Annotated in this window: 52 protein-coding genes (2 of these 52 cut by a window edge); 17 read left to right on the forward strand and 35 right to left on the reverse strand. The window is 48.6% G+C overall.

Going from position 1 to position 57,671, the window contains the following annotated elements; translation table 11 throughout:
• Nucleotides 1-670 carry the 5' portion of a sensor histidine kinase gene (locus MHI43_RS31625; RefSeq protein WP_036659614.1) on the reverse strand. Its footprint begins 1,193 nt before the window's first position, so 670 of the gene's 1,863 nt are visible here — the first part of the coding sequence; the start codon lies at nt 668-670; its stop codon lies off the left edge, out of view.
• 437 nt (nt 671-1,107) lie between these two features.
• On the opposite strand from MHI43_RS31625, the gene MHI43_RS31630 reads away from it, so the two are divergent.
• The 9 genes from MHI43_RS31630 (at nt 1,108) to MHI43_RS31670 (ending at nt 9,562) form a co-directional block, all read left to right on the forward strand.
• Nucleotides 1,108-2,181, forward strand: a complete 1,074-nt coding sequence (locus tag MHI43_RS31630) for a hypothetical protein (RefSeq protein WP_036659503.1) — start codon at nt 1,108-1,110, stop codon at nt 2,179-2,181.
• A gap of 52 nt (nt 2,182-2,233) precedes the next feature.
• Nucleotides 2,234-3,685, forward strand: a complete 1,452-nt coding sequence (locus tag MHI43_RS31635; RefSeq protein ID WP_036659504.1) for a helix-turn-helix domain-containing protein — start codon at nt 2,234-2,236, stop codon at nt 3,683-3,685.
• 135 nt (nt 3,686-3,820) lie between these two features.
• Nucleotides 3,821-4,531 carry a purine-nucleoside phosphorylase gene (deoD, locus tag MHI43_RS31640; RefSeq protein WP_015738049.1) on the forward strand — a complete coding sequence of 237 codons (711 nt, stop codon included), beginning with the start codon at nt 3,821-3,823 and terminating at the stop codon, nt 4,529-4,531.
• Nucleotides 4,532-4,572: 41 nt separating this feature from the next.
• On the forward strand, nt 4,573-5,172 hold the full coding sequence (locus MHI43_RS31645; protein ID WP_015738050.1) for an ECF transporter S component: 600 nt from the start codon (nt 4,573-4,575) through the stop codon (nt 5,170-5,172).
• 44 nt (nt 5,173-5,216) lie between these two features.
• Nucleotides 5,217-5,966 (forward strand): energy-coupling factor transporter transmembrane component T, encoded by a 750-nt coding sequence (locus MHI43_RS31650; RefSeq protein ID WP_036659505.1) that lies wholly within the window; start codon nt 5,217-5,219, stop codon nt 5,964-5,966.
• A complete protein-coding gene (locus tag MHI43_RS31655; protein WP_036659507.1) occupies nt 5,963-6,823 on the forward strand; it encodes an ABC transporter ATP-binding protein in 861 nt (286 codons plus the stop codon). Before MHI43_RS31650 ends, MHI43_RS31655 begins: the two co-directional genes overlap by 4 nt.
• Nucleotides 6,820-7,626 (forward strand): ABC transporter ATP-binding protein, encoded by an 807-nt coding sequence (locus MHI43_RS31660; RefSeq protein ID WP_036659509.1) that lies wholly within the window; start codon nt 6,820-6,822, stop codon nt 7,624-7,626. The genes MHI43_RS31655 and MHI43_RS31660 overlap by 4 nt, the downstream gene beginning before the upstream one ends.
• 22 nt (nt 7,627-7,648) lie before the next feature.
• A complete protein-coding gene (locus MHI43_RS31665; RefSeq protein WP_051425269.1) occupies nt 7,649-8,602 on the forward strand; it encodes a nucleoside hydrolase in 954 nt (317 codons plus the stop codon).
• A gap of 24 nt (nt 8,603-8,626) precedes the next feature.
• Nucleotides 8,627-9,562 carry a nucleoside hydrolase gene (locus MHI43_RS31670; protein WP_036659510.1) on the forward strand — a complete coding sequence of 312 codons (936 nt, stop codon included), beginning with the start codon at nt 8,627-8,629 and terminating at the stop codon, nt 9,560-9,562.
• A 42-nt stretch (nt 9,563-9,604) separates the two neighbouring features.
• On the opposite strand, the gene MHI43_RS31675 is transcribed toward MHI43_RS31670, so the two are convergent.
• The 3 genes from MHI43_RS31675 to MHI43_RS31685 all read right to left on the reverse strand — a co-directional run bounded on the left by MHI43_RS31675 (nt 9,605) and on the right by MHI43_RS31685 (nt 11,705).
• On the reverse strand, nt 9,605-10,144 hold the full coding sequence (locus tag MHI43_RS31675) for a uracil-DNA glycosylase family protein (protein ID WP_036659512.1): 540 nt from the start codon (nt 10,142-10,144) through the stop codon (nt 9,605-9,607).
• Nucleotides 10,145-10,175: 31 nt separating this feature from the next.
• Nucleotides 10,176-10,952, reverse strand: coding sequence for an AAC(3) family N-acetyltransferase (locus MHI43_RS31680; protein ID WP_036659513.1), 777 nt, complete (start codon nt 10,950-10,952; stop codon nt 10,176-10,178).
• A gap of 198 nt (nt 10,953-11,150) precedes the next feature.
• The gene (locus MHI43_RS31685; protein WP_036659515.1) at nt 11,151-11,705 is read right to left on the reverse strand and encodes a TetR-like C-terminal domain-containing protein; all 555 of its coding nucleotides are present in this window, start codon (nt 11,703-11,705) and stop codon (nt 11,151-11,153) included.
• 167 nt (nt 11,706-11,872) lie between these two features.
• Between MHI43_RS31685 and MHI43_RS31690 the strand changes: the two genes are divergently transcribed.
• Nucleotides 11,873-13,324, forward strand: coding sequence for a DHA2 family efflux MFS transporter permease subunit (locus MHI43_RS31690; RefSeq protein ID WP_036659517.1), 1,452 nt, complete (start codon nt 11,873-11,875; stop codon nt 13,322-13,324).
• A gap of 52 nt (nt 13,325-13,376) precedes the next feature.
• Here MHI43_RS31690 and MHI43_RS31695 read toward each other — a convergent pair whose 3' ends face one another.
• From MHI43_RS31695 to MHI43_RS31715, 5 genes are all read right to left on the reverse strand, one after another.
• The gene (locus tag MHI43_RS31695; protein WP_015738060.1) at nt 13,377-13,955 is read right to left on the reverse strand and encodes a TMEM175 family protein; all 579 of its coding nucleotides are present in this window, start codon (nt 13,953-13,955) and stop codon (nt 13,377-13,379) included.
• Nucleotides 13,956-14,602: 647 nt separating this feature from the next.
• On the reverse strand, nt 14,603-15,043 hold the full coding sequence (locus tag MHI43_RS31700) for an SRPBCC family protein (protein ID WP_036659519.1): 441 nt from the start codon (nt 15,041-15,043) through the stop codon (nt 14,603-14,605).
• The gene (locus tag MHI43_RS31705; protein ID WP_036659521.1) at nt 15,040-15,489 is read right to left on the reverse strand and encodes an SRPBCC family protein; all 450 of its coding nucleotides are present in this window, start codon (nt 15,487-15,489) and stop codon (nt 15,040-15,042) included. The genes MHI43_RS31700 and MHI43_RS31705 overlap by 4 nt, the downstream gene beginning before the upstream one ends.
• Nucleotides 15,486-15,992, reverse strand: coding sequence for a MerR family transcriptional regulator (locus tag MHI43_RS31710; RefSeq protein WP_015738063.1), 507 nt, complete (start codon nt 15,990-15,992; stop codon nt 15,486-15,488). Before MHI43_RS31710 ends, MHI43_RS31705 begins: the two co-directional genes overlap by 4 nt.
• A 215-nt stretch (nt 15,993-16,207) precedes the next feature.
• Complete coding sequence (locus tag MHI43_RS31715) at nt 16,208-17,128, reverse strand: alpha/beta fold hydrolase (RefSeq protein ID WP_036659522.1); 921 nt, start codon at nt 17,126-17,128, stop codon at nt 16,208-16,210.
• Nucleotides 17,129-17,379: 251 nt separating this feature from the next.
• On the opposite strand from MHI43_RS31715, the gene MHI43_RS31720 reads away from it, so the two are divergent.
• The gene (locus MHI43_RS31720) at nt 17,380-17,757 is read left to right on the forward strand and encodes a MarR family transcriptional regulator (RefSeq protein ID WP_235201608.1); all 378 of its coding nucleotides are present in this window, start codon (nt 17,380-17,382) and stop codon (nt 17,755-17,757) included.
• Between the two features lie 253 nt (nt 17,758-18,010).
• Here MHI43_RS31720 and MHI43_RS31725 read toward each other — a convergent pair whose 3' ends face one another.
• The 9 genes from MHI43_RS31725 to MHI43_RS31765 form a co-directional block, all read right to left on the reverse strand.
• Entirely contained in the window at nt 18,011-18,790 is a 780-nt protein-coding gene (locus MHI43_RS31725; protein ID WP_015738066.1) for a class B sortase, read from the reverse strand.
• A gap of 18 nt (nt 18,791-18,808) precedes the next feature.
• Nucleotides 18,809-24,808 carry a DUF5979 domain-containing protein gene (locus tag MHI43_RS31730; protein ID WP_036659525.1) on the reverse strand — a complete coding sequence of 2,000 codons (6,000 nt, stop codon included), beginning with the start codon at nt 24,806-24,808 and terminating at the stop codon, nt 18,809-18,811.
• A gap of 429 nt (nt 24,809-25,237) precedes the next feature.
• On the reverse strand, nt 25,238-31,279 hold the full coding sequence (locus tag MHI43_RS31735) for a CehA/McbA family metallohydrolase (protein ID WP_036659526.1): 6,042 nt from the start codon (nt 31,277-31,279) through the stop codon (nt 25,238-25,240).
• Between the two features lie 116 nt (nt 31,280-31,395).
• Nucleotides 31,396-32,502 (reverse strand): SGNH/GDSL hydrolase family protein, encoded by a 1,107-nt coding sequence (locus MHI43_RS31740; protein WP_036659527.1) that lies wholly within the window; start codon nt 32,500-32,502, stop codon nt 31,396-31,398.
• Nucleotides 32,503-32,724: 222 nt separating this feature from the next.
• Nucleotides 32,725-33,489, reverse strand: a complete 765-nt coding sequence (locus tag MHI43_RS31745) for a Cof-type HAD-IIB family hydrolase (protein ID WP_036659529.1) — start codon at nt 33,487-33,489, stop codon at nt 32,725-32,727.
• Entirely contained in the window at nt 33,486-34,322 is an 837-nt protein-coding gene (locus tag MHI43_RS31750) for a carbohydrate ABC transporter permease (protein ID WP_015738071.1), read from the reverse strand. The genes MHI43_RS31745 and MHI43_RS31750 overlap by 4 nt, the downstream gene beginning before the upstream one ends.
• 29 nt (nt 34,323-34,351) lie before the next feature.
• Entirely contained in the window at nt 34,352-35,302 is a 951-nt protein-coding gene (locus tag MHI43_RS31755; RefSeq protein WP_015738072.1) for a sugar ABC transporter permease, read from the reverse strand.
• 141 nt (nt 35,303-35,443) lie between these two features.
• Complete coding sequence (locus MHI43_RS31760; protein WP_015738073.1) at nt 35,444-36,919, reverse strand: extracellular solute-binding protein; 1,476 nt, start codon at nt 36,917-36,919, stop codon at nt 35,444-35,446.
• A gap of 195 nt (nt 36,920-37,114) precedes the next feature.
• Nucleotides 37,115-37,699 carry a YdcF family protein gene (locus MHI43_RS31765; protein ID WP_036659531.1) on the reverse strand — a complete coding sequence of 195 codons (585 nt, stop codon included), beginning with the start codon at nt 37,697-37,699 and terminating at the stop codon, nt 37,115-37,117.
• A 322-nt stretch (nt 37,700-38,021) separates the two neighbouring features.
• On the opposite strand from MHI43_RS31765, the gene MHI43_RS31770 reads away from it, so the two are divergent.
• Nucleotides 38,022-39,206, forward strand: coding sequence for an ROK family transcriptional regulator (locus MHI43_RS31770; protein ID WP_235201598.1), 1,185 nt, complete (start codon nt 38,022-38,024; stop codon nt 39,204-39,206).
• Nucleotides 39,207-39,744: 538 nt separating this feature from the next.
• Here the strand turns inward: MHI43_RS31770 and MHI43_RS31775 are convergent.
• From MHI43_RS31775 to pnuC, 6 genes are all read right to left on the reverse strand, one after another.
• The gene (locus MHI43_RS31775) at nt 39,745-40,362 is read right to left on the reverse strand and encodes a hypothetical protein (RefSeq protein WP_036659534.1); all 618 of its coding nucleotides are present in this window, start codon (nt 40,360-40,362) and stop codon (nt 39,745-39,747) included.
• A gap of 804 nt (nt 40,363-41,166) precedes the next feature.
• The gene (locus MHI43_RS31780; RefSeq protein ID WP_036659535.1) at nt 41,167-41,574 is read right to left on the reverse strand and encodes a hypothetical protein; all 408 of its coding nucleotides are present in this window, start codon (nt 41,572-41,574) and stop codon (nt 41,167-41,169) included.
• 74 nt (nt 41,575-41,648) lie between these two features.
• Complete coding sequence (locus MHI43_RS31785) at nt 41,649-42,197, reverse strand: NADAR family protein (RefSeq protein ID WP_036659536.1); 549 nt, start codon at nt 42,195-42,197, stop codon at nt 41,649-41,651.
• Nucleotides 42,198-42,200: 3 nt separating this feature from the next.
• Nucleotides 42,201-43,085 carry an NUDIX domain-containing protein gene (locus MHI43_RS31790; RefSeq protein ID WP_036659537.1) on the reverse strand — a complete coding sequence of 295 codons (885 nt, stop codon included), beginning with the start codon at nt 43,083-43,085 and terminating at the stop codon, nt 42,201-42,203.
• A 48-nt stretch (nt 43,086-43,133) separates the two neighbouring features.
• Nucleotides 43,134-44,168 carry an AAA family ATPase gene (locus MHI43_RS31795; protein ID WP_036659538.1) on the reverse strand — a complete coding sequence of 345 codons (1,035 nt, stop codon included), beginning with the start codon at nt 44,166-44,168 and terminating at the stop codon, nt 43,134-43,136.
• Nucleotides 44,165-44,842, reverse strand: a complete 678-nt coding sequence (pnuC, locus tag MHI43_RS31800) for a nicotinamide riboside transporter PnuC (RefSeq protein WP_036659540.1) — start codon at nt 44,840-44,842, stop codon at nt 44,165-44,167. The genes MHI43_RS31795 and pnuC overlap by 4 nt, the downstream gene beginning before the upstream one ends.
• A gap of 304 nt (nt 44,843-45,146) precedes the next feature.
• Here pnuC and MHI43_RS31805 point away from each other — a divergent pair, with 304 nt between their 5' ends.
• Nucleotides 45,147-46,262, forward strand: coding sequence for a PRK06851 family protein (locus MHI43_RS31805; RefSeq protein WP_235201609.1), 1,116 nt, complete (start codon nt 45,147-45,149; stop codon nt 46,260-46,262).
• A gap of 348 nt (nt 46,263-46,610) precedes the next feature.
• Here MHI43_RS31805 and MHI43_RS31810 read toward each other — a convergent pair whose 3' ends face one another.
• The 5 genes from MHI43_RS31810 to MHI43_RS31830 form a co-directional block, all read right to left on the reverse strand.
• A complete protein-coding gene (locus MHI43_RS31810; RefSeq protein WP_036659543.1) occupies nt 46,611-47,015 on the reverse strand; it encodes a VOC family protein in 405 nt (134 codons plus the stop codon).
• 273 nt (nt 47,016-47,288) lie between these two features.
• Nucleotides 47,289-47,639 carry a hypothetical protein gene (locus MHI43_RS31815; protein ID WP_341283205.1) on the reverse strand — a complete coding sequence of 117 codons (351 nt, stop codon included), beginning with the start codon at nt 47,637-47,639 and terminating at the stop codon, nt 47,289-47,291.
• A 206-nt stretch (nt 47,640-47,845) separates the two neighbouring features.
• Nucleotides 47,846-48,325, reverse strand: coding sequence for a 23S rRNA (pseudouridine(1915)-N(3))-methyltransferase RlmH (rlmH, locus tag MHI43_RS31820; protein ID WP_036659547.1), 480 nt, complete (start codon nt 48,323-48,325; stop codon nt 47,846-47,848).
• Between the two features lie 189 nt (nt 48,326-48,514).
• Complete coding sequence (locus tag MHI43_RS31825; RefSeq protein ID WP_235201599.1) at nt 48,515-49,639, reverse strand: cytochrome P450; 1,125 nt, start codon at nt 49,637-49,639, stop codon at nt 48,515-48,517.
• A 76-nt stretch (nt 49,640-49,715) separates the two neighbouring features.
• A complete protein-coding gene (locus MHI43_RS31830; protein ID WP_036659549.1) occupies nt 49,716-50,294 on the reverse strand; it encodes a TetR/AcrR family transcriptional regulator in 579 nt (192 codons plus the stop codon).
• 268 nt (nt 50,295-50,562) lie between these two features.
• Here MHI43_RS31830 and MHI43_RS31835 point away from each other — a divergent pair, with 268 nt between their 5' ends.
• The 3 genes from MHI43_RS31835 (at nt 50,563) to MHI43_RS31845 (ending at nt 51,638) form a co-directional block, all read left to right on the forward strand.
• Nucleotides 50,563-50,736, forward strand: coding sequence for a DUF3934 family protein (locus MHI43_RS31835; protein WP_015738091.1), 174 nt, complete (start codon nt 50,563-50,565; stop codon nt 50,734-50,736).
• 45 nt (nt 50,737-50,781) lie between these two features.
• Nucleotides 50,782-51,234 (forward strand): HEAT repeat domain-containing protein, encoded by a 453-nt coding sequence (locus MHI43_RS31840; RefSeq protein WP_235201600.1) that lies wholly within the window; start codon nt 50,782-50,784, stop codon nt 51,232-51,234.
• Nucleotides 51,235-51,344: 110 nt separating this feature from the next.
• Nucleotides 51,345-51,638: a hypothetical protein gene (locus tag MHI43_RS31845; RefSeq protein ID WP_015738093.1), complete on the forward strand. Its 294-nt coding sequence runs from the start codon at nt 51,345-51,347 to the stop codon at nt 51,636-51,638.
• Nucleotides 51,639-51,731: 93 nt separating this feature from the next.
• On the opposite strand, the gene MHI43_RS31850 is transcribed toward MHI43_RS31845, so the two are convergent.
• From MHI43_RS31850 to MHI43_RS31865, 4 genes are all read right to left on the reverse strand, one after another.
• The gene (locus tag MHI43_RS31850; RefSeq protein ID WP_036659551.1) at nt 51,732-52,778 is read right to left on the reverse strand and encodes a GTPase; all 1,047 of its coding nucleotides are present in this window, start codon (nt 52,776-52,778) and stop codon (nt 51,732-51,734) included.
• Nucleotides 52,779-52,965: 187 nt separating this feature from the next.
• Nucleotides 52,966-53,133 (reverse strand): CxxH/CxxC protein, encoded by a 168-nt coding sequence (locus MHI43_RS31855; protein ID WP_007129186.1) that lies wholly within the window; start codon nt 53,131-53,133, stop codon nt 52,966-52,968.
• Nucleotides 53,134-53,543: 410 nt separating this feature from the next.
• Entirely contained in the window at nt 53,544-54,911 is a 1,368-nt protein-coding gene (locus MHI43_RS31860; protein WP_036659555.1) for a trypsin-like peptidase domain-containing protein, read from the reverse strand.
• A gap of 524 nt (nt 54,912-55,435) precedes the next feature.
• Nucleotides 55,436-55,723 carry a hypothetical protein gene (locus MHI43_RS31865; RefSeq protein WP_341283206.1) on the reverse strand — a complete coding sequence of 96 codons (288 nt, stop codon included), beginning with the start codon at nt 55,721-55,723 and terminating at the stop codon, nt 55,436-55,438.
• A gap of 309 nt (nt 55,724-56,032) precedes the next feature.
• Here MHI43_RS31865 and MHI43_RS31870 point away from each other — a divergent pair, with 309 nt between their 5' ends.
• On the forward strand, nt 56,033-56,296 hold the full coding sequence (locus MHI43_RS31870) for an alpha/beta-type small acid-soluble spore protein (protein WP_200868595.1): 264 nt from the start codon (nt 56,033-56,035) through the stop codon (nt 56,294-56,296).
• A gap of 145 nt (nt 56,297-56,441) precedes the next feature.
• On the opposite strand, the gene MHI43_RS31875 is transcribed toward MHI43_RS31870, so the two are convergent.
• Together MHI43_RS31875 and yycI are read right to left on the reverse strand one after the other, a co-directional pair.
• The gene (locus MHI43_RS31875) at nt 56,442-57,245 is read right to left on the reverse strand and encodes an MBL fold metallo-hydrolase (protein ID WP_009591509.1); all 804 of its coding nucleotides are present in this window, start codon (nt 57,243-57,245) and stop codon (nt 56,442-56,444) included.
• Nucleotides 57,246-57,252: 7 nt separating this feature from the next.
• A protein-coding gene (gene yycI / locus MHI43_RS31880; protein WP_036659559.1) for a two-component system regulatory protein YycI crosses the window boundary here: on the reverse strand, nt 57,253-57,671 show its 3' portion. Its footprint extends 331 nt past the window's final position; only the last 419 of its 750 coding nucleotides appear in the window; its start codon lies off the right edge, out of view — the gene reads right to left on this strand; its stop codon occupies nt 57,253-57,255.

Raw genomic sequence — 57,671 nt, forward strand, 5'->3', positions numbered from 1 at the left:
CCCGTTCCAGGGTCCAAGGGTCCTTCAGCTCTCGCGAATAGGAATAGGACCTTGCACTGGAGCCTGCGACTGAACCTGAAAGCTCGTTTAGCGGCATGGTATCCCAGCTGTGCTGCTCCCGGCGGGCGAACCAGTTCTCCCACTTGCTTTTGGAACCGGATTCATTATTCAGCTGCTGGTTGGTCCGGCTGATGTGCATATAAAAATCGTTCGGATAACTGTAGATGGACACGCTTTTGGCGCTGGGCTCCTGCTCCAGGTAATTCTTCAGCAGGGTATTGAAGGACCGCAAACGCTGCTCCCCCGTCTTGGTGTACAAATCCAGGCGGTATTTGAGGTAACTTTCATATTCGTTGTTCAAAAAATAGATCAGCTCGTCGCTCAGCGTGGCGTCGCCGTAAATCTGCTGGAATATATTTTGGATGCTCTCATACTGCCGGCTCAAATAGATATTCAGGACATGCGCGGATTTGAGATTGGCGTCCGTCTGCTCGCGGAGTATGCGCTGCGTCTGGTATTGATAGACCAAGGTCGCCGCAATCGCAAACAGCACGATCATGACGGCCGAATACAGCACGACGATTTTGTTGAACATTTTTCGCTTCAGATGGTTTAAATAAAATTGGCGCAGTCTGAAAATATGTAACACACCCTGTTCTATAATGGTCACTTCGGCACCCAGTGTACACCGTTTCCGTAAACCCGGCAATTGCATTCTGCATCTCTGTGAACGAGCACTGCTGTACTGGGACGGCATGGATGGGCTGTGCCGGAAACGGCAGGCTGGATTCCGTTCGTCCCCACCGAACGTGTTATTGAGACGATCTGCATGATACTGGATGTGGCGAATCCCTCAACTGGTCCGCATAGGATATCCAGAGACTAGCAGGAGGTTTTGCTGAAGAGAACGCAAAAGGAGGGCACCGCAGGTTTTTGAAGATCCGCCGCTTATGAAGAAGGCATGGCATGTCGCTGCTTTCAGATAATGTCCATCTGTCGCGAAACTAGAGGAATGCCCTGCTGGATGTTGAATATTTATTAAGGATCCGTGTTAGCTACTGTCGTGTTCATGATGAATGAAACCCTTACGAACCGAGGATATGACTGATGAAACTTCAATTCCTATATAATGAATATCTGAATCTGAAATTCAATCGAGGATTACCGTCCACTCCGATAGGCGGCTTTGCATACGGCCTTCTTGAGGACGGTGGCGCTGCATTATTCTTTGCCGAGCGTAACGATGAGGCTTTTGTGGAGTGGACGTATGAATTGCAGCCGAGGGACGCCCATTATGTTGCGATCCCGGATTGGAAGCCTGTGCTGTCCGACTCTTTTAAACAGCTGGATGTCTATGATGAATTGGTATTCTATTATCTGCTGTTTACGATCAATGCAACGACGTCCATAGCCAAGATCACCCCGTACAATGCCATGAATGATTTCATGAAGAGCTATGGTTTCTTTCAGTTGTCTCAATTGAACGGTGTCACCCGCTTGAACGAGGAACAGAGGCTGCAATTAAGAGACTTTTTCTTCTTTTTCTACCTATACGCGCACCCGGTGAATGAGGAGACCCTCTACGCCTTTTCATTCCGCGGGCATGATTTGATCCATACCAAAACCAACATTCATGTTGAGCATTATGTAACTGCATATCACGATTACTACAGCGAGCATCTCGACAAGCACAAAGATCAAATATTCATTGCTCCCCCTGAAATCCAGGCATGCCAGGATCTTACGTTGGAGCTGTTAAGGTCCATCGAGGGCAAATCGGCCAAGCTGGAGATGCCACCGGAAGAAGGATTAGAGGCCCTGCTGCGGCTGATCAATGACGTTGATGGTTTTATGCACATGCATTCGGTGGATAAAACGACCCTATTCGGGATCATGAGCGATTTCCTCTCGGACGCTCGCTCCACCCCTTACCGCGATCATTGCTTCCGTATGCTGCTTCAGAATTATGCCTGTTATGTCCTTTATTTTGAGTTTGAGCAAATTCATCATTTGGTGGATTATTTTAAAGATACGCCGGTATGGTGCGAGAGAATGATTAATTCCCTTTTTACGGATGCTATCTTTATGCAGAAGATCCTGCGGCATCATCGGATCGAGATTGCCGATTATACGAACGTGATTGCGTTCTTTAATGAGGAGGCGCGGAGGATTTATTTGTAATCGCTAAGACGACCCATCTAACCGATTCGTTCCGTAGGGGGAGAACAGACACATGGAAAAGGAATTCATACTGACGCATAAACTGTTGACCCTGCTCGATTCCGAAAATCGGTGGTTCACCCTTGCCGAGATTGAAGAGCAAATTGGCGTATCGGACAAAACCATTCGTAAAATTATCGATGAAGCCAAGCAGGAGCTTCCTCCTTCCATTCATTTTGAAATTTCGCGGGGAAAAGGCGTTATTCTCCATTACGATAAACGAAATGTCGCGATTGGCGAGGTCATCTCTTCCATGTACAGGCAGAGAACCTTCTACCAGCTGCTGGCTGTGCTTTTTGCCGAGGGAGGGCGCTACTCGCTGGAAGAACTGGCCGACAAGCTGTATATGAGCTCTTCCTCGCTGAAAAAGCTGATCATCCGGCTGAACAACCATGAATTGAAGCCATACCATTTGCGCATTGCTTATTCCATGCCAGAGGTCAAAGGCAGTGAAATCAGTATCCGTTATTTTTACTGGAAAATGTTTTACGATGCCTATGAATTCTCCGGCTGGCCATTTGCCGACATCGACCAAGCACAGATCCATGAGTACATAACGGCAATCGAGTCGGAGAATGACATCGTGTATTTCCTTAACGCTAAGCGGAGCTTGTCTTTTCTGGCGGCGCTCATGATTACCCGAGTGCTGCAGGGCAAATATGCGGATGTTCCGAGCGGACCATATGACTGGGAGAACCGCATGCTTCACGCCTCTGTTGCCGCATTAGCCAGAGGGCTGGAACAGCGGTACGCTATTCATTTGCCGCTGGACGAAATCCGGTTTCTGCAGGCCATGTTCAGCTTGGGCCAATACAATTATTATGATGAAGCGAAAGTCAGCTCGATGATATCGAGGGAGAAAGCAAATCTCGTGGAAATCACGGAGAAAAAATATCAAATCCTCAATCATTTCCTTATGCTGGCGCTTGCAGCGTTCCCTGCGATTGAAATGAACGACCGGTTCATCTGGGAAATCGGAGATTTCTTCGAGAAGCTCCGGCTGGAAAATGCGCTTCCCGATCTGATCGCCGTCTCGGCAAGCAGCCTGACGGAATATGTCCTAAGGGATTGCCGCCCCATGTACCAGGTCGTAAAGAGCTGCATGCAGGAATGGAGCCAGCGCTATCCGGGCATTCAGTATAACGACTATCATCTGACGAAGCTGACGCTGTTGATCAGCTCCAGCCTGCGCTATAACAGCAAAAAGGCTTTCCTGCTGATCGGCGAGGAATTCTCCATCCGCCATTACGTCGCCAAGCTCATCAAGAATGAAATCGGTGACGAGCTGATCATCAACACCTCCATTATGGAGGGGCTTACCGATGAACTGATTCAGAAGCACGGCATCGATTTCGTGATCAGCACGTTCCCCGTTGAGCTGCATACGGTGCCCGTGGTCATTATTTCAACGATACCGACCAAACGGGATTTAGAAAATATCCGCAAGGAATTAATGCAACCATGAGACCTCATGGTTGCATTTTTCCGTTAAGCTCCGTAACTTTCTGGTCTTGGTTATCCCTCCGATTCTGACTATGATGAAGGCATACAATATTAAAGCGCTTTCTTAAGAGGGAGGCCAGTAAGCAGGAGGAGCAAGATGAGCATACATTTGGGAGCACAACAGGGAGATATCGCAGAACGCGTGCTGCTGCCCGGCGATCCGCTGCGGGCGAAGTTTGTGGCAGAGCACTTTTTGGAGGAGGTATATTGTTACAACGAAGTGAGAGGCATGTACGGGTACACCGGCCTTTATAAAGGAGTTCCCGTTTCTGTCCAAGGTACGGGAATGGGCAACCCGACCATGAGCATATATGCGACGGAGCTGATTCAGGATTACGGGGTCAAAAAGCTGATCCGCATCGGTACTTGCGGCGCCATGCAAAAAGAGCTTCAGGTCCGCGACATCGTACTGGCCCAAGCCGTATCCTCGGACAGCAATCTGATGGAAAAAATATTTCATGGCTGCAATTACGCGCCAACCGCCGATTACGGCATGTTAAGCAAAGCCCATCAACTGGCTCAGGAGAAGCAGGTGAATGTCTTTGTCGGTAACATCTATAATTCCGATGAATTTTATAGGGAAACTTTGGACCGTCTTCATAAATTCATGGAGTTCGGCGTGCTCGCGGTCGAGATGGAAAGTGCCGCCCTATACACGCTGGCAGCTAAATACGGTGTCAGGGCCCTATCCATATTGACGGTAGGCAGTCATCTGCTGACCAATGAACGCTCGTCCCATCAAGACAGCGAGAAGTCCTTCCACGACATGGTCGAGGTCGCGCTCCATACCATCTTAGCGGACGAATAGGGATTGCTTGAAAACTAACTATGCTCTAGGGGGAAAAATCAATGGGAATCAAACGCGGATTTAAATATGATTTTTCGTTGTTGGCCATTTTGTTGATCCCGATCGGGATCGCCATCAACTTTGTCGGTGCGCAAATCATACTGCTGCTCAAGCTGCCGATTTACCTGAACACCATCGGGACGATTCTGACGGCCATGATCGCCGGTCCTTGGGTCGGTATGATTACGGGGGCCAGCACCAATCTTGTTGTCGGCATAACGAACCCGGTCTCGTTCGCATTTACGCCTGTACAAATGGCCGTCGGTCTGGTGGTCGGCCTGCTCTCCATGAGAGGCATGTATACGAAGCTGTGGAAAGTGATCTTGTCTTCATTCGCTGTCGTACTGACCGTTCTGATCGTGGCCTCTCCGATCCAGGTGCTGATGTTCGGCGGAGCGACCGGCAACTCTTCGGATGCCGTGGTTGCTACATTCCTGGCCTCCGGTCAGCAGATCTGGACAGCGGTATTCTCAACCAAAATCCTGGTAGAAAGCGTCGACAAAATCATCAGCAACGTCATTGCCTTTGTCATCGTGATGAAGATGTCCCCAAGATACTTGTCCAAGCTCAATTACGGTGCAGCTTTTATCAAAAAGAAATGACGTGTAGTCCATAATGGATACGCTTTCATAAAGGAGGGGTTCTTGTGAATAACGAACGGTCCTTGTTGAGCCGTCTCTATCCAACAACCAAGTTTATGATTATCATCGCTTTATGTTTGGCCGCATTTATCGTGCCCGGCTACGGGTTCAGCTACACGGTTCTGCCGATTTGCATGGTGCTGGCCTACTTCGCCGGCAGCTTTAAGGAGTTTTCCAATCTGGCGATTAAGGCTCTGCTGATGATTGTTGTGTTCATCTTTATCCTGCAGAGCTTCTTCTATCCCGGCAACGACATTCTGTGGAGCTGGAGCATCTTCTCCATCAAGCGGGAAGGACTGGAATTCGCCCTGTTCCTGACATCCAAAATCGTGGCGGTCGCATCGGCCTTCATTCTGTTCTTCCGCATCACCAAGGTCAAGGATTTGGTCCATTCCCTGGAACAGATCGGCCTGCCGTCCAAAGTAACCTATGTCATCTTGTCCACCTTGCAGCTCATCCCGGAGATGAAAAAGCTGACCCACGTCATCATGGATGCCCAAAAAACACGAGGCGTTGAAACCGAAGGCAAGCTGCTTGTCCGCATGAAGGCCTTCCTGCCCACCCTCAGTCCACTCATTCTCGGATCCGTGGCCAGCACGGAGGAACGAGTACTGACGCTGGAGTCGAGAGCCTTCTCGGCCAATGTCAAAAAAAGCAGCATCTACAAACTGGAGAAAACAAAGCATGACCGGCTGGTTCGAATGCTGCTGGTCGTACTGCTTGCTATCTTAATCGTCTGGAGAGTTACGCTATGAGTATCATTACGATCAAGAATCTGTCCTACCAATATCCGATCAGCGAGTCCGATGCACTCAAGAACGTGAATGTAACGATCGAAAGAGGCAAGCTGTATGCACTGATCGGGGCCAACGGAGGCGGAAAAACGACCCTGTGCAACGTCATTCGCGGGTTTATCCCCCACTTCTATAAGGGGGATCTGCGCGGCGAGGTGCTGATCGAAGGCAAGGATATCCGCGAATGGGAAATGGGCGAGCTCTCCCAAAAAATCGGCTATGTGTTCCAGAATCCTTTTACACAGATCAGCGGCGTGAAGGATAACGTGTTTGAAGAGATTGCCTTCGGCCTGGAAAATCTGGGCATGGAGCCCGGACTTATCCGGGAGAAGGTGGATCAGGTCATCAAGATGCTGGAGATCGATTATTTGCGGGACAAAAACCCGTTTGAGCTCTCCGGCGGCCAGAAGCAGCGGGTTGCGCTCGCTTCCATCATCGTCATGGAGCCAGATGTGCTCGTTATTGACGAGCCGACCTCGCAGCTTGATCCGAAGGGAACGGAAGAAGTGTTCAAGATTATCGAGCTGATGAAGAAAAAGGGGAAAACCATCATACTCGTCGAGCACAAAATTGAGCTGATTGCCGAATATGCCGACGATGTCATTCTGCTGAGCGAGGGCGAAGTAGCAATGCAAGGCAGCTCGCAGGAGATTCTTACCGATGAGCGTGCCCTGGCATTCGGAGCCGCGCTCCCCCAATACTCGCTGTTCGGCCTGGACATGCGCAAACGGGGGATGGATCTCGGGAGCATCCCCTTAACGGAAAAAGAAGCCCTTGAGGCCGTGAAGACATGGATGAAGAAGGGGGTTAACGCATGAGCTTTCTGACTTTGACGAATGTTTCCTTTGCCTACCCAAACGGCTACAAAGCGGTGGACGGCGTCAACATGTCCTTCCGAAAGGGCGAATCCGTTGCCATTGTCGGCCAGAACGGAGCGGGTAAAACGACCACCGTCAAGATGATGAACGGGCTGCTCAAGCCCTCCGAGGGGGATGTCGTCATCGACGGCTGGAACACGCGGGATTATACCACCGCCCAAATATCAAGGAAGGTCGGCTATGTATTCCAGAACCCGGACGACCAGATCTTTCATAACGACGTGTACAGCGAGATTGAATTCGGTCCCCGCAAGCTGGGCCTGCCGGAAGAACAGGTCAAAGCAAACGTCATGAAAGCGGCGGAGCTGGCTGGCGTCGTCCCGTTTCTTAAGGACAATCCGTACAATTTGCCCTACTCCATGCGTAAATTCGTAACGATTGCCTCCGTTATTGCGATGGATTCCAGCGTCATCATTCTGGATGAGCCGACGGCAGGCCAGGATCTTCCGGCTATGGCGCGGCTCGCCCATCTGATCGAGGCATTAAACCAGGAAGGTAAAACCATCATTACGATCACGCATGATATGGAATTTGTCGTGAACAACTTCCAGCGGGTCATCGTCATGGCGAACCGTCAGGTCATTGCGGATGACGACAAGCGGGCCATCTTCTGGAATCTGGATGTGCTGGAGCAGGCGATGCTGAAGCAGCCGCATATCAGCAGGCTCAGCCACTCCCTGGATATCGGCCATAACATTCTGGCGATACCGGAGCTTGCGGACGAGCTTGCCAAGCTTAAGTGAGGAATAAGGGAGTGACAACGATATGGAGCAGGAGCAGGTGAAACACATCCTCTTGGATGTGGATACCGGCGTGGATGATGCCCTGGCGCTCATCTTTGCCGTGAAGTCCAATAAGCTGCTTATAGAAGGCATTACAACGGTATTCGGCAATGTGGACGTGAAGCAGGCGACGAAGAATACGTTCCAGGTGCTCGAATTGGCTCAGCCCCGGTACGAAATTCCCGTTGCCATGGGAGCGGATGCCCCTTTGTTTCGCCCTCGCCGGGAGAACGTAACCGCCATTCATGGAGCCAACGGCCTGGCCGGATATGAACTGCCGGAGGCGCGCCAATCGCCGGTGAACGAGAGGGCATCCGATTTCATCGTGCGGAAGGTGCGGGAACAAGCGCATGACATTACGCTGGTCTTCACCGGCAGGCTGACTAATTTGGCGGTAGCGCTCGCCAAGGACCCGTCGATCGCGCAGAAAGCCAAGCTGGTGCTGATGGGAGGGGCCATTAAAGTGCCGGGCAATATAACGCCCGTGTCCGAGGCCAACATCCACGGCGATCCCGAAGCGGCGCACCGGGTGTTCGAGTCCGGGATTCCGATTACGATGGTGGGCCTGGACGTGACCGGAAAGGCCAGGTTCGGCGAAGCTCATTATCAACAGCTCATGAGCGGCTTCACGGAGGAACAGGCAGAGTTAAAAGCTTTCATGCAGCATATATTCACCTTCAGCTTTGAGGCAAGCGACCGCTTGAACGAGGGCAGATACCGGCTGATGCATGATCCGCTGGCGCTGGCTGTCGTCGAGGACGCTTCCCTGGTGGAGATGGAGGATTATTACGTCTATATCGAGACAAAAGGACAGGTATCTTCCGGCGCAACGCTGGTCGACTTCAGACGCCCGCAGTCACGGACTAATGCCTCCGTCTGCATGCAGGTCCGTGAAGAGGCATTCCTGCAACATTATATCCAAACGGTGCTATCGTAACCGTCAGAGGAAGGAGCATGATTGATGCATCGAATCGTCTTGGATGTGGATACCGGCGTTGACGACGCGCTGGCGATTGCCTACGCTGTCCGGTCTTCGGCTCTCGATATCCTTGGAATAACGACTTGCTTCGGAAACGTACCGGTGGAGGATGCAACCCGGAATACGCTCCATGTGCTGGAACGGCTTGGCGCAGCCGGGGTTCCAGTCGCCATGGGGGAAGCCGCCCCCTTGTTCCATCCCTCGATGAAGTCGTATCCCGTCCAGTTTCATGGCGAGAATGGGCTCGGCAACTTGGCATTTCCCGATCCTGCAGCCAAGCCGGTCTCAACATCCGCCGCGGCCTTTATGGTGGATCAGGTCCGGCGATATCCGAAGCAGGTAACGCTCATCTGTGTCGGCCCGTTGACCAATCTGGCTGCGGCCATTCTGCAGGCGCCGGAGATAGCGTCGCTGGTCCGTCAGATTATCGTGATGGGCGGAGCCGTGGGCGTGGCGGGCAACCGCCGGATGCATGCGGAAGCGAATGTATACTCCGACCCGGAAGCGGCCCAGCTCGTTTTCCAATCCGGAGCTCCGATTACGCTGGTCGGACTGGATGTGACCTTGCAGACCGAGCTCAGTCTAAAGGATATCCAGCGCTGGAGAGATCTGGATTCGGACCTGACCCGCTTTTTGGCCGACATGACTTCCTACTATATCGGAGGCTACCGGGAAGCCTATGGCGACCGGACCGGCTGTGCCCTGCATGATCCGCTGGCGGTAGCCGTGGCGATCGACCCGACCTTGGTCGAGGTCCAGCCGATGGTGCTCCAGGTAGATCTGGAAGGCATCCACTCCTATGGCAGGACCATTGCGGATCTGCGTCCGCGTTGTACCGACCAGCCGAACGTTAACGTCTGCATCGGCGTCGACGCCAAGCGGTTTCAGGAACATTTTATGGAGACCTTGATGAAATAAGCTGCAGCAAAAGGAGCGAACGCCGGGTGCGTTCGCTCCTTTTTATGTCCCCCTCCCTGCTCTCTCCTCCCACTTCGCCCTCAAACCTTTCAAATCCTCGACAAAGAATCTTAGCAAATTGAGTCTTCTTCTAACGGCCAGCGGATGATTGGTAAAGCCAATCGGGATTCCTTCAAATTCATGCCAGCTCCCCCGCAGCTCCTTGACGGTGGCATTCTCCTTCTGCGGGAATAATCCTTCGACTACGACATTGCCAAAGCCAAATAATAATAGCGGCTGCTTCTGAAGGAGCTGCGACTGCAAATGCGGAAGGCATGCCGCTCGGGTTGCAGGCTTATCGTAAGCACGGGTTGGCCGGCGTTTCAGCAAATAGGTGACGTAAACCGAGTGGATATCCATGCCCGCTTCCCTCATGCCGAGTTGGAGGGTTTCCCGGGTCCCGCACAAGAACCGGTTACCCTCCCGGTTCTCCCGTGCTCCCGGATTATCCAGGATCATCATCAGCGAGCCTTGCGGATTGCCTTCCCCCCAGATGACGCGATTCCGCTGTCTGCACAATTCGCAGCGTTCGCAATGCTGCATATCTTTGGGCGCTTGCGATGAAAGTCCTCGTCTAAACGTTATGCATGGTTTGGTCCAAGGGATGATTATCCGAGAACAAATCCGGATTGTCCTTGAGCATTTCCGTTATGACATCGGCCACCGCGGCCGCATCGCATACCCGGACGACGGCATCGCCAAGATGCCCCTTATACATCGCGCCCCGACTTTCCAGGACCTCATCGACCTTCCAAAAATGCTCCGACCACGACAACCCGCAATGTCTGCGGGAAGGCACCGGGATCTCCGTTCCATCCGGTAAAACCGTGTACAGCTTCTCATGGCCATCCGTTAACCTGCCCGGGATGTCCACCCACTCCTCAACTCCATGAATAAAGGTGTTGCGTTTTAAATCAACACCTACTAACATAATCGTCGCCTTGCGGTCAAGCAGCTTGCCCCAAGCGGATCCTCTAGCGCATGGCGTGTCGAAACGATGGTCGTCGTTTGTGAACGGGATGGCATCCTGGCCCAGTGCCGCCACGGAATGCGTGGGGTGCAGCGAACGCACCACATCCGGACGTTTGCGAAAAAGCTCCGGCAGGATTCCGACGCAGGATGGGGATTGGTCCACGTAAAATTTCGGATTATCCGCATTGATATAAGACCACGTGTGGGTGGGCAGCACCAGCAGCCCTTCTTTCATATACGCTGTCAGCGCATCGAGGACCGTGTCCGCGCCGCCTTCGACCGGCCCCATGCTCTTCATGGAAGAATGGACCAGCAAGGTCCCTTTTCCGTCAATGCCCAGCTGCTCTAATTGCTTCATTAAGCTTTCCCAAGTATGCATGTTCTTCTCCTCCCGGCCAGGATATCTAAACTGGCTGTCACTAATATTTTTCGATGATTTCCCAGTGCAGTTCCGCGGATGTATCTCCTTTTATAGGCTTTTACATACGATACGTCCATGATATAGAGAACTGGGAATATTTGCAATGAATGCACGTTGGTTCTAACGTTCCAAGCTTTACCTCTTGCGCCTCATCGGTTACAAATACTTTCTTCTATACATCAAGGTAATCTGATCCGCAATGTATTCTGCGCTATGCTCGGTACCATCCTTAATCCACCACATAATAATCCCCAGAAGTGATGAGGCCACAATATCAACGGAGGCAACCCGACTTGTGGAATGGATGTTTCTTGCGTCTCTGCGTTGTTCTATCGTGTTTTTCAATAGGTTCGACAAGTGGGTTTTGAAGCCCATATGCTCAACCAACACGGCGAAAATGTTCCGGTATTCATAAAAATAATTTAAAAATGTAATTAGCTGCTCCCGCTCGTTTCTGCTCTTCACTTGTAATAGCGGCTCGACTTTCATGGACAGGTCGTCAAAGATCTCATGCACGATCTGGCGCAGCAAATCATTAATATCCTCATAATGCAAATAAAACGTGGCGCGATTTAGCTCTGCGCGGGTTGCAATTTTTTGGACGGTCAATTGAGAGACTTCCAGATTGTCGGCCAGTAATGAAAAAACGGCCTGTTTCAGCAGCTTTTTGGAGCGAACGGCTCGTGGATCCACTCTTTTATGTTCAGGCATGTCATCCCTCGATTATCGTTTATTTGGCACTTCATCGACCGATCTTCCCATACTGTCGTTTAGTCGACAGTTTCAGCAGAATTGTAAATAGGAATCACGCTTCAATGCTGTTAAGATATATTTTATTGACACTGTGTCGAAAAAGCAATGAAGAGAGGACCGCAGCCATGCAAGAAGACATAAAGAACATAAATAAAGGGATATTACTAACCATCTTAATCCTTGGTTGTTTCTTATCCACGCTCAATCAAACGCTGTTAAATGTCGCCTTAAGCAATCTAATGGATGTATTTGATGTCACGGCAGCCACCGTCCAATGGATTTCAACGGGATTTATGCTGGTCAACGGGATATTGATCCCGATTACGGCCTATTTAATGAAACGCTTTACCACGCGGCAATTATTTATAAGCGCCATGTCGTTTTTATTGATCGGTTCAGTCATCTGCGCGGCGGCGCCAAGCTTTGTTGTGCTCTTGTTAGGACGGATGGTCCAAGCAGCCGGTGCAGGAATCGTGATGCCCCTCATGATGAGTGTTGTGCTCGCCATCTTTCCCGTTGAAAAACGCGGCAGTGCTATGGGGCTGCTGGGACTGGCCATGATTTTCGCTCCGGCCATTGGGCCGACGCTCGCGGGATTTATTGTCGAATACCACTCTTGGCGGTGGTTATTTATCGGTCTCATCCCACTTGTCATCATGGTCATCGCATTGGCATTCAAATATTTGGTCAATGTCTCCGAAACGGCCAAGTCAAAGCTTGATGTGGGAAGCGTTCTTCTATCAACCATCGGATTCGGCTTTATTTTATACGGCTTCAGCAGTGCAGGCAGTAAAGGCTGGGACGATGCCATGGTCATCCTGTCCTTAGGCATCGGGATCGTGGTCACGGCCATATTCTGTATGCGACAAGTCAAGTCCGATGATCCCCTGTTGAACCTATCTGTCTTCAAAAACAAAATCTTTACGTTAACGTCCCTAATTAACGTATTAGTCACGATGTTGATGTACGCGGACATGATCTTACTGCCTATTTATCTGCAGGATGGTCGTGGTTTTACGGCATTCGATGCAGGACTGCTCTTATTGCCGGGTGCGGTTGTCAATGCGCTGATGTCACCCGTCACCGGCAGGTTATACGACCGATTCGGTGCGAGGCCGCTGTTCATCATTGGTTTGCTGTTTATTATTCCATCCATGTGGGCGGTAACAGATTTATCTGAGTCGACCACGTATATGTATTTGATGATTCGTACCATTGGCCTGCGGATCGGATTAAGCTTCATTACCATGCCGCTCAATACGGCCGGTCTCAATGCGCTGCCCAAACACCTCGGTACGCACGGTACCGCGGTGAACAATACCGTTCGCCAAATAGCCGGCGCCATTGGTACTGCCGTTGTGATCACGATTTATACCGTGCAAGCAACCAGCCATGCAGCTGATGTGATGCAGAACAATCCTACAACGACTGCTGAGCTCCTTAAATCCCTTACTTCCATTTTAGGGGCAAGCGACGCCTATTCCTTCATGATGATCCTGGCCGTCATCGCGTTAGTTATCACATTATTTATGCCGATGAAAAGTAAAACCAGGATCGAACAAAAGCAAGCGCTATAAACCAAAAAAGCTCTTCGAAGCCCGCCCACATGCGAGAATCGAAGAGTCTTTCTTATTGGCTTCTCAGGGCATGCTCGATTCGCTTATCGGGCATGAACCAGATTACGGCAACAAGTACGAAAAAGAAGCCGGATATCCAAACACTCACATATGCGGTCAAGGCCGCCGTCAAGTAGAGTAAAGGAGAGAGTTTCCCCTTCCGATTTTTACCCATCGTTCCAACGAATGAGGAATCGCCGGAATGCTGGTTCATAATCATGCGCTGAAGCAGCCAGTACGAGAGCGCAGCTAGGAATAGAATGATCCCGTACAGCGCCGTGGGTGTAGGTGCAAAATGGCTTTCCCCCATCCAAGCTGTCGTGAAAGGCACAAGGGATAGCCAGAATAGGAGCAGCAAGTTGAGCCACATCAACCTTCCGTTCATCGTTCGAACCATATGCAGCAGGTGATGATGATTGTTCCAGTAGATGCCGACATAGACGAAACTGAAAATATAACTAATTATTTTGGGGCCAAGCTCGACTAGCGCATGCCAGTCATGGCCTTCCGGCACTTTGAATTCCAGCACCATGATCGTAATAATAATGGCCAACACGCCATCGCTGAATGCTTCCATCCGATTTGCTTTCAAATCGTCTCACCTTTTCCCCTCGCAACATATGTCTCTTATTCCATTATAGAGATCGTTTGTCCTGAGTCTACCTACTTTTCACCTGAATTTTCAGGTCGGCGAACAATAAATCATGACCACCCGTCCGAGCTCGCCCTTCAATCCTATACAGCTTATTGGAAGGATCAAAAGAAAAAGGGGATTGTACCGCAAGAGCTTGAGCCTGAACTTCTAGCACTGGCATTAACCGCTCTAACGACGTATCCCACTATCTTCAGCAATATTGCCAACATCATTACTGGAGTCGAGTCGACTGACCCCGAATTTCAAGCGAGATGGTCAACATTTCTTACCAAACTAAGTGAATATATTTTAACAAGTAGCGACTGAAGGTTGCGATAGCCGGCTAATATCGGTTATATAATTCTTCGATACCCGACTTTAAGCGAGAGCATTCAAATTCGGTTGTGCTCACGGCTCAGCTGACGGAGAAATCAGCAAAGGAAGATCCGCCTTGATAGGCGCTACAGATCTCTACCGGTGCCTTCCGTTACTAAAACAAAAATCGCCGTCCGATTCCCCGGCAGGGATCGTGAACGGCGACCATTTTAGAGTCATCACCTAGGCAGCAGTCATTTCGGGTCAATGCCGATATCACTTTTACAAAGCTAGTCGGCCAATTCCGCCAGCACCTTGCCAAGTCGGTCAAGCAGCTGTTCATTAGCTTCTACGCAGATGGGCTTAGCTTTTTCAAAATCCTCTTGTTTCTTGAAACGTTGACGGAAGGTGACCTTGGTGCGGCCATCGAAGCCCTCAAAGGTAGCCGTCACCCGAAATTCGTGAACGTTTAGATGATCAATCACGATCCGCTCCGTCGGCACGAACTCAACAAAGACATTATGGTTAGGATAATCCACGCCATCCGGTCCGTGCATGGTGAACTTCCACGTACCTCCCGGCCTCATATCGCACTCGTGAAACGTATTGCTGAAGCCTTTGGGCCCCCACCATTTTGCTAATAAATCAGGGGTTGTCCATGCCCGATACACAATCTCCTGCGGGACATCGTACTCGCGCGAAGCGATAAATTCATTCTCACCTATGGTCATGTTCCTACCTCCCCTTCTACTACCTTGCCCAGTGTCTCCAACATGATGTTAGTCCCGTGTTCCCGTATTTCTGGCGTATCGTGTCCGTCAAAGAATGCACCTTGCTCTGTGAAAATCAACTTCGTACCACCCTCTACCTTGATAAGCTCGACCGTTGTGATCGAGACGGAGACACGTACGTCACCTGAATCCAATGTGTACGTATAGACAATACGCTGCTCTGGAACAAGCTCCTGGTAGCTGGCATCGAAGGTAAAGACCGGCCCTTCCGGCGGCCCGCCGCGGCTGTACTCCCGTCCCCCAACCTGGAAATCGAAGATCTCCGGCTTCGAAAACCACTTGGCTTTAGCAATCGGGTCGGCCCATGCTTGATAAACCCTCTCCGGTGTAGCCGCATAAATCCGTTCTACGACGAAGGTTCCATGCTTGACGAATCGTTCGTTCATTCATTTTCCTCCTTATGTTTCGAAATTCCATTCTCTTCGGCAAGAAAATCTCCCAACAGGTCCAAATGTCGCTCCCAACCCGTTTGCCGCTCAATGACCGGTTTCTCAAATCTCATCTTCATCGCCTGCAGAAGGCTCGTGAAATCTTCAACCGTTAATTCCGCCTTGCCCTGCATAAGCTTGGATACATATCTTAGCTGCTCCAATAGTTTCTGCTGCAGTTTAATCTGTTCTTTGATTTGGTCGATCTGCAGTTCCACGATCTCAAGCGGACTAATCTGCCCGCCATTCAAGGCCGATTTAATCTCCTCCAGAGATAATCCCAGCTCCTTAAGCGATAATATCTGGTGCAAACGCGACAAATCCGATTCATTGTACAGCCTGTGGCCGGATTCCGTTTGCCCCGACGGAGAGAACAACCCGATTTGATCATAAAACCGAAGGGTTCGGACGGTAAGCCCCGTCAGTTTGGCCAGATCCCCGACCTTCCAATGTCTCTTCATGAACCATCTCCACTCTTTGGCGCTAGCTATGTACCGGTAGCTCTATTGTAAAACATTACGTTACGTAAGGTTCAAGTGAAATCGTGACGCTCTGCCAGAATTTTTGGACGTTCTAATTTTGAATAGTACAAGCTTGTGACAATCCTCCAGAATAGAAACAGCCTTTGCTAATTCCCAGTGTTAGCAAAGGCTGTTTATCTCATTTTCTACTTCCCTTACTTGGACTCAATCCGCCCCAGCGGGATGGCGCTCTCTTCCAGAGCTGTACAAGCTGCCGGCCAGCTGGAATCTTCAAGGTCGAGTGCGTTGCGAAGGTAAGCCAACGTGAGACGCTGGATCAAGGCAACTCGTTCGGGGCTCTCATCCGTCGTCTCCGCGACGCTATAACCGGAGATCCCGCCGAGCGAGTGCTCTGCCCCGAAGAGAGTGAGCAGGCTCTTGCTGCCCGGGCTCAGGTAGTACGGGTCGGTGAACCAGTCCGGCCCCCGAGTGGACAGTCTGGACTGGTCATGGTCCCCCGCCACCACGAGGGTCGGCGTGCTCATCTCCGCGAAGCTCGGATTCATGAAGGGAAAGTGCTGTGCCGCGAACGGACTCAAGTCAGCTCCACCCTTGCCAGTCGTGGCGAGCAGTACGCCCGCCTTGATGCGCGAGTCGGACGTATCCTCTCCCGGCTCGCCGTTGTGATCGAGGACTCGCGCGCCGAGCAGCATGCTCACCGTCTGGCCTCCCCAGGAGTGTCCGGCAGCGGCGATGCGGCTCAGATCGAGGCGCCCACTAAGACCGGGAACGGAAGCCTCGATAACGTCAAGCTGATCGAGGATGCGCTTCAGATCCTCGACTCGGAAACGCCAGATCTGTGGCGTACGGGGATCTTCAGGAGGAAGGTTCAGCGTCCTCGAGTCGAGATGAGTGGGTTGAATGACCACGAAGCCGTGAGCAGCCCAGTAGTCGGCCAATGGGCCGTAGCCGTCCAGCGACCAGCCAAAGCCGTGCGAGAACACAATAATAGGCAATTCACTTCCTTCCGCGGGCGCAGACACTCGCACTTGCAAATCCTCGCCGCGCCCAGGGGCCGATAGAACTACCGGTTTCACCGAGATGACCGGAGCAGATACACTAATGTTGATTTCCATAATAAATGTTCCTTTCTTGGAGAAAGATTGGCCCAACCGTTGCCGGGAAGAAGCGGTCAAGCAGTATCCTGATATAAACCGAATTTTCAGGTTGATGTGTCAACCATAGCAACGATAACACATTGTAGTTGACACGTCAACCATGCTATGATGTTCCTATGGATAAGAACGAGCTGAACGAAGAAGAAATGCGAATATGGCACATGTGGAAAGGCTCCTTTCAGAGCATTTTCGGTCGGGTAATAAAAGAGATGTCTGAGCATACAGGACTATCAGAGGGTGATTATGGAGTTTTGGATCGGTTAGACCTCTTGGGGAACGGAAGCCTTCGCCAACAGGAATTGGCCGACTCGATGAAATGGGATAAGAGTCGATTGTCACATCATCTGACGCGAATGGAAAAACGCAGACTTGTGATGAGGAAACCATTAGACACGGATCGTGGTGTCCAAGTCGTCATCACTCCCGCCGGAAAATCGGCATTGGATGATGCCCGTCCCATAGTCTCCAAGGCAATACGCAAACATTTCCTTGACCAATTAACGGATCAAGACATTGAGTCGATTACGAAGCTTGCGGAAAGGACAAAATCAGGGTCTTCAGCGTCTTGTGAAGCCCCGTCGACATGACCGCGTTTTTAAGATTCATGAAGTGGATAAGTGGATCGGTACTCAATGAAAGAAAAGAACTCTCCAGGTTTGGAGGGTTCTTTCATTTTTTATCCACATACTTCGCCCATATCGACAGTACGCTGGTATTCCGCCTAGTAGACGTTATTGTGCGCTTGTGCGTCGATTCCGTTTTTGCTTCCGGGCAAAAAAAACCGCGTCCTCCAAGGGAAGAACGCGATATAAAACAACTTGATTTCCTGTTTCAACATCGTCATAAACGCTTTCGGGCGACCACCGCTAACCGGCCGTTTTCGGTCGAGTACTCGCACGTGGACAGTACAATAAGCTTGTCGCCATACCGGGCTGTTACGCCCGTGTCATAAAGAGCGAGTTTTTTGATGTTGTGAACATACGAATCGAACTCGGCGGGCGTACTTACATTCTCAATCTGGTAGTATTTAAAAACGTCGTCCGATTTGCGATAAACTTGTGACAGAATGACGGCAACAATCTCATACTCTTCCTTTTCGTAAAGCGTGCTGAACTGGAACGTGGCATGCTCTCTATAAAAGCTTTCGTTCTTGTACTTCATTAAATCTTTAAACATCCAGCCGCTTTTCATGTGATGGCCATGAATCAGCAAAATGTCCGAACCATTGGTCCGGCTATGCGCGTCCAAAAAGGGGAGGCCGCCTTGGTTTTCCTTTTTATCGAAATCATGATTGAGATAGTAATCCGCATCCTGTGGATTCTGCATGACCGGGTACTCAATTCGGGTGCCGTCCATCTTCAGCCAGCCGACGATGTCCGAGTTCCTCTCGTAAAGCTCTCGAAATTCGGGAAGCATGACCGGCTCATTCGCCTTATTGAACAAAACGGAGGGGGATGCAGCCCCTCCGCCTTTGTCCGACCCTTCCTCCCAAGCTGTTGCCAGCTCTTCGATTTTCTGCTGCTCCGCATAATCCCGCAAGAGAGTTCTCGAAAAATTAAAGAGCGAAAATACCAATACAAGGAAAGAAACGGCGATAAGAATTTTTTTGGTTTTGCTCATTTCTTACCGCCTTTCCGGTCACTGGATGTGCGTTTTCTTTTTGTTACCGAGTAGACAGAGCCCGATCGTCATCAAGGACATCAGCGCCAAAGCCAGATAGAAGATTGGCGACACGCTGTTGTCTCCGGTTTTCGGAGCATCGTCCAGCTCGTTAATTCCATTGCCCGCACCCTTATCGGCCAAGTCGCTGACATCAGGCACGTTGTCGTTGTTATTCCCATTGTTGACGTTGCCAGGCTCGGAATTACCAGGCTGGTCAGGAATAGGGCTGACAGGGCCTGGATTCTCCGGCTCTGGAACAGGGTTAACAGGGCCCGGATTCTCCGGCTCTGGGGCTGGGTTGACAGGGCCCGGATTCTCCGGCTCTGGAGCTGGGTTGACAGGGCCTGGATTCTCCGGCTCTGGGGCTGGGTTAACAGGGCCTGGGTTCTCTGGCTCTGGGGCTGGGTTAACAGGGCCTGGGTTCTCTGGCTCTGGGGCTGGGTTAACAGGGCCCGGTCCGCCGCCGGTTTTTATCGGCTTCATTGGCACGTCGTATCTTACAATGTCAAAATCGACAGAAATCGTATCACTCCTGTGCGTCTCGTATCCGTCCTTCGTTACGATCAGATAGTAATCCGCTTCAGGAAACACCATGTATGCATAGAAGCCATTGGCGTCGCTTTCCTGCTCCGGGCTCTTGTTGTCATGCGGCGCAAAATTCGGAACCGGAGGGAGCGTTACTTTCGTATCCGGAATGCGGCCGTTATCTCTATTCCGCTGCGTATCCGCATAATACAGCGTAACTTTGGCTCCAGCAATTTTCTTGCCAGTGGTGGCATTTCCTGTCGTTTCATCATAAACCGTACCGTAAGGGTCGACCAATGCCTCGGAAATATTCAGCTCTCCGTTAGCCTTCACGTCAAGCTGCGTCACTTTGAAGAGCAGTTCCTCGCCGTTTTCAGCTTGATAGCGAACTTCCATGGTGTACTGCTGCGCGCTCAGCTCTTCGTCTTCTATGGAGAAGGTGCCGTTCGAAGCCAGCGGGAACGCCTTAGGACGACCGTTCTCCTGAATATAATTGCCGTCCTTGTCCTTCAAATAGATACGCATCTGGCTGGTGAACGAATCGTTGAATAGCTCTGTTGTCCCATCCAACTGCTTGAACAGAACGATCCCTACCGCCGTTATGACCGCCGGAACGGTCTCGTCTTTCACGTTGCCATCCACATTTGCTTTTTGCGTGAACTCGATAGGCACATCTTTTCCGCCTACCGTATACACCTTCGTATACGTGATCGTATAGTCGGTGTCCGCCTCGGCAGGGACGAAATATTCACCCTTCTCACTCGTCTGAATCGTCTGCTTCTCACCTGTCTTCAGATTGGTCACCGTGATGGATGCATTCGGAATGACTTCTCCTGTGTTGTTGTCACGCAGCACGCCTTCCAGATACGGGCGAGTATTTTCAAAGTGTGCCTCTGCCAATGTTTTCTCCGGAATGGTGCCTGTGTGTTCGAGACTCTCAGGATCCGTCACATAGCCGTTCTTCGAATAATCATCCTGGGTCACCGTATACTTGAGATACGTCGGAAGACCTTCTATAACGAGCGTCTGGCCGTCGGTAAGCTCGAAGGTATCCCCGCTCGTGATTATTCCCTTGCTGCCGTCCGATTTCTCATAGGCGTAGGATTTGTCCGATCCCTCACCTGTGAAGGTGAGCGTGTACTGGAACGGCTTCGACTTGTCGTCGTCTTTGCCTTTAACCGTGTTGCTGATAAGCAGGCTGCCTTCGATAACTCGCACATTTGTGAACGGGGCAACTTCATCTTTCCCCACCATGACCCCGGTATACTGCCGTTCCTTAGGCGTGGTCACGTATTCGTCAGTTGTGTAGTCCTTCTGCGTCACCGTGTATTTCAGATCCTTAGGCAGTCCTACAATTTCCAGCGTCTCTCCATCCTTAAGTGTGAAGGATTCGCCGGACCTGATCGTGCCCGGTGTACTCGTCGCGCCATCCGACTTCGTATACGCGTAGCTTCCATCCTTGCCTGCTTCTTCAAAGGTGACGGTGTACTCGAACGCCTTCGTCTTGTCGCCGCCGTTGCCCATGACCGTATTGCTGACGGTCAGCTTGTTGACGGTCCGTTCATTGATGAAGTCCGCCTTATGATCGCCTTTATTCTCGATTGTGCCGGACAGCTCTCTGGTCCCCGGCGTGGTGATATAACCATCAACGGTCGTATAATCGGCCTCGGTTACGGTATAGACCAAATCCGCAGGCAATGTCGGGAGCGTCACAGATTCCCCGTGCTTGAGGGTAAACTTGCCTCCGCTCTTGATCGTGCCAAACGTATTATCCGACTTCTTATAGGTGTACTCTTCGTCCTTGCCTTCGCCGGTGAAGGTCACGGTGTATTCAAAATCCTTGGAAGCATCGCTGCCGTTGCCTTCCACCTTATTGCTGATGGTCAGCTTACCCTGGGCCGGCGTAGGCACGACCAGCGGATTATCGGAGGTTACTTTTACTCCATCTACCCAAATAGGCTTGCCTGGCGTATTTCCTACATACACTTGATACACATGGGTGATCGGCAGCCAGGTATTCAGATCAATGTAGGTTTCCTTCAGCTCGTAATAACCCGGATCCGGGAACAGCAGATTAAGCTTCCCTCCACTATCGGTTGTTCCTTCTGCAACTTTCGTTCCATCGCTCTTCTTGTACAGTGTAAATTGTACGCCCTGCAGCGGCTTACCATCGGGATCTACCTTTTTCAGGGGGAGCAGGGCATTGGAGCTTGAACTGCCGGCTACGTCTGAATTGTCCAGCGTGCTTTCACTTTTGGCACTGACCGTTTTCAGCTTATCATCGCCCATCAGCTTTACCTCGTTGCCCATTTTGTCGCCAGCTTTCGCTTTAGACGGATCAACCTCAGTTTGGTACACAAACTGGTAAAACTTATTAGGGTCTTTCATTTTGAATAGGAGAACCGTGGTGCCTCCCGCGCCTGGTGCAGCTTCTACTTGAACTTCACCATTCGGGTCGCTGAGGTCCAGCGCTGCGCCCTCTCGTTCCAAAGCACCGCTGGCAGACAGTTTAGCAGGATAGACTGCCATACTAGGCGCTGTCAGCACAAGCTTTCCGTTTTCTTCATAGCGCAGGTTCATACCTGCACCTAGGGTATCCTGCAAATAAACGCCCTGCGTCATGTTGAATGGCGGGGTATAGTTCACCGTCCATTCCAGCACGCCTGGAACTGGCTTCGTTACCGACTTGCCCAGGGTCTGAATAGGTACAATAACTTTGCGCTGTTCAGTAAGGACCTTCTCCACGCCGCCCCATGTCATGTGCAGGTCGGCTTTGTTATACAGCACCTGCTTGTCTACGCCGTTGGCGGTGTATTCCTCCAAATATTTCTCCAGAGCCGCATTGGAAGGTCTAGCCTTTACTAAAATGACATATGGGCTTTCCAATTTAGAGAAGGTGAACGTTCCCTCGTTTCCATTATGGGAAAAACTTACTACATGAGCACTGGTACCTGGTTCAATAAGTGTTCTGGCATCGTTTCTAACACCATATTCTGTACCTGAACCATTGTCCGAATATCCTTTCCAAAGCTCAAAATCCTTACCTTCAGAAAACGGCACGAATTCCCAGCCTTCGGGCAGTGTGTCCACTAGCTTGATATTGCTGATGACTCGATCGCCGTCCTTAGCCATTTCCTCTGTGTTATATCCAGGCATATTTACCCCTAAACGGAAAGTGACCGTTTTGGTTGTCCTGTCATAGGCAGAAATCGTCCATGCTTCATTGTTATCGTTTCTAATATAACTGCTAACGTTATTCGGGCTAACATTTTCAGGCGTACCATCTGCTTGCAATGGCTTTGACGCAAAGAGCATATCCTTGTTCAGCATACGCAGATGCAGGTTGGTGCTGTTTTGCGCTTGTTTTACGGTGTCGCCGTCAATGAGCAAAGCCCGATTCCAGCTTGTTTTCCCTGCGTTGATATCCTGCCTGAAGAGGATGTCTGGGTTGGTCTCAAGTGCACGGAAGCTGAAAGATGCAGCTTTATCGGTGTATCCGGTCACCTTGATCAAATCCGCCACCACTTTACCGTTCACGGTTAAAGGAATAGCCTTCATGGTCAGGCCGGTTGCATTGGTCTTTAAGGTTCCTTTATGGTACTTTTTCCAAAGCTGCGCGGAATTCACATTTCCTTTGATTTTTGCAATCGTTTCCGCGCTCACCTCGCCGGTTTCATCCACAGCGTTGTCCAAGACGCTCAAATCTCCGTCATGCACCAGCACATCATATACCGCCGCATTAGGCAGGGCATACTGTGGCGTTAGATTAACGGTCCATGTGATGCCGCCCAGGTTATAATCCTCCATCGAAATAGAGCCTGTTTTTGCAAACGTGTGCGCGCCGATGTTGACAATTGCCTCATCCGTCACTGCGTTAGGTCTTGTACCGGTCACGACATCGTTGTTCTGTATGCCATCTGGCGTATTCAAATTCCAGTTGGCACGAGGATCTATTCTGAAGCTGGAGCCGCTTGTTACCTTGCTCTTAATCACTAATTCTACTCTACCATTAATATGCCCAAAGGAATAAACGCCGTTCGAATCTGGTGTAATTGGTGTTATTCCAGGTGAAGCGCCATCCTCCCATGTCTGCCATTCAGCTGATAAAAAGTCCAGCCCAGCAGGCAATACATTGGTGATAGTAAAGTCTTTTAACCCTTTTTTGTTATACTGGTTAACCGCGACCTTCCATGTAATGGTTTCATTCGGATGGTCATAAGAGCCCGATGCTTGAATCCAGTCGGGTGCAACCCACGTTTCCCGTACTGCACTGGCTTTAACGTCAGCACTCGTATCCCTCAGTTCAACTTTTGGGTCAAAACGCTGTCCGCCATTTCGACCGGGATCGATTGCCACGCCCCGATACTCTTTATAATACAGATCCTTATGAAACCATGCTTGATACTCGACCTTAGGGTCCACTCCCGTTCCTGCCGGGAAGATGTAGCTCAGACTGCCATCTACATCAATGTTCGGGTCTACCTTAGTGCCGTTTACCGTGAAGGATCCCGGGACATAGACCATACGGTAGTCGGAAGGCTTCGTATAGAACGTCAGTCCATCTACCGGCAACTTCATTGTTGCATCAAGCACATCAAAAGAGGATGGAGTAGCCTGGAAGGTCAAATAACCATCTTGATAGGCTGGGACGGTCACATACCACCAAGTCCAGCTCCCATTCTTTGGCCAGTTGTTTCCTGTCAAGTTGATACTGTACGCGGGCGTAACATCCGGGTTCTTTAGCTCATACGCTCCCCCGAAAATCGAGATAGGCTTTGTATCGCCGTAGTTCATGCCCGTTACATCCGAATTGGCAGTGGTTTCAAAGCCAAAGGTAACCGCTCGTCCAATACCATTGAAAAACACATCGTCGCCATTAAATACAATCTTGATGCTATTAGGGGTGAAATAAGCGATGCCAAGCTGCTTCTGACCCGTTTCAGTTGTTGCCATCAAAGGTTTGGTAGCTGTTGGCAATACCACTTCCGCGAAGTAGTCATCCCTTTTTAGTTCGATCCAGTCACCCTTCTGAATGTATAGGTTTGGATCCGCATTAGTCGGATCAGCGTCATCACCATTCACGGGCACCTTAAGGCCCTCTGATTTGAGGGTAAATGCCTGTCGGCCCTGGATCGTACCGCCCGGAGCAATGTCGGTTCCCTGCGTCACCTTCAGCGGAAAGATTGAATTGGCATCCATGAACAACACCGTTTTGTCCGTCGGGCCCGCCGTCTTTACTAAAGAATTGTTCGGCACATCGTACACTGCCTCAGTTACTGACGTCGGTTCGTCCGCGCTCGGCAAATCCGCTTCGATAACAGCCGCCGGCCCGGAATCGCTTGGCGCGCTATCCGCATATCCAGTGACAGAGAATGCCACCGTCTGCAAGACAAGCATGATTGCCAAGCATAAAGAGAGTATTGCTTTACCTATACTGCGTTTTCGTTTCAAGAAACATTTCTCCTCCATTCCCGAAACTGCTGAAATTTAGCGACAGTAAGATCATCGACCCGATTACGCTCAAGTCGAGTAGACATCTTCCGTTTGCTTAATCCCAGCAGCCCTTTGCATCATCGAAATCTTGCGGAGTTCCCTCCTTTTATACCTCCTCCCTTATTCCGAATTTCCACACTTTCTTTTTCATAGTTTAAAAACCTAATCTCTACAAAATCTCTACAATGTGAAGAAGTGCCTCTCTTTACAAATCTCAATAATAGATTGGGAGGGTTATCATGAGGGAGGATATTCCTGAAACGATCTCAGTTATCGGAACGGAGGCTTGTTCAAAAAGTAATAAGTTTACTTGCGGAGATAAAAGAAAATGAGCCCGTATCATTACCGGACTCATTTCATTCAACTGCCTAATACTTATGGTGCCGTTCAAACGATCTCATGGCTTGCTCCCGCCATGAAGGCAGGAGGGTGCGGCATCCGGTTCGCGATCCCCCGCTCTCCCGTTCCTACTAAGGCTGAAGAAGTGAGTGGAAGCGTGACTTCCGCATCCACGCCCCCCTCCATATCGATTTGCTTCTGAGCCGAGATTTTTAGCTCATAGGATGCAATCAAGCCATCATACTCTGCCGTAATGAGCACGGTTCCTTCCGACTTGGCTGTTACTACACCGCTAGCGCTAATCTCCGCTATACTTGGATCACTGCTTGTGTAGATAATGTTTGTGTCTACCTTTTCACGACTTCCATTACTATATACTGCGGTAGTCACCGTATGAGCACTCTCTCCAACGACCAGTACAGCAGGCCCTTCGAATTCAAGCTCAGTCAGAGTAACCAATTCCACTTCGTTGCCTTCTGATACCGATTGTAAAACAGGCCGTTTAACAATACCGTCCCATCTCCAAACAGCGTTAAAGTCCCACCCTAATCTGTCCGTATAGGTGGATGGAGTCTCTATTTCAGTTTCAGACAGCCCTAATCCTTTAAGGGTTGTTAATGCTCCCTCAGTGACACCTTCTTTATTCACCATCATGCCGTCAAACGCATAATTATTTTCGAGCGTGGCGGTGTGCCCCGCAAGAACTCGTCCCATCACCCGGTTCGCCATCGTTGGCGCCGTAACCGAAGGGCCGAGGGCTATGACATTTCTGACGACCGTATCATTGTATCCGTATCCAGTCACTCCGCCCGCATTGCTCGTCATCGCTCGAACGGTTCCAGACGCATACACGTTTTCTGTTAGGCTGCCCGAGTTCGTAATTCCGATTAGGCCGCCGGCCTGACTTACCTGAGCGGTTACATCTGCGGTAGAATAGCTATTTGTTACAATGCCATTAGAATAGCCCACTAGGCCGCCTACTGTGCTGGAGCCTGTAATGGAGCCTGTTGAAAGACTATTCTCTATCTCGCCATTGTTCGTGTTGACGAGTATGCCTATTCTGCTCCCGCCAGTGACGCCGGCATCGATCATGGCTATATTTTTAATCACTCCGCCATTAAGATGGACTAAGCCGCCGCTCGAGGAATTAAAGTTGACTATTTTCTTCCCGTCGCCATCCAAAACACCGGTGAACGAAACATCTTTAAAAAGTGACTCAGCCGGTTGTCCTGCGTAATCCAAATCATGGTCCAAAATATACTTTTCTGCCGGGAAGGCTTCCATAACATTCAGATCAGCAATGGACTTGATTCGGTAATAACCAGCTTCATTTCTTTCCAAAGGCACGACAGGCTCGCTTGCCTCTTCAGGGTTACTGCTCAATACCGGACGCTTTAAAGCATCATTCCACATCCAAACCGACTCAAAATCCCAGTTCAGTCGATCGGTATACGTGTTAGGGTCTTCAACCTGCTGCTGAGAAAGCCCAAAACCCTTTCTGTTGTCAGCAGCGGCATTACTCTCGCCTTCTTTATCCACAATCATGCCATCGAACGCATAATTATTCTGAAGCGTTGCCGTATGCCCGGCAAGGACTCGTCCTACCACTCGGTTCGCCATCGTCGGCGTCACGACGGAAGGGTTAAGAGCAATCACGTTTCTAACAACCGTATCATTATAACCGTAGCCAGTCACTCCGCCTGCGTTGCTTCTAAGCGCCTGGACGGCCCCGGATGCATACACGTTTTCCGTTAAGCTGCCTGAGTTCGTAATTCCGATTAGACCGCCAGCTTGGTTCAGCTGGGCCGTTACATCTGCCGTGGAATAGCTGTTTCTCACGATGCCATTGGAATAGCCCGCTAGACCGCCCACGGTACTGGATCCTTCGATTAAGCCCGTGACATAACTATTCTCTACCGTTCCGTTGTTCGTGTTAACGAGTATGCCGATATTACTTCCGCCAGTGACGCTTGCATCTACCATAGCTATGTTTTTAATGGTTCCGCCATTGAGATGAAATAAGCCGCCATTTTCTGATTTAAAATTGGTTAAGGATTTATTGTTCCCATCAAACGTGCCAAGGAATGGCGTCGCTTTAAATAAAGGTTCAAATAGCCGCCCTTCAAAATCAAGATCATCCTCCAATATATAATTTTCATTTGGGAATTCGGATATCGTCTTTAATTCTTGAATTGAACGGATGATGTAGTACCCATCTTCATTCCGATCAAGCTTCGGCTTCGGAATATGATCTTCGTCAATTTGTTCCAAATTACTTTGCAGTAATGGACGTTTGGCATCTTCATTCCAGATCCAGATCGTATCAAAATCCCAACCGAGAGTCTCAGTGAAAAAAGATGGCTCCGTGAATGTTTCTGCACCGACCCCCTGTCCTTTCTCATTGTTCGGATCATTCACCGTAACGTTCTCACTGCTAACAAACATATTTTCATCAGCGTAATTATTGACTAAAGTTGCCGTCTCCCCAGCTAGTACTCTGCCGACAATTCGATTCGATGCAGTACCTGTAACAATAGATGGATTTAATGCCATACTATTTCGAATAACCGTATGGTTATATCCGTATCCGCTGATGCCGCCAGCATTTGATTCTTCTGCTATTACGGCTCCGGTTGCATAGACCTGTTCTGTTGTACTCCCCCGATTCGTAATCCCGATCAAGCCGCCGGCTTGCTTGCCTCGTGCATGGACTCGAGCTGTTGAATAACTGTTTCTAACGATACCGTTCGAGTAGCCCACAAGACCGCCAACTGTAGAATTACCTCGAATAGATCCGGTACTGTAGGCATATTCCACGATCCCATCATTCTGATCAACCAGGATCCCAATATTACTTCGGCGAACATCAATATCGGCATTGGTGATTCCTACATTACGAATCGTCCCTTCATTAATAGCAAAGAGACCGGCGCCGCCCGAGGAGACCATAACACCTGTAATCGTATGCCCTTGCCCATCAAACGTACCCGTAAATGGAGTGCCATTCGCGCCAATGGCTTCAAAAAACATGCCATTACCGTCAATGTCTTGAGCTAAAATAAAATGTTTGTCCGGGAACTCATGCATTTTATTGAGTCCACTGGTACTTTTGATTTGATAGGGGTTGCCTTCCGAACCATCGCCCAGCATGCCTTCTTTAGCTATTAACGGTTCCGTTAACGGCTCTTGATCGATTGGATTATTAACCACTCTTACGACGATCGTATGTTCATCGCCAAATGCAAGAGGATTGTCAAATAAGATGATTTGTTCACGTCCGAGATGTTCTAGCGTTGCTTCTTGAATAACCGTTTCCAGCAGCTGTTCACCTGTATGATCCCGCTTTTCCCCGATAACGGTGACACGTTCAAGGGAGCTCGGGTAATTCAGGACCCCGACGCCCTTCAAGACGTTATTTTCTATTATTGCGCTTGTTAAGTTCATATAATTTGCAGGTTGTTTCATCGTAAATGAATCAATTTCATCACCGTCGCTGTTGTAGGCTTTCAACGTAAGAGATTGATCGTTTGATTCTAAAATAACACCCGTCTGCTTATTTTCATCATATACGATATGATCCCAGTCAAACGATTTGTTATCATAGAACGTTGGACCTGATGAACCAACTGTCACAAAAGTTGTACCTAGATTCATCGCTTCTTCCGATATATCTTTTACACCGTTTCGTATGGTTGTCCGTTTATACACATGATCATGACCGCCAATGTACAGACTGACACCAAGCCGTTCAAAGGCTTGAGACAATTTCACTCTCATCATTTCCATACCGGTCTCATCACCTGATTGGCCGCCATAATAAGGATAGTGTCCCATCACGATTTTCCACTTCTTGTCGGTTGCCCGCAAATCTTTTTCCAGCCATGACAGCTGCTTGTCGAAATCCACCACGGAATTCAGAACAGCAATGTGCATATCGCCATAATCAAACGAATAATTCGTTTCCCGGTAACTGCCTTCGCCATTCTTCGGCAGGTTGAAAAACCCGGAGAATGGCCCGAATTTCCGCTCCGTCGCACGTTCACGGTCCCCGACAATGTGAGCAGAAACTAGACCCATATCATTGTTGTAAATGTTGCTAAACACATCATCCCATGCATACATATTGCCGCCGTTCTCGACCAAGTCTCCGACTTGAATCACCGTCTGTCCGTTTGAATTCTTCTCCTGCAGAACGTCCAGCATATTTTTAAAGAGCTGGAAGCTTTCCGGATTTCGATCCGGAACGCCAAGATCCCCCATCACATACATAACGGCTTCCTCTGAAGCTGGCGCGGTCCTATAGCTGTAACTGTCGCTCCAAGGTCCAGTCGGTGACATTCCATACCGATAGTCATACGTAGTCCCTAAGTCGAGACCTGTTATATTCGCTTCATGAGCTGCAAGCACGCGATAGTTACTTTTGGCAAATGTATCGCCATACGCGACTTGAAAATAAGAGACTCCCGCTTGTACCACTTCCGCATTGTCCCACGTCGCCTCTGACTCCGGTTTATACTGAACATATGACGTTTCTAACGCCTTATCCGTCACCAAATTTATTCCTACTTCACGTTCATTCCCACCTACATTAACAATGGGCTGAAATTCATTTAGAACTTTATCGGCATCCAGATTTTGTTGATCAACAAGGATTCGAATAAGTTCAACACGCGTATTTCCTTGGGCGTCGGTTGCTACATACTTAATGAAATACTCTCCATACATGTCGACCTTGAAATGCTGATTTAGAGCCGCCACTTCTCCCTTATCATTTAGAACGATGGCTTCCACCGATAAAGATTGACCGCTGTGATCTGTCGCCGAAGCGCCCAGCACTTCTACTTGATCCCCAAGCTTAATAGTATCCGGATATTGTCCATGAACCTTAATTTCAGGCGCATGCACCGTGCCCCTCGTCTCATCACCAATCCATATTGGAGCACTTATAGCCTCTTCACCGTCCACTTGGAAAGCTCTTACGAGGAAGTAGTCCCCATCTTTACTCGCTAAGGATACTTCCTGATTAAATTGATTGCCGGCAATATTGCCGTACTCCTTGATGATTTCACCGCTGTTTTTGTAAACAACGACTTTATCCAACACATCGTTAGCATCAGGGTCACTTATCTGTATCTTGAGATTAATTTTCTTTGTTTTGGCCGGAAGAATCGACCCCATCATCTGACCTTTGGCTGAAACCGCCATTTCTAAGTTGCGATCAAATGATACATAGGTGCGGTGGTTTCGCATCGCCTCGTAAAGGCCTTCTCTAGTAAGCTTTTTTCCCCACATACCGGTCACATGGGGCTGAACCATTCCCCAATTCCCTTTGTGCTCGTCCCCGCCAAACACGGGAGAAACATGCCAGCCTCGATCTAATGCTTTGGTATAGATTGCAAAATCATTGGACGATTTGTATTCGATCAGATTAAGGTTTCTGTCAACTTCCCGGTTATAGTGTTTAAATTCATTGAAACTCCAATTTCCTGACGAACGTGGATGATTAAATTGCGCAATCGCATTCGGATCTTGGGCAAGTCTTGCGTAAAAGGTTGGCAGATCATATTTGATGTCGCTCCAGCCCCAAGTGCCATCCGCACCTACTCCATGTGTTCTTGCAAACCATGGAGCATTAAATAAATTGATATGGCCCGCTTCATCATACCAAGTCACTTCCGTGCCCGGCAGCGTAATAAATTCGTGATCACGATTGTGAGCATCGGATTGCTCATGCAGCAGCTTGTATTCTTCTGAATAAGAGTCTTGAACATTCGTAATAAAGTCACTGCCCGTACTGATATCATAAGTCACGTCGTGTTCCGTCACTGCAAAAAAATCAAAATCTGTATTACTTTTCACAAAATTATAAGCATCATTAGGCAGCAATATCCCGTCACTGAGAGAAGTATGGGAATGCATGTGACCTTTGAACAATGAATTTCCTAAGTACTTAGCTCTATCTTTTTTAGAGACAACATTCTCTGTCTCTGAAGACGCCGCGAATACATTAATGCCGTAATAAAGACTAACAACCCCCGCAATCATACAAGCCACCACAATAAAAGGCAGACTTCTTCTTTGGGACTTCAATTAAAATCCTCTCCTTTTTCGGCTTAAATGGTAAGACAGGTGTCTGACTGATAAACAAACAGCCCCTAAACCAAAAAATGCAGTCTGAAGGCTGTTCATATCATCTGTCTTGTTCATCACAGTCTCAACAATCGCTTAATGATAGGTGCAAGCGACTGTGCCATGCGCAAAAATCCGAGGTCCGTTGGATGTGTTCCGTCAACCGTACAATCATTGACGAAATCATCGCCCAGCAGCTTAAAACCGTCAACGAAATGGATATTAGCGTCTCCTTCTGTCCGCCTCTGCTCCACATTCTCGATCTGGATCAGCCTGCGGCGGTCATTAAGATCCCTCCTCTCTATATAGAATTGGTCTTCGGCAGTACTAATCCTGGAGACTACCAATATAGGAACCTCTGGATGCCGGTCTCTCAGAATTTGGATGAAGGCAGGCAGCGTTCGTGCGATGTTTCCGGCCTCCCCCGTATTCCCTTCATAATCAAGAATGAATAGAGCCGGATCATCGATTTCCGACATGATATGCGCGAGTTCCGGCTCGCCCTTTCCATTCCCCGAGAAGCCAAGATTGACGAACTCCACCGGAATCATACGGCTGAGAATATTAGAATAAGCCATACCCGGTCGGGAGGCGCATCCCCCTTGCGTAATCGAAGTTCCATATATAATAACGGGTCTACTGCTAGCATAGGCAGGTGCATCGCTTATGACAGCATCCTTATCTACACCGATCCACACCTCTTCTACCCCTTGATAGAGCGGTAAATTTAAGGTGACGGCCACATCTTTTTTTGAATCCCACTGATAAAGCTGGGATTCATATTCACTTTCCGTTGGTTTGAATCTAGCCGTGGTGATAAAGCTCTGCTCTCCCGGCTCTCCAAGATAGCAGTCAACCCCGCACTGCCCTGTAGGCGGCATATGATACATATTGGCCGGTCCGGCAAGACGTACCCTTATGACCAGCCTTGAAGAATTGGTGCGAAAGCGAATTTGTCCGCCTGCCGTACAATAAGCAAGCGTATCAACCGCGGGCGACAAGACAGCCCCGGAAGCCAAGGGCAGGCGTCTGTATATCCCATCCTGCGCAAGCCAAGGGAAGCCCGCGATGTGAAAGGGCGCTTCCAGCGGAGAATGCCATCTCAACTGTTCGCCATTTGTTGTCTCCGGGTATATCGTTCCGCCCAGTTGATCTAAGTTTATCTCTTTCGATTGAACGGTCATCTATTTCTACTCCCTCACTTTCAAGATTCGATGCCGAATTACTTCTTGACTCCCTTCGTGTTAGATATAGAATTTATGAGTCATCAGTGGAACTGATGAAATTCTATATCGCAAGAAAACCTACCTATGCATCGCGGTCGCTCATCCTTGAAGTGGCCTCGATAGGGGTTTTCTTATCAAAAGACGACTTTTTGAACAACCTCTAAAATACGTTCGCTGTGTTTACTCCATTTGGAATACATATTTCCGAATCGCCTGAGCAACGCCGTCCTCGTTGTTGGTAGCCGTGATTACGTCCGCTATGGATTTGATATGCTCTTCACCGTTGGCCATCGCCACACCGAGACCTGCCGCCTTCAGGAGCTTCGCGTCATTATCACTGTCACCCATAGCAATGACATCGGACATCGAGAAGCCCAACGTCTGACAAACCTCGCGCACTCCGCTTTCCTTTGTAATGCCTTTAACTGAAATCTCCATATTAGTAGGAGCCGAATGGGTAACCTCGAGCGTGCCCCAACTGAGCAGCTCTTCCTTAATTTCCGCAAGCTTCCGCTGATCATTACTGCCAATGCCGAATTTCATCCAATCCCGTTCGAACATCTCCGGCGTCCAATCCTTGTCGCCCGTCAAGCTTTCCACGCTGTAGCCCCAGTACCACTCGCCCCGCTTGGCAGCAATGGCGTGCATATCGCGGACCGCGTCCCGAGGGAGGAAGACTCGCTTTTTAAGCCTGCCCGGTCCCTCCCAAACTTCTGCTCCATTGAGCAGCACCATGGGGGAATCGAGCCCAAGCTCATCCCAAAAGCCCTTGGCAGTTTGCAAGCCTCTCCCGGTGGAGAACATGACTTTAACACCCTGATCTACTGCATATTGAAGCCACTTTTTGGTCTCATCCGTAATGTGCTTTTCATCCGTCAGAAGCGTCCCGTCCAGATCCAATGCAATCAGCTTATATTTCGCCTTCACTTGTTCTGCAGTATTCATCCCTTCACCGCCCCCATGGTCGCGCCTTCCATAAGAAGTTTTTGGAAAAGGATATAAATAATAATGGACGGTACCATCGCAATGGTTACACCGGCAAACAAAGTTACCCAATCCGCAGTAAACTCCATTTGCTTATTCGCAGAATACATTTGCACCGCAATGGGATATTTCTTGGGATCGCTCAAATAGATAAACGGCGCTAAGAAATTGTTATAGAACCCTAAGAACTTGAATACGCCAACGGTTACAATTCCCGGTGTAGACAAAGGAACGATAACACGCCAAAACTTTTGGAATAATGTAGCGCCATCCATCGTTGCGCTCTCTTCAAGCTCCATCGGCAGAGAGCTCATAAACCCTCCGAGCAGCATAAGATAGAACACGCTTTCACCCAGACTGGACAGAAGAATTAATCCGGTCAAGCTATTGGTCAAACTCAGTTCCCGCATAATGACATACTGGGGTACAAGCGCATTGATGCCAGGCAGGAACAGGGACAACATAATCAAGCCCCAAATCAATTTTCTGCCTTTGAACTGCATTCGAGTAAGCGCATAGGCGTTAATTGTCGTAAAGAAAAGCCCAAGCACCAGACTTCCGCCAACATAATAAAGGGTATTTAAGAGTGATTGCCCAAAACCGTATTGATTCCAAGCCTTCGAATAATTCTGCCATCTTAGTTCCGAAGGCAGCGCCCATATATCTTTAAAAAACTCAGGATTGCTTTTTAACGATTCATAGATAACCCAGACTAAAGGAAATAATATGGTCAGCGACCAAGCATAAAGCAGCACACGCCACACAACGTCCATAAACGTTCGTTTTTCCTTCAAACTTTATCCCTCCGAACTTCATATGGAAACTAATACTCGTAGCCTTTGTTCGGCACAAATTTATCGATTAACAGCTTTGCCGTTACTAATATGACGAACAGGATCATACCGACTGCGGAAGCGTAGCCGTAATTCCGATACTCTACGCCAAAAGCCAAGTTAAACATGTAGAGGCCGATGACATCCGTCGACCCGAATGGGCCCCCATTTGTCATAATGAGGATGATTTCAAAGCCCTTCATCGTGCCAACGACCAGGAACAAAGCGCTGACCCGAATAATGGGCATAACAAGCGGCATTGTAATTTTAAACAAACGCGTCATATGTCCGGCCCCTTCAAGAATCGCCGCCTCGTACAATGACTTTGGAATCGCCAGCATCGCATTGGCAAAGATAATGACGTACAAGCCGACGCCGCCCCATACCCATGCCGGGATAATCGACGCAAGCGCCGTATTTTCATTGCCCAACCAATAGAAATTACCGGTATCAATGCCAATGAACTTTAGTAGCCCATTCAGCAAACCGTACGATCCGTCATAAATAAAAGCCCAGAGGAGCGCGACTACGACCGTAGATAAAACATTCGGAAAGAAAAACAATATCTTCAAAAACTTATTTTCTTTATACGATTTATTTGTAATTAAATAGGCAAGTATCAAAGAGATGATAATAACAAAGAAGGGCACCGTTATCATTAAAATCAAGTTGTGGGTAAGCGCGCGCCACACGTATTTATCTTGAAATGCGTTGACGAAATTGGACACCCCGACGAACGTTGCATCCGTAAACCCGTCCCAATTAAGCAGCGCATAATAAACGGATAAAATGTTCGGAAACAACGTGAAAAGCAAATATCCGCCAAAGGGAGGCACAATGGCTATGAACAGAAATATCCACTTCTGCGTATTCGCTTTATCAAGACCCAGTTTGCGCAGCACAGAGGGCCTTGGTGTCTTCACAGCGGTTGAATCAGACACGAGAGATCAACTCCTATCTTACTGGAAGTGAAAATCCGACTTTTTGAACACGTACTATTAGTCATTTTCAGCGTGTAGCCTATGGGGTCGCAGAAGTTAAAACGGAGGAGCGGAGATGAATCCTCCCCGCTCCATCACGTCTTATTTTTTCTTTTCAGCCTCTACAGCTTTCTTCAGCAGCTCTTCGGCTTGCTCCAGAATCGGTTTCGGATCCTGCATACCCATAGCAAATTTAACAATATTCTCATTCAATAATTTTTCCGCTTGAGCAAGATTCGGATCCGAAATACTGATAGACCGGCTTGCTTTATAAGTTTGAGCATTATTATCCGCAATGTACTTCAGAACAGATTGGGCGGAACTGGAAAGGTTAGCCGTTCTGGCAGGGTCTTCCGTCAAATCCTTGCGCATTGGCAAAGCGCCTGCTTTTTCAGCAGCAAATTGTTGATTTTCAAGCGTAACCATCCACGTGATCAATTCTTTGGCCCACTTTTTGTTAAGCTCCGGCTTAGCTGCCCAGATATAGTTGAAGTTTGAAGTTCCGCTTCGAATCCAAAGCGTTTGATTTGTGTTATCTCTGAAAGGAACAGCCATGAAGCCCCAATCGAAATCCTCGGGTGTTGCTTCCTTCATCTCATTCTCGACATGAGTCCCTGTCGATACCATCGCCGCTTGCCCCTGAATAACCTGCATTTGCGATTGCGTATGGTTCAATGCCGGAAGTCCTTCTGCAAAATATCCTTGTTGGCCAAGCTCATAGATGCGCGTCCAGGTTTCAACTGTCTCCGGATTTGTGTATTGCGGCAGAGCATAGGTTCTATAATTTTCGATAAATTCATCGACATGGCCATTGATATCAGCCAGCTCAAAATTTTTAGCTGTTCCGAAAGCCCAGTTATGGTAGCTTGGATGAATACCCGGGAACGTTATGGGAGCAATGCCGTCCGCTTTAATGTCTGCGAGAAGTGCTTTAAATTCATCCCATGTGTTCGGGTTTTGGTTCCAGCCATGCTCTTCGAATAGCTTTTTGTTAAAAAACAACCCGCCAAAGCTGCTCGCCGTCGTAAATTCATACCTTTTCCCATTGATCAGTTGCGTTGACTCGTACATGCCCGGCATCATAAGATCTTTGACCTTTTTGTCCGGCACATCTGGAAGAGGGTATTCCCAAATGTCATCCATTGGTTCAAGCTTGCCGGCTTCAGCGAGCCCCACAATACCTCCCGCTGGATCTGTATTAAATAGATCAAACATGTCATTATCATTGCCCGCAGAGATTTTTGTAGAAAGAATCGTCTTCATATCAGCTGAAGCCGTGATGTCTATTTTGACATTTGGATACTTGGCTGTGAACGATTCAACTGCATAATCGAACCACTCCCGGCCATATCCTCCTACAAAAAAGCCTACCTTTAGCGTTACTTCCTCATTCTTCGGCAATCCATTCTCATAAACTTCTACTTCTGCAGATACACCCGGCTTATCCGAACCAGCAGGAGTTGTACTTGGACTAGCCCCGTTCTTTCCGCTGTTTCCACCGCAACCAGCCAGCATGGTTAAAGATAATACCGCTGCCACACCCGTGCTCATGAATCGTTTCATTTTTCCATTCAACATTATTTCACTCCCCCGTTAATTAATAAATAAATTGGATTAACTATTTAAGCATAACTATGTTTTGTTAATCAGCAATCAAGTCAGGGTAAATAATTTGTAAATAAGTACTGGCTTTAAACTGCTAAGCCTCACCTCCATAATATGCTGTAAACGCTTTCATTTTAATTACGAATTGGTCATTTGTCAACCTTTTTGTCAATTGTTTTGATCATTAATGACCCTCTTAATAATGGGGAGAGTTAATCGAAATGCCCGAATCTCCAAAAAGGTTAATTTAAGCTGGAATTCCACAATGCTTCTAAGGCTTCGATTAGCGTAGAATCCGCCTTTTATGCCAAGACGATGCATAATATACTTCGTGCGGCGGACATGAAATAAATTGGTTATGATAACAAAAGATTTTAGCTGGTACTGCTCCATCAATTGCTTGCTAAAGATTAAATTTTGAACGGTGTTGTTTGACTTGTCTTCTTTTAATACTCTTTTTGCTGGGATGCCCTTCTCAACCAGGTACTTCTTCATCAGCTCCGCTTCCGAGCGACGTGAACCAACCGCTCCCCCCGATACAATAATATATTCGTGCCCATATTGCCGAAATTGTTTGTAAGCTTCATCCAGTCTTTCTTTAAGCAACGGGTGTATTCGGCCGTCTTTAGATACATAGCCAAGTACAATAAGTGCATCTGCTTTACCAGGTTGTAACATAACTGCATGCAGCCAGCATATGTAAGTCAGCACCGTCATCGCTGCTATTGCAATGATCCATCCAATCCATACCATCACTTACTCCTCTAGGCGTCAAATTGTTGTATTTAATCAAATCAGTTTACAAATATAATATCCTTTTTTATTACAATGTCAATACAATTCGCTGCGTTTTTTTCAGTGTTTTTGGATTGAAAGCTTTCGTACTGATTGTATCATGCTGCATAAAGCCGCCATTTATCATCGTTTTTAAGAAATTTAAAAATGTACGTTAGTTGAATTAAACGAACTTGCAACTTTTATTCGCCTCGTATTAATGCTACACTTGAAGCAAAGTATGTTCCTAATTTGTCAAATGTTTTGAATCTATATTATATAAAACGTTATTGGAAAGAGGATGCATATTGTGAGTGATTCGGTTAAACAAACCAGCCATATGTTATTAAAATCAATAAATCAGCAGAAGGTTCTTTTTCTCATTTATTCAGAGGGGCCGATCTCTCGCGTAGAGCTTGCGGAAAAGACTGGACTAAGCAGACAAACGGTAACCAATATCGTGAATCGCCTGTTGAAGGAAAAAATAATCGTGACAGGGGAGCTTATCGACTTGGAGGCAGGCAGCGGAAGGAAAAGAGTCGGCCTTCATATCAACAGCGGCCATTTTTATGCCATCGGGCTTGAGCTCGCCGGCAAATACATTCGCGGAAAAGTGTTCAACCTGCGTCAAGAAGCTGTCGCATCCGCAGAACGCACGAGCAACAAATATGGTTCTATAGATGTGCTGATGCAGCTGTTGCATGAAGTTATCGATGAGCTGCTCACCCAGGTGCCCAACACCTCCAAAGTAAAAGGGATCGGAATCAGTATGCAGGGCCTGGTCGATTCTCAGCATGGCATCGTTCTGCGCACACCTGGCATAGGCGTTCATCGCCTGCCGCTCAAGCAGCTGCTTGAAGACAAATATGACATACCCGTGTATATCGAGAACGATGTCAATCTTCTCTCTGTCAACGAGAATATGAACGGCTGCTTGAAGGATTCCAATAACAATATCACCATCAAGTTTGATTATGGTACAGGCGGCGCGATCGTCCATGATAAACAAATTATTGCAGGATCAAGCTTTGTTGCAGGTGAATTCGGGCATTATAAAGGCTTCTATGGAGAAGATGCCTATCCATGCCATTGCGGCAGATCCGGATGCTTAACGACGCTGGCTTCCAGCAGCGGACTTAGTGTTTCCATCAAATGCACACTAGAGGAGTTCGCAGAAGGCATAAGAACAGGAGATCCTAAGTTCCTTGGTTTATACGAAAAAATTGTCGATGGCATCGCGATCGCCGTTACTAATATTATTACATTTATCAATCCAGACAGTCTGCTTATGACTGGCCGAGTCATTCCTACCATCAGTCCCGAAATGTTCAACGAGATTAAAGCTAGAGTGATGCACCAGTTGCCTGTGACAGTTAATAACGTACAATTGATCCACCTTCATGACAAACCGGATGAAACCAAGCTTGCTGCCGGGTTAGTTATTAAACGTGCATTTGAAATACCGCTGGATACTTTATCTCTTTAATTGCGACTGATTAAACCATACTAGAACGGTTCATCTCTGACTTAGAATGAGCCGTTTTTACTTTTTACCTTCCGCTATTCAAATCTATATACGCTGTAATATCTTTTTTTGCGCCCCTTCATGAATTCTCTCCCACATGGATGGAGTTCTCCGGTTATATTTTTGCACGGTATGGTAAGGTTCGCTTAACGTATCCAAATACAAAGTTCAGTTTGGCTACAAAATATACATCATTTTATAAATGACAAAAGCCCCTCCTCACATTGGAGCGGCTTCTTTATAGAAGCAACCTTTTATTCGGAAATCTTCCCTTTAAGAAGTTACTACTTACTTTCACTAGCAATTTCATTAAAAATTTACTCATGTTCAAGTATTTTGTTTTTATTGCAATTTGGGTAGAGTTTTCTCCGAGGAATCTCAGCTAGGAAGAGATTGAGAGTTTACACAAAGATCTTGACAGACCCACTTGACCCGAAGGTTGTATGATATTTTTACAATAGTAATTTTTACAACTTTTATGTTTTAGCTTATGGTCGTATCATTCTATTCTATTGATATCTAAATACTCTTTAAAACTATCGCTATTCAAAAAATTCCCATAGTCCGTATTAAATTTAATCATTTCCTTTTTATAGTTATCATAATACATTCCTTCATTGCTTAGCTTTACTAAAAAGTTCATATGTTCCGTTAAAATTTTATTTATATTCTGAGATATATCTTTGTCAAACAGTAGTTCTGACTCTCTAAGTAGAGATAATATTTTAAAATTCAACTCAGAAAATTCTTCTATACCTAATTGTGGTTCTTTCTTTATTATAGCAGTGGTTTTTTGTATGTTTTCCAATTTTTGATAAAATTCAAATCTATATTGATATTGGGATAATTTATTTGCATTTGATGCTATATCAGCTTGCTTGTTGTATGTAAAATATTGTGCAATACCCACGAGAACCAACATTAATGAAAATACCAATGTTGCTAAAATATTGATTTTTTCTATAGACTTACGTCTACTTCCCTTTTTATTATTATCTTTGATAGTTGATTCCATCTCCATATCTTCTCGAGAAGCAATATCTGGTGCTGCCATCGTTTCAAGTGCATTAACTTCATCTTCTTTGGTTTCATTTTCTACTACATTGTGATTATTCATAAAACACCTCATTTTTAAATAGAGTTACCACGACATAAGCATTCAGAACATCCTCTACGATCGAGTCTAACCTGCCGTAAGTCTGCTCGTCTTGAGGTGCCAAATGTTCGTGATCTTCGTTAATAATATATGATCTAAGAATACACATACTATACGATACTGCAGCTTTTACCTGGTAGAGCGGTTCAGAATAAAATAAATCTGTGTTGGCGAGCTGCGTTGGATCTCCCCAACGATCGACATATTTACCTGTCCCCAAACCAAATGCATCTCGAATAAATACTCATACGTTAGATTCTATGTTACTCCCACTTTGTTCCCTTAATTTTTATGGAATTTTACAACTTTTTACTTTGACCATCTTTGACCAAATTGAGTTTATACCATTTTTTAGTTGAAGTCAAATCTCCACAAATAGACGTTCCTATTCCAATTTTCGCCGTCTTTTATGATACGGTTCAGCTTAACGGGTCTATCGGCGAAAAATGCCACCCTCCAAAATAGAAAGAGTCTTTTTCTGACAAATGAGTGTTAAAAAGGCTTCTACTTATCAATCATTCAAGTTATTTTGGCATTCTCGCCGGTAAGGCCTTGACCTACCCTCGTATCCTTGATTTCTGGACTATAAGTAAAAAGCAGGCCCTCTGTAAACTTACAGAGGGCCTGCTTTAATAACCTATATCCTTATGCCTTTTTTCTTCGGATCAGGAGCCAATTCTGCAAACAGCAAGATGCGTCCAGCCAACAGATAGCTGTGCATTTTTGTAGCTGTACTTAATAACTTGTTGTTCTTATACGATGTCATTAAAGTACGGTAATTCCACTCTCAAAAATGACTTTCAAATAGTCACCTTCAACGTGAAACTCAACGCTCAAAGTCAAATCATTGGGTTCGCCATCGGTCGTCAATGCATATTCGTAAGCAATTCCGCTTCCATCGTTAAAGTGATAGAAAGATTCTTGTTGATAAACACTGCCATCTTTATAAACAGGCCTAAAGGTGCATTCTACATCAAACCTATCGATCTGTTTCAACTCATTATCTTCCTTAAAATTCTCGATGACCTCTTTTAATAGCTTAACGTCCCAATTCTGCATATCATCAACATTTCGGGCAATTTCCTCATATCGTCCATCTGCGATGGAGTCAACAATCTCTTTTGCGAACGCCCGAATCATATCTTCCTCTTTGCCTAACACCCGTTTAATCATACCACGTGCTCCTTTATCTCCAGAATAATATGTATCTTACGGAGAGCGCCCTTTCACTACTCCATCACGATGTCTTACTCACTCTGCAGCAACTCGTCCCGCGCTTCGGTCAGCGCGAACCCCAGCAGGTTTCGGCCCCGCCATTTCACGGGATTCTCCGCATCCGGATTGGACATGCCGATCCCCCATATACGGTCCCGCGGGCTGGCTTCGACGAGGATGCGGTTCTTCGTCGTCTTGAGATAATCGCCTAGCTCCGGATTCTGCGAAAACTTGGCCAAGCTGGCTCTTTTGACGATGCCGTAGCATTCCTTGTCCCAAGTATCCTTGTCAAAGTTTCGGACCGCGCGCCCATAAGCCTTCATCTCCTTGGGATGCTTAGCCGTAAGGATCGACTCCAGCATTTCGTTGTCGCCGAACAGCCTTGCCTTCTCGGCCATCATAAACTGCTCGGCACAGGAATACTCCGTCCCCTCTACCGTGAACGGGCACATCCACCACTGGCTGAAGCAGCTTTTGTCGACGCTCCCGTCCTTAGGCGGCGTATGGCCCCAAAAGAATACATATTTGAACGTTTTTCCTTCGTTATAAGCTTTTCTTAGGTCATCGAGATTGTAAATCATCCTTTAATCCTCCAGTTTTCTCCGATACAACCGGGATGGCCGATGTCCCGCATTTTCGGTGTAATGATCGGTCTCCGCCACGAGATCGGCCACCTTGCGCCGGAAGGCCGCCTTCAATAGCTCTTTATCCATAATAACCTCATAAACCTGCTGCAGTTCCGTCAAGGTAAAAAGCTTTGGCATTAAGTGCAGCGCAATATCGGTATAATTCACTTTTCCCCGCAGCCGCTCGATCGCGCACGCTATAATCTTCGCATGGTCGAAGGCCAATCCGTCATTCGATACGATCTTATACTCCGTGCTAGTCGATGTCGTCTTCACTGTCAACGTTCTGGCCACGACCGCCGAAAGCTCCTCTTCACCGCTTAGCTTGAGTTCATACTCCAGCGTCTTGACGTATCCGTCCTCCATCAACTCTTTCTGCTCCCGCAGCAGCCGATAGGAGACCTTGAACCAAGAGGCGTCGGCCGCATCGTCTCCCGCTCTAAGCTCCAACTTGTCGCTGTTGATCAGAGCCATGTAGCTGCAGCTCATCACCCAGGTTCGGGGATCTCGCCCGATATCGCTGAACGTATACAACTGCTCCAAATAAACGTCGTCCACGCCGGTTTCCTCACGCAATTCCCTTGCAGCGGCCTGCTCAGTCGTCTCGCTCGGCTGGACAAAGCCGCCAGGCAGCGCCCATTTCCCCAGGAAGGGGTGACCTCCCCGGCGGATGAGCAGGATGCGGAGCTCCTTTTCCGGTAATTTCCGATAGCTGTCAGCTTCCTCATCCGTAACCGTGAAGATCACCATATCGGCTGCCACCGAAGGCCGCTCGTAATCTCCTGCCCGGTACTGCTCCAAAAATTCGCGTTCCGTAAGTCCGTTCCGATCCAACAAATCCAATGGGTGCGCCTCCTTGTTTTTTGATTCTAATGAGGTTATGGGTTCATTTTACTCCCTGCATGCATCTAATTCTAAACGTTTTAGCTCCCCGAAATAGTCTCGATAGGGCTCGAACTTTGCCAGCACCTCGTCTACCTTGCGCATGCGCTCTTCCAGGCTCCCCCGCAGCGTAATGTAGGGGATGCGCCGCTCCTTCAAATCCGCGATGATCTGTTTATGAAAAACATGCCGCTTCTGATCCCCGCTTCGATCCCACGTATCGTCGTAAGGAATATCATCGTCGCACAAGAAGAACAGATCGTAGCGCTGCGCGTTCTCCAGAGCAATTCGGGTCAATAGCTCCGGGGCCCGGCCGTGGTAATCCAAGGCGAACATATATGTCGTAATCGCATTGGTATCAACGAACAGGAATCGATTCGCCGCAAGCAAAGCCTGCTCTTCACGCTCGATATGACCCACTGCGATTTCATCGAACGCCTCTAGGCCGATTCTGCGGTCCACCTGATGCTCGGTCCAGTAATCGCGTCCGTATTCGCTCGCGTAGGTCGTGTTATACCGTCTTGCCAGCGCTTCGGTGATCGTCGACTTCCCCGTCGACATCGCCCCAACAAATACCACCTTCGTGATTAAGTCCCGGTACACAATATCACTTATGAACTCCCTGTACTTATATGGGTCGGAACGGATCATGGTTGCAGAGATCGGAACCCGCTCGCGGGCTTCATCGACCCGCCGGTCGACCGAGCCCAAAGCGAGACTCATATGCCTGCCGTAAAACTCGCTCGAGTAAAAATGCGTGACTTGCTCGCCGTTCAATAAACCGAGTATATACTGTTCTTCCCGAACCTCATGCTCTCGGTCATCCGAATACCCGTCCGGTCCGTCCCAAGCTTCGATAACCCGGACTGCCGGGTATAGTCGCCGTATCCAATTCGCCCGGATATGAAGCGGGATCGGAGTGACCGGCGTCTCGTAAATGACCACGATTAATTCATCGACCTCTTGCAGCGCCGTTTCGATCATGAACTGATGGCCTTTATGCAGCGGGGCAAACTTCCCCAGCGTTAATCCGAGCGTTTTCATGCCGCCACCTCCTTGGCCCCTTTGTTCCAATTGTAATACCCGTATACCGCATTGACCAAATACGCGCTCCACATGACGATCATCAGCATGCCTTCGCTGCTGCCCTCCAGCAATCGAATTGCCCACAGCAGCACCGTAAACAAATTCAACACAATATAGACCAGCCATTGTTCCTTGAATCTGCGGACCATTAAAAAGGTGGCCACAACGGACAGCACCGTCGTAGTCGCATCGATGTAAGGCGAGTTCTGTCCCGGGATGAACGATAGCCCATATCCCAGCAGCAAACAGCCTAATACACAGACTGCCCCAACGAGAAGCAGACCTCTAAGCTCCATTTGGCGCATGATCAGCTTGCCGTCTTGGCGGTGATTTTTCCACATGTAGAAGCCAATGACGTTCATCGGAACGAAGAACAGCAGATTCAGCATAACCTCTCCAAACAACCCGTTAATATAGGCCAGATAAGCGTAACCGATGGTGTTGTACATGCCGAAAACATAGCTCATCAGGCTGCCCTTCGCCGCAAGTACCACGCATAACACCCCGGTAATAAAAACGGTAAATCCGAATAAAGAGTCCTTTGAAATCACCGTAAACCCGACAGCGATCGAGGTAAACAGCGCCAACCACGCTATTTCGAACAGGCTCCAGCCACTCGCAACCTTCTTCACATTGCATCCCCTCCGTCTTCTCCACTGAGTTTACAGAGCGAAAACGCCCAATCAAACTTAGTATCATTTTGTTAATAACAATTTGTTACTATCAAAAATAACAGAAAATCCATCGTAGGGCAAGTGAAATCTCCCCATTTATCGCAGGCTTGATTTTTACCTTCTGTAGCCCGGTCAACAGATAACGAAAAACATGGGAGAGGACGAACACCACTTGTTACAACACGGAATATACAAATATATAGGCACTTATCCCAATCATGCTTATTCTGTAAACTTGGCAAATCGGAATAGGCACAAAGGAGTGTGTAGGTTGGTACTAAAATCATCTCACTATTTTGCCCACGGCAACACTGCGCGCGGGGCTCATTTCTTGTATACATCCGCATTTGATGGGTTGAACAAGGTATTTGTTCTTACGGGGCCCCAAGGCACGGGGAAATCGACGGTCATGCAAAGCTTGGCGGATAGCCTGCTGGATCAAGGCTTGCATGTGCAATGCTTCCACTCCCCTCTTCGTCCCGACGAACTGGATGGCATTATTTTTACGGAATTGAAGGTTGGTATTGTCGACGGGCGAGTCTGTAATGGGATTTCGGATAGCAGAGCCGGTGAAATCGTCTTTATCCACTTCGAGGAAGCGTTCGATAACAGCCTTATTTTACCGGGAGACTTCATCACGATAGAAGATCTTGGAGTCAAGCTTGAGAGTGCCTACTCAAATGTGTATGAAACGTTCGCAGCTGCATTGCGGATTCATGACGAGTGGGAAAAATTTTATATCGATAACATGGACTTCTCGAAGGCCGACCAGATCGCACTGGAATTGATTCAAGAATTATACGACGGGCATGAAAGCGATACGCCAACCGCTTCGCGTCACTTATTCTTCGGAGCTGCGACTCCGAGGGGGGCGTTCGATTTTATTCAAAGCTTGACCGCTCAGCTGGAAAGACGGATTTTCATCAAAGGAAGGGCGGGATCCGGCAAATCGACGCTGCTGAAAAAGCTTGCCTCCGCTGCAGAACAGAAAGGAATCGATGTGCAAGTGTTTCATTGCGGCTTTGATCCGAATAGTTTGGATATGTTGATATTCCCGAAGCTTCAAACAGCCATCTTCGACAGTACCGCTCCGCATGAATACTTTCCAGATCGGGACGGGGATGAGATCCTTGATATGTATATACGGACTATAGCTCCTGGAACAGATGAAGCCCACGCTACCGAAATAGCCGGTATCAAAGCACGCTATTCGGCAAAAATGAAAGAGGCCACCTCCCATCTGGCCGAAGCCGAAGCCATCGATTCTCAAATTAAGGCCTACTATGTTGCGGCCACCGATTTTTCGATCGTAGAGAAACTCCATTTGCAATTACAGTCCGAATTGAATGAACTGATCGGCTCCATTCAGCCTTCATAATAAGATACCACCCAAAAGCATTCGATTTCAGACGGGGCTCAGCAGGCTAAAACAAGCTGAGCCCCGTTTGAGATTGAATCTGCTTCCGCTTCTCCTATGGCCTTCTCCAAAACGACTGTGCGTATGGGACTGCAACGGAGCGCTCTCCCTTTTGTCATGAATACATCTCTATGATCTGCATGTACAATCGCCGTTTTCCCGTTATGCGAGACACACTATAACGTGTGTCGTACACAGGGATATTTTTAATTCGGTTACCAATTTGCATCTAATTTTCGCCGTTACTTATACTTACGGCTCAACGCGTTGTCTGTAACGGCAAGTTTGAAGGCCATCCTTTACTGCCCGTCAATGTCTACCTCTAAACCGTTTAATCGCATCCTCGGTCACCGGCTCGAAGAGGTTAAGAAGGTTGCCATCGGGATCGCGGAACAGCATAGAACGGTTCCCCCACGGCATCATGGTCGGTTCCTTTACCCAATGTTCGACAAATGGCTTCAAGCGCACATATTCGGCTTCGACATCGTCGACCCGGAACTCGATAATGACCGTGCGATTATTGGCGCCCACTACGGAATCGGTGCCGAATAGCTGCGTCGTCTGGGAGTGGCCGATTGCAAGGGTGTATGATGGCAAGGCGAGTTCGGCAAATACGGGCGCGGGTCGCTCCGCCGAAACCCCCACGACTTTCTCATAGAACTCAACAAGACGATCCACGTCGTCCGTAATGATGCGTACAGAAGCGAAATTCACAAGCTATCATCCTTCCTAATCATAGGTTTGGCTGTGTCCCACAGCCGTTGTAAAACATACTCTTTACTATCTCCTTTACATTTACATGTCCAATATAAAAAAACGCTACTGACAACGTTATGTCAGTAGCGTTTTAGAATTCTTTGGGCATCCTCACGAATATGATTTCGGAATGCTTCGGGTTCCAATACTGTTACGCCCGCTCCCAGCCAAGCACCCATTGCAGCAATTCATCCAGCTGATTCCGCTGGGACTACCTCTGCAGGTCCTAGACTACTTTTTTTCTTCTTGTAAGGTGGCAGCCCCACCTATTAAACAGGAAATCTCAATATCATCAATGTCAATCATCTTATCTTTCTCTGCATCATAGTACTCCCCAAATAAAAATAGTGACTCACTTTTCCTATTCAATAAATAGGGGATAATTGTTTCACAAAATTCTGTAACGCTTTTAAACATACACTCTGGTGCAATCCCCGCTTCATCGATAACCAACAATTCTTTGTGTTCAATAAGAGCAGGGTTGCGATTTAAATGGTAAAGTTGAAAAGAAGTACCCTTGCGATACGCTTTATAAATTGGAACTTCTATGTTTTCGATAAAATCTCCATCCGTATAATTCAAGATAAACTTTACGGTCATCCCCATTCTCCTTTCAACATGAGTTCAGCATAAATATATATGTTTCTCTATCGGTAATCCATATTTATTGGAGAGAACTAACAGTCGTTTTCAATTTCTCCATTGCTTTTTTGATAAAAGAAATTAAACTCATCGGGCAATTCTGCACCCGTGCGTCAAGCTTCAATTAGCGAGATTTTCTTTTCGCCTTACTTATGATACGGTTCCCCCCGGTTAATCTTCACCGCCCGGTAAATCTGCTCCACCAGCACCAGACGCATCAGCTGGTGCGGCAGGGTCATCCGACCGAAGCTGAGCTTCGTCTGGGCGCGCTTCAGGACGTCCTCGGAGAGGCCGTTAGAGCCGCCGATGACAAAAGCCACGTTGCTGGTCCCGTACGTGCCCAGCTTGTCCATATGGGCCGCCAGGTCCTCGCTGGACCACAGCTGGCCGCCGATCGCCAAGGCAATGACATGGGTGTCCGGCTTGATGTGGCCGAGAATGCCGGCGCCCTCCTTCTCCTGCACTTGGCGCATCTCGGCTTCGCTCATGTTCTCGGGCGCCTTCTCATCCGGAACCTCGTGCACGGACAGGCGCACATAAGGCGCAAGACGCTTGCTGTACTCCGCAATGCCCTGCACCAGGTACTTCTCCTTCAACTTGCCTACGCATACAATCTGTATATTCATGGCGCTGTTTCGCTCCTTAAACTCGACTTTATGACGTTCATTCTAACATGGTACCGCTGCCAATTAAAGGACATACCATACGCATCCCACCTCCTAAGAGAACTCTCACCCTCATTCGATTCCACTAAACTCAAGCCGCATATTAAAAAAGAGCCCTCTCCATTGAGAGCACTCTTCTTCACTGCCTATCTATTTTAAGATGACCGGCAGCTCTTTCAGCGCAAACATCATCGTGCTGTCCATCCGTGCCAGCTCTACGGAGCGGTCCCGACGGTATTCGGGGTAACGGTCCAGCAAGGTCTGGAGGGCGATTCGGGACTCCATGCGGGCTAACTGAGAGCCCATGCAGTAGTGAATGCCGCTGCCCAGGCCCAAGTGAGGGTTCGGATTCCGGTGGATGTTGAATACGTCCGGCTGATCAAATACATCCTCGTCATGATTGGCCGAGGCCATCCAGATATAAACGAACTGTCCCTGCTTCAGCTCCTGCCCCCGCAGCACCGTGTCCTGCTTCACGCTGCGGAACATCAGCTGAACGGGCGAGAAATAGCGGAAGACTTCCTCGATGGCCCCAGGAAGCAGCGCTGAATCTCCAAGCACCTCTGCACGGACCTCAGGCAGACTGTCGAAGGCGAGCACGGCCGAAGAGATCAGGTTGGTCGTCGTTTCGTTGCCGGCTACGAGAAGGAGAATGCAGAACCCGATAATCTCCAGTTCGGTCAGGTGTTCATTGTCGATGCGGGCCTCGACCAGCTTCGTGATCAGATCGTCCTGCGGATGCTGGCGACGGTCCTCTGCGATCTCGGAGAAGTATTCGCTCATCTCGCGCTGGCATTGGTAATAGGCATCGGGATTGTCGCCAACCAGAGCATCCGACCAGGCCTTGAACCGTTCCCGATAATCCATCGATACGCCGAGCATTTCTGCGATCACCGTGATCGGTAACGGACTTGCGAGATCGGCCACGATATCCATCTTCCCCTTCTTCTCAGCTTCGTCCAACAGGGAGGTCGTGATCTCCTGGATCTTGGGGGCAAGCGATTCGATCATGCGAGGCGTAAAAGCATGGGATACCAGCTTGCGCAGCTGGCGGTGCTTCGGCGGATCCTGCCGCAGTACACTGGATTCAATAGGGTCATCGGAGGATGAGGAGCCCTGGGAAGAGAACACTTCGTAATTCGTGAAGACCGCTTTGACATCCTCGTATTTAAATACGTTCCAGGCTCCGCCACCATCAATGGCCGCCACCGGAGATTCCGTCCGCATCTGGCGGAACCATTCCAGCGGGAGTAAACCGTTCTTATTCCATTCCATGCTTAACACCTTCGCTTTCCTCATCAAATTTGAACTGACTGGTCAGTTATACACATGTAAAAAAAGAAGGCCTTGCTTATTCTAGCGATATAAACAGGCCTTGGGTAATCATCGTGAATGCAAACTGCTCCAGATCCTCACGCGAATACCGATCTTGATGATTCAAATAATAATTGCAAGTGCTCTCCAGCGTACCGACGATGCTGGCAGCGGCCAGGTTGGGATCCACGGCACGGCACAGGTTCTCCTCACACTGTCCTTCCTTAATCATGCTTGCCAGAAAGCTTAAATAATTCCGCTTAAGCTCCTTTAACTCATCCAGGACATCCTGCTCGATGCCGTTCGAAATCTCATTGAATACGATATGCGAGAAATGTCGGGATTCAAGAAACAAATCCAGATGATGGCGAATCGTCCGCTCAATCTTCTCCTTCATCGGCAGCGAGGAATTCAGATCGGCTTCCGTCCGCTGCATGATATCCTCAAAGCCCTGCTTCACCACCGTCTTGAAGAGCTGGGATTTGCCCGGGAAGTTGTAGTACAGTGTCCCCTTGGCAACCTGGGCGCGGGCGGCAATCTCGTCCATGCTTGCGCGGTGGTATCCGTTCTCGGAGAATACTTCAATGGCTGCTTGGATAATTTTTTCTTTGCTCACAATAGGGTCGGCCCTTTCACGGCTAAATTTAGTTCACCGTTCTTATTCTGACTGGTCAGTTCAAAAATAAGATACCATGCTGGCAAAAATTAGTCAACGGATACGCCTTCCCTCCATATGAAATGTTGGATTCCATCTCGATCTATTTCGATTCTTAGGTTTATTTCCGTGGTATCCTATACATATGGACAAATACGGTGTATATTTCAACAGGGCTGGTAAAGAATCAGCATATAGGAACAAGAATATACCGTAACGGAGTGATGGGTTGAGTAAATCCAAGGGCAAGGGCGGAACAGGCAGAGGCACGGGCAAGAAAGGCTGGAGCCGATGGGATGCAAGCGCAAGAAGAGCCAAGAGTAAACCCAAACCTTATACCAGTAAAGGGACCAAGCAGGCGGACAATACAGCGGACGCCGATAATCATAAAGGTACCCCATAATGAACATATGGTTTTAAGAACCCCTGATACAACCTAATGAAGGAGATGAACGGATTGGACAATCAAGAAGTTTTGACGGACATGCCGTCGAATTATGAGGAATTGAAAAGCTCCGCCAACCGAAACGCCAATTGGAGAGAACGCTTAAACGCCGTTGAAGAGCTGGGAAAATGGAAAAATCAAAAATCCATCGATATTTTGCTGCATAGACTGAATACGGATGCGGTTCACCAAGTACGGGAGGCTGCCTATCATAAACTCCTGGCCTTTGGCGAGGACGTGCAGATGCCCGAAAGACGCAAAGGCGAGCTGATGAAAGACGTTTCGAAGGTGCTCCTGCGCATCAAAAAGAGCCTTCCCCGTGACCACACGTATGAAGACTTCAAAGAGAAGCTGAAGAAAATGAGAATCGACATCTACGATACGTACGAGGGTGACAAAGGCGCCGACTTCGACAGCTGGCTGGAGCAAACCTGGTCTTCCTTGTTAAGAAGATAACGGTGCGCCCAGCCTTCCGGATGCTCACCATGTATATGAGAATTCCGGTTATGTTATACTGAACACAAATATTAATTTATAGGAGTGGTACTCTGAGAAAGCAAAAGCCCATGTCGTTTGATGATCTGCTGAAGGAATTGCAAGGCCAAAAATCGGTACAGGAGGATCCGGATAACATTTCTCTGGAAAAGCTGTTCAATGAATCGTTTATGCGTAAGCATTCTTCCCATACCAGCTTTGGGGATTTTGTCGTAAAAGGTAACTTCCAAGTGGAAACGCACGAAGATATCGATAACATTCCGGACGAACTGTTTGACCGTCATGTTTCCAGAGAAACCGATTTCCCGGATTGGAAATCGATGCTGGAGCAGGCCAAAGCCGATCATGCGGCTGCCATGAAGTAATATCGCTGCTATGACGCAGCTATGATCAGGGGCCGAAGGCCCCTTTTTCTATTCCATCCTTTTAACGTGGTATGCATTTCGACATCGACTTGCTTACTTCGACTCGGACTTGGATTCCGAATCCGATTCCGTCTCGGCCTTCTCCCTGAATTTCTTATAGAGCTTTGTAATATTCGCCGTATTGATCTCGATGTTGTGCTCGTAAGCGTATTTCACTGCATATCCCAGCGCCAGGGTCGTAGCACCCGCTACCGTCGCTCCGGCGACAGATCCAGCGCCAGGGAACACCTTCACGATCTGCCGGAAAATGCTCTTCCCGATATTCCCGAATATCGTGGCAATGACAAGCTCCTTGGCCGTCTCCTTGCTGATCGGCTTATTGTACAGCACCGCAAGCCGGGTAAGCAGACTCACTTGAATGCCGGTAATCGGAATGATATCCGACCCCGGGATGGGGGATGCGCCTACCGCTCCTGCCGAGATCGAGGCACCGATGATCCACCCGTTGGCGGTCGCCGACTTTTCCTTGATGCTTTTGGCAAAGAGGATGTCTTTAGACTTTTTTTTAAGTATCTCCAGAATGCTGCTCCGCAGCCGATCGATGTTCTGGCCCGTCCGTGAGGACACCGGCACAACCTCATAGCGCCCTCCGGTCTCCTTCCGGATACGCGCCACCAGGCGATCGATTTCATCCGCGGCGTCGATTTTGTTCAGCACGATCAGGATGTTCGAGTTAACGCCTTGAATTTTCTCATACGACTTCTTCTCCGCCTCCGAGAAGACGGTGCCTGCAGCGTTCAGAAAGAACAGCACGATATCCGCCTGTTTATAGTAATTCAAGGTCACCTCCGAATTGGCGGTGTTCACATCATTCAACCCGGGTGTATCAATGAAGGATATGTTGTCCTTGTACTTGTGTGGATGAATCACCGTCGTTTCCCCGGGCTCGGCCCCGACGCCGGCCACCTCTTCGCCCACGATCCGGTTCATGGTGGAGGACTTGCCCGTATTCACGTCGCCAATCAGCGCAATGAGGATTTCCTGCTTCAGCTGGCGGTTGATTTCATCCATTTCCTTCTCGTAGGCCTCATCGGCTGCCCGCTTGATCTCTTCTTCCCAAGCTTTTCCGTAGTCATCCATGTCTGATCGTCTCCATTCACGATAGGTTTTCGCGCCTCCGTGCAATCTATACATTCATCATACACTACGCAGGACTGTCCACCGAAGCTGCGTTTCTTCGATTCCCTTCATGATTCTCTTAAACAAAAAAAGCGTGAATTCATCACGCTTTCCCATTCGCATTATTTATTGAATTAAAAAATTCACATTACACAATTAAAAATTCAGCATGCTTCTCGCACTCCGCGCACTTCACCGGTGGGTCCCAGTCCGAAAACTCGGTCTCCTTCAGATCAACAATATCCGGGGCATCCTCATATTCATCCACGAAATTTTCGATCGCTAGTTCCACATGTTCCTTGCATACGACGTACATTCTATGCATCCTTTCTATCTTTCGCCTCATGTTGTGTTTACCTTCAAACCTGTATAGCCACTCTTCTGTTCTACCACACTCTACGAGAAAAAGAAATGTTTTTAACCCATTTGCCCATCCCCGCTGTATTTCAACCCACAAAAGCTTCCGACCCATCCATGGATTTCACATCCCAAGGCCTTCCGCCCAACTTAATTACAGGTGAGCAGCAAAAAAAGAGCGTGTTTCACGCTCTTCTTTCGCGGCCGTTTCAACGGCTCGTATCTAACCTTTTTCAATCTCTCTATATATGGATACTATTCCATGCTAACGATAATATATACCCGCTATTTGTTTCTATAAACAACGAACAAGCACATCTTTGTTGAAAAATGGTACACTCGCGGATTGTCCGCCAAGGGTAGCCTGCGTTATTCTCCAGGCTTCTCTTCCAGCTTGACCTTTAGCGACTGCAGCTTGCCGTCACGATAGAAGGTCACGTTCAGGTCTCCGCCCACCTTCGTGTTGTAGTACAGGTGCTTGCGGAGCTCGAGCGTCGTTGTAATCGGTTTGCCATCCAGCTTCACGATCACGTCGTTTAGCTGCAGACCGGCATCCAGCGCAGGTCCAAGCGCATCCAGCACGACCACGCCTTCGGTTACCGTCTTCGGCAGCTTGAGATCCTCCTTCTCCTTCTTGCTCAGCGGAGCATACGGATTGCTCAAGTCGACGGTGTATACGCCGAGATAAGGGCGGGCAATATGCCCCTTCAGCATCAGCTCGGTCACGACCTCCGTAATTTCGTTGACCGGAATCGCGAACCCGAGTCCTTCGACGCCGGTGTCGGCAATCTTCATCGTGTTGATGCCGATGACTTTACCGTTCAGGTCTACCAAAGCGCCTCCGCTGTTGCCCTCGTTAATGGCTGCGTCGGTCTGGATGACCTCCTGCTCCCAGTCGTAAATGCCGTCCTGGTTCAGGGATACCGGAATGATGCGGTTGGTATAGCTGACAATCCCGGAGGTCAGCGTATCGCCCAAACCCAGCGGGTTGCCGATGGCGATGACCGTTTCGCCGAGACGAAGCTTGGAGGAGTCCCCAAACTCGGCAACCTCGCCGATGCCTTTGCTGTCAATCGACAGAACAGCAATATCGCTGACGTTGTCCGTGCCGACCAAGGTTGCTTTTTTCTTCTCGCCGCCTACCAGCACAACCTCCAGGGAATCGGCGCCTTCCACCACATGGTTATTCGTAATCACGAAGGCTTTGCCCTCAAGTTTTTTGAAGATGACGCCGGATCCAAGGGCATCCTCTTGCGAGCCGCCGAAATCTTCGCCGAAATCAAAATCATCGCCGAAGTCGAACCCTTCCGGAAGCTCGAAGTCGCCCTCATCCTCAGGCGGCGTGCCGGATTCCTCTTCCAGCCCTTCACCCTCGATCCCTTCCTCTTCAGGCAGCGGAGTCTCTTTATGCGTCAACACGCTGACAACCGCAGGACGCACCTTCTGGGCAGCGCTAATAATCCGTTCATAAGGATCCCCATCCGACGTGGACAGCTGATGACTGCCATTGATCATGGTAATCGGTGACGACGTCGCAGGATGACCTGTAATGAAGCTGAACAGCATCACCGCAATCAAGGCGCTGCACACGGAACTGATCGCGGAAATCTGGAATGTGGATAAACCCTTCCTGCGGCGGGTGGACCGCCACTTCGTTCGCTCAGATCGGTCCTCGCTGGTATTTTTGCTCCGTCTGGAAATTTTAGTTGAATAGAAATCATCGTCAAACAATCCCATTGCGATCCCTCTCTCCCCTTGGTTGCTACGCGTCAAGATACTTTACCAGCTTCAGACCTACCGCCATTACCGACTGACCTACTAAAATCATCTTGTCGTCATAACAACCGCCTTGCACCGCATGTATCTATCTTTCTATGAATCGGCAGCGTGCCACCTGTTAAATATCTCTCTAATGTATGACTCTTCTGCGGCTCAAAAAGTTGCATTTTTGAGCACGGTCTTTGAACTTTTAGTGAAATATCGCTCCTTATCCAATATTTGAACCCACAGCCAGCAATCTAGTTCCAGAAAAGGTATGTATTGACACCCGATCGTTCAAAAAAGACCCTGTATCCTTCTATTACCACAAACAGGGCGTTTTAAGCGCGAAACATCCGTTTTTTTCTAAAAAAGATGGGAATACCTGGGTCGGCTGCATTTGGCGTATATAAGCACCCCGTGCTCTAGTTCGTTGCTGGTGCTTAACCACAGCCCTCGGACCTTCCGATGCTCCTATTGTACCACACGAACACAGGTTCACGTCAGCTTTCTTTGGTAAAAACAAATGCTAAATTGATGGCAATTTTAAGAGTCTGTGTAAAGAGAGATTTTACATTCGATCCATAGCGATTGTCCGGGTGAACACAATACCCTTGTATACGAGCCAGACAGCCAAAAGGTTCCATTTTTCGAGGATATTCCATGACCCTTTCTTCCGGCATACCCGCACTCCTGGCAGCGGCAGCCCTTGATTCGTGCATTCCCCCTTTAAAGACTATACCGAACAAATGTGTTAAGAAAATGGCAATAGGGTTGGTCTTCCAGGCCAAATATATTCATTTCGGAATGCCGGGCCACAGCTCTCCGGCGACCCACACATCATTCCTATTTGGATTCACCGTCACTTATTCTTTCCTAAGCTCTCCGCTGCAAAAATACTTCCCCGTCCCCTCTGCAGTATGCCTGCAGACAAGGCTCATATACCCTGTTTAGCCTATCAAAAAAGCACATTGTCTGCGCAAGCCATAGGATTTCGACCTGCTTCTCCGCTTTCTGGCACTGGTTAGGTTATCCATTCATCTGCAGGTTGCCTGCAGGGAATGTTATGAAGGGGAAACCATATGTAAGGAGGGTTAAGGATGGCAAGAAGATCACGGCGGCACCGGAGTCCCGAAATGCAGCAGTTCACGACAAACGTGATGCGAAACGAAGGCTATCAAGTCGACCCGCAGCGGCAGCAGGACCTCAAATACGAGGTGGCCAAATCACTCGGCGTACCGCTGAAACCCGGCGACAACAGAGACCTGACCACCGAACAGGCGGGTAAAGTCGGCGGTGCCATCGGCGGTTCCATGGTTCGGGAAATGGTTCGTATGGCGCAAGAAAGCCTCAGCAAGCGTTAGAGACGAGCCGTTTCTCAGCATGTGATGCGTCCGTCCGCAACAGCAAAACAGCCCCACGTCATCATGGGGCTGTTTTGCTCATGCCTATTTTAAGATATCCATGTTATGAATGCTGAATTCGTCCAAGGCAAGCTGTCTCACTAAACTATTCCCCGACTTTATCCCAAGGGGTCGGACGGTCATAATACGTATCGCATAATTTAAACTCGCTGTCCTTGAAGAAGCAGCCGCGGTCTTCCATCGTATCGCGTACGGTCATTCTTGCCAGGTCCATCATGTTATGATCCAGGCTGAGATGGGCCAGATACGTCCGTTTGGTATCGCCTGTCAGCAATTCGCTTAATGCATCGCCGGCCGAATTATTCGACAAGTGTCCCATGTCCCCAAGTATCCGGCGCTTGGTATTCCACGGGTACCGTCCCATCCGGAGCATCTCGATATCGTGATTGGCTTCCAGCACCAGCACATCCGAACCGTCCAGCGCTTTCTTCACCTTGTCGCTGACATAACCGAGGTCCGTAGCAACGCCGAGCTTCTCGTCGCCGTCATAGAAGCAGTAACCGACCGGTGCCGCAGCGTCATGGGATATTTCAAACGGCTCCACCCGCAGCGTGCCAAAATCCTTGACCTCATGACTCTCCAGCACAATCCGGTTCTCTTCCGCAATCTTGCCCAGCGACTTGCTCATCGCTTCCCACGTCTTCTCATTCGCATAGATCGGCAGATTGTATTTGCGCGCCACCGCGCCAAGCCCCCGGATATGATCCGAATGCTCATGCGTGACCAAGATTCCGTCGATTTCTTCTCCCATCATTTCGCGTTCCTTCAACAGCTCATCGATGCGTCTTGCACTTAGGCCCGCATCAATTAGCAGTGTCGTATCCTCATTGCGGACAATGGTCGCATTGCCCGTCGAGCCGCTCGACAGCACGGAAAATGAAATCCCCATAGTCTTGTTACTCCTTTGTCGTATCGCTTTTTGGCGTCAGCACGTCCCCGCTGATGCCTTGTACATAGATCATTTCGCCATGATCCAGCGTAAACCGCCAGGTCGGTGCTGCCAACTGATCCTCTGTATTAAACAACTGCCCATAATAACCAAGCTGAATATCGCGTACCGCCGAATCAGGCGGGATGAAATTACGTTCGATAAGAGTTTCCAAGGCCTTCGACGCAGGCAGAACCTTCTGTTCCTCCATATCGCTGCTTGGCAAAATCTCAAATACGGGTTCGCGAAACGCATGGATCTTCTGGGCTTCATGGATAAACTCCAACTCCACGTTAAACAGCGGCCATTCCTTCTGCACCAACGGCCGGAATATGAAGACATTCTCCTTGTCTGACGGCTCGTCATGGCGATAGTTCCCGAGATCCG

This window comes from Paenibacillus sp. FSL H8-0457, assembly GCF_038051935.1.
Lineage (GTDB): Bacteria > Bacillota > Bacilli > Paenibacillales > Paenibacillaceae > Paenibacillus_AQ > Paenibacillus_AQ lautus_A.

Bases quoted from the DNA above. Each gene is read 5' to 3' on its own strand.
- MHI43_RS31855 (WP_007129186.1), bottom strand. From the start codon at position 53,133: ATGTACGTCGTATGCAAGGAACATGTGGAACTAGCGATCGAAAATTTC.
- MHI43_RS31770 (WP_235201598.1), top strand. From the start codon at position 38,022: ATGCATATTGTGAGTGATTCGGTTAAACAAACCAGCCATATGTTATTA.
- MHI43_RS31725 (WP_015738066.1), bottom strand. From the start codon at position 18,790: ATGAGCAAAACCAAAAAAATTCTTATCGCCGTTTCTTTCCTTGTATTG.
- MHI43_RS31870 (WP_200868595.1), top strand. From the start codon at position 56,033: ATGGCAAGAAGATCACGGCGGCACCGGAGTCCCGAAATGCAGCAGTTC.
- MHI43_RS31845 (WP_015738093.1), top strand. From the start codon at position 51,345: ATGTCGTTTGATGATCTGCTGAAGGAATTGCAAGGCCAAAAATCGGTA.
- MHI43_RS31685 (WP_036659515.1), bottom strand. From the start codon at position 11,705: ATGCCTGAACATAAAAGAGTGGATCCACGAGCCGTTCGCTCCAAAAAG.
- MHI43_RS31745 (WP_036659529.1), bottom strand. From the start codon at position 33,489: ATGAATACTGCAGAACAAGTGAAGGCGAAATATAAGCTGATTGCATTG.
- MHI43_RS31660 (WP_036659509.1), top strand. From the start codon at position 6,820: ATGAGCTTTCTGACTTTGACGAATGTTTCCTTTGCCTACCCAAACGGC.
- MHI43_RS31740 (WP_036659527.1), bottom strand. From the start codon at position 32,502: ATGACCGTTCAATCGAAAGAGATAAACTTAGATCAACTGGGCGGAACG.
- MHI43_RS31825 (WP_235201599.1), bottom strand. From the start codon at position 49,639: ATGGAATGGAATAAGAACGGTTTACTCCCGCTGGAATGGTTCCGCCAG.
- MHI43_RS31665 (WP_051425269.1), top strand. From the start codon at position 7,649: ATGGAGCAGGAGCAGGTGAAACACATCCTCTTGGATGTGGATACCGGC.
- deoD (WP_015738049.1), top strand. From the start codon at position 3,821: ATGAGCATACATTTGGGAGCACAACAGGGAGATATCGCAGAACGCGTG.
- MHI43_RS31760 (WP_015738073.1), bottom strand. From the start codon at position 36,919: ATGTTGAATGGAAAAATGAAACGATTCATGAGCACGGGTGTGGCAGCG.
- MHI43_RS31840 (WP_235201600.1), top strand. From the start codon at position 50,782: ATGAACGGATTGGACAATCAAGAAGTTTTGACGGACATGCCGTCGAAT.
- MHI43_RS31775 (WP_036659534.1), bottom strand. From the start codon at position 40,362: ATGAATAATCACAATGTAGTAGAAAATGAAACCAAAGAAGATGAAGTT.
- MHI43_RS31630 (WP_036659503.1), top strand. From the start codon at position 1,108: ATGAAACTTCAATTCCTATATAATGAATATCTGAATCTGAAATTCAAT.
- MHI43_RS31795 (WP_036659538.1), bottom strand. From the start codon at position 44,168: ATGAAAACGCTCGGATTAACGCTGGGGAAGTTTGCCCCGCTGCATAAA.
- MHI43_RS31655 (WP_036659507.1), top strand. From the start codon at position 5,963: ATGAGTATCATTACGATCAAGAATCTGTCCTACCAATATCCGATCAGC.
- MHI43_RS31690 (WP_036659517.1), top strand. From the start codon at position 11,873: ATGCAAGAAGACATAAAGAACATAAATAAAGGGATATTACTAACCATC.
- MHI43_RS31675 (WP_036659512.1), bottom strand. From the start codon at position 10,144: ATGCAGCATTGCGAACGCTGCGAATTGTGCAGACAGCGGAATCGCGTC.
- MHI43_RS31710 (WP_015738063.1), bottom strand. From the start codon at position 15,992: ATGAAGAGACATTGGAAGGTCGGGGATCTGGCCAAACTGACGGGGCTT.
- MHI43_RS31765 (WP_036659531.1), bottom strand. From the start codon at position 37,699: ATGGTATGGATTGGATGGATCATTGCAATAGCAGCGATGACGGTGCTG.
- MHI43_RS31635 (WP_036659504.1), top strand. From the start codon at position 2,234: ATGGAAAAGGAATTCATACTGACGCATAAACTGTTGACCCTGCTCGAT.
- MHI43_RS31850 (WP_036659551.1), bottom strand. From the start codon at position 52,778: ATGGATGACTACGGAAAAGCTTGGGAAGAAGAGATCAAGCGGGCAGCC.
- MHI43_RS31715 (WP_036659522.1), bottom strand. From the start codon at position 17,128: ATGGAAATCAACATTAGTGTATCTGCTCCGGTCATCTCGGTGAAACCG.
- MHI43_RS31720 (WP_235201608.1), top strand. From the start codon at position 17,380: ATGTCTGAGCATACAGGACTATCAGAGGGTGATTATGGAGTTTTGGAT.
- rlmH (WP_036659547.1), bottom strand. From the start codon at position 48,325: ATGAATATACAGATTGTATGCGTAGGCAAGTTGAAGGAGAAGTACCTG.
- MHI43_RS31700 (WP_036659519.1), bottom strand. From the start codon at position 15,043: ATGACCATAGGTGAGAATGAATTTATCGCTTCGCGCGAGTACGATGTC.
- MHI43_RS31645 (WP_015738050.1), top strand. From the start codon at position 4,573: ATGGGAATCAAACGCGGATTTAAATATGATTTTTCGTTGTTGGCCATT.
- MHI43_RS31785 (WP_036659536.1), bottom strand. From the start codon at position 42,197: ATGATTTACAATCTCGATGACCTAAGAAAAGCTTATAACGAAGGAAAA.
- MHI43_RS31860 (WP_036659555.1), bottom strand. From the start codon at position 54,911: ATGGGATTGTTTGACGATGATTTCTATTCAACTAAAATTTCCAGACGG.
- MHI43_RS31875 (WP_009591509.1), bottom strand. From the start codon at position 57,245: ATGGGGATTTCATTTTCCGTGCTGTCGAGCGGCTCGACGGGCAATGCG.
- MHI43_RS31780 (WP_036659535.1), bottom strand. From the start codon at position 41,574: ATGATTAAACGGGTGTTAGGCAAAGAGGAAGATATGATTCGGGCGTTC.
- MHI43_RS31705 (WP_036659521.1), bottom strand. From the start codon at position 15,489: ATGAACGAACGATTCGTCAAGCATGGAACCTTCGTCGTAGAACGGATT.
- MHI43_RS31670 (WP_036659510.1), top strand. From the start codon at position 8,627: ATGCATCGAATCGTCTTGGATGTGGATACCGGCGTTGACGACGCGCTG.
- MHI43_RS31680 (WP_036659513.1), bottom strand. From the start codon at position 10,952: ATGCATACTTGGGAAAGCTTAATGAAGCAATTAGAGCAGCTGGGCATT.